The sequence below is a fragment of the Thalassotalea euphylliae genome (genome assembly GCF_003390395.1).
Classification (GTDB): Bacteria; Pseudomonadota; Gammaproteobacteria; order Enterobacterales; family Alteromonadaceae; genus Thalassotalea_F; species Thalassotalea_F euphylliae_C.
Map to the genome: position 1 here is coordinate 2,133,843 of NZ_QUOV01000001.1, position 57,671 is coordinate 2,191,513.

Sequence of the window (57,671 nt, forward strand, 5' to 3'; positions counted from 1 at the left end):
AGACTATTTCGTTAGTCTATATACAAACTTAACGAGTTGTACATTTCGTGTTGATGAAGTTATTTACAAAGGGCAAGACGCCGCCATTTATTGGACCATGGAATACTGCCATCCAAAACTTAACAAAAACAAACCCGTTACTGTGCAAGGGCACTCTAAGCTGCGCGGATATCGAGATAAAGTGATCTACCACCGAGATTACTTAGATCTTGGCGCCATGATATATGAACATGTGCCGCTACTTGGCAGTGTTGTTAAGTTGATTAAGCAAAGAGCAAACGCGTGAGAGTCCTCATTACCGGTGCGACATCTGGTATTGGTGAAGCCTTAGTTGAGCGCTACCTCGAAGCTGGTGTTTCAGTGATAGCTTGTGGGCGCAACGCAGATAAGTTAAAGCGCTTAGTGAGCAAACATCAGGGCGCAAACGACGGCAATCAGTTAGCAACCCTAACGTTTGATATAACGGATAGTGAGCAAATTCAAAATGCGACGTCAACGCTGGCTAATATTGATATTGCCATACTAAATGCTGGTGATTGCGAATATATTGATGATCCTTTTAGTTTTGATGCCGAGCTATTTGAGCGAGTAATAAAGGTTAACCTTATTGCGATGGGGCACCTTATTTCAGCATTATTGCCGAAAATTACTAAAGGTGGGCAGCTTGCGTTAATGAGTTCAAGCGTTACTAATTTGCCATTTCCAAGAGCACAAGCCTACGGCGCGTCAAAAGCTGGCGTAGACTACCTCGCAAAAGCCATGCAGTTAGAATTGCAGCCATATCAAATATCGGTATCGCTGATTCACCCTGGGTTTATTAAAACGCCACTAACCGACAAAAACGATTTTGATATGCCATTTTTAATGTCTTCTGAACAAGCGGCTCAACGTATATTTATCGGTTTAAGTAAAAGAAAAAACAAAATAGAGTTTCCAAAAAGGTTTATTTATTTGATGAAAATTATCGCCTGTTTACCATCATTTGTGTGGGCTGGGCTTAACAGCAAAGCAATTACGGCTAAGTATGCTGAACATCAAAAGAAGCCTCATTCAAGGAGTATTAAGCAGTGAAGCACATTGCAGTGATAGGCTCAGGAATTGCTGGCCTTACATCCGCTTACTTGTTATCCAAAAAACATCAAGTCAGCGTATTTGAAAAGAATGATTATATCGGCGGACATACCGCAACCATTGACGTGAACCACAAAGGTGAGCAATTAGCCATCGATACAGGTTTTATTGTGTTTAACAACAAAACCTATCCTTTATTTTTACAATTGCTCGACGAAATTGGCGTTGGTAAACAAGAAACTGAAATGAGTTTCTCAGTACACAACTTACAAACTGGCTTTGAATATAATGGTCACAACTTAAATACGCTATTTGCTCAGCGCCGCAATATCGTTAGACCTCGTTTCTGGCACCTTATTTCTGAAATCCTACGGTTTAACCGCCACTGCAAAGACTTACACACAAATGGCCTAAAAGATGATGGGCAAACACTTGGTGAATTTTTAGTTGAGCACAGCTATAGCCGCTTTTTCTGTGAACACTATATTCTGCCGATGGGGGCTGCGATATGGTCAAGCTCCGTCGAAGAGATGGAAGCGTTTGAACTAAAGTTCTTTATTCGGTTTTTCCACAATCATGGGCTGCTTAATATTGCTGACAGACCTCAGTGGTATGTCATCCCTGGTGGTTCAAAACAATACATAGCGCCTTTAATCAATAGTTTTGCTGAAAACATTACGCTAAATGCCGATATTCAATCCGTTACTCGCCAAGAAAATAGCGTAACCTTACATTTTGGTAATGGTGATGAGCTTGAATTTGATGAAGTCGTTTTTGCCTGCCATTCTGACCAAGCGTTGGCGTTATTAGGTGATGCTAGTGCTGAAGAAAAACAAGTGCTAGGCGATATTCCGTATCAAGCCAATAGCGTAGTGTTGCACACAGATACAAAGTTGTTACCGAAACGCAAAAAAGCATGGGCAAGCTGGAATTACCAGTTAACCAGTAATCGAAGCCGCCCCGCAAGTGTTACGTATAACATGAATATTTTGCAGGGCTTACAGGCAAAAAACACCTATTGTGTAACGCTTAATCAAGAAGAAGATATTAAGCCAGAGAAAATAATTCAAAAATTTGAATACCATCATCCAGTGTTCAATCTCACCTCTATGGCAGCCCAACAAAACCGTTCACTCATTTGTGGGCAGCGAAACACTCACTTTGTGGGCGCCTATTGGTACAACGGATTTCACGAAGATGGCGTACGCAGTGCTAATGACGTTGCCGAGCGCTTTGATTGCCAACTGCAATCTTCAGAGCATTTGAGCAAACTATATGGATAAAGAGTTGGCCGAAAGTTGCGACGGTAATGAAAATGGCGACGTAGATTCGAAACTAACGCCTACGCAAATTAGTAAGCTTTTTGTTGGCAATGTTCGACACCGCAGATTTTCACCTAAGCCCCATAGTTTCAACTACTCCCTTTATATGCTGGGATTGGATGTTGATCAAGTGACCAGTAGTGATAGTAGCTCTTCCGTATTTAGCAAACTATATGGTACGCAATGGTATAAGCCTTTGCGTTTTAAACAAGAAGATTATTTACGCGGTGAACCAGGCGACTTAAAACAACGTATTATTAACAAAATTAGTACTTTAGGCGGACATGATTCGATAAATAAAGTGATCATGCTGGTGCAAGTTCGGTGTTTTGGTTTGTATTTTAGTCCCGCAAATTTTTATTTTGCGTATTCAAATCAAGGCAATTGTTTGTACATGTTGGTGGAAGTCAGTAACACGCCTTGGAACAAAAGACACTATTACCTTGTTGATATGGCAAATATAACGCCGACAGAAAAAGACTTTCATGTGTCGCCATTTATGGACTTAGCGATGCAATATCACTGGCGAGTATCACCTCCAAATTTAACAGAACAGGTTGACACTAAGCCAATAAAATCGGATAAACAAGATAAGCTATTGATACACATTGAAAATATTTCTCATCAACAGGAAAAATTATTCGATGCAACTCTGGCGTTAACAGGGCTACCAATAAACAGCAAAAACTTAATGTCTGTAATGCGACGGTTTCCTGCGATGACGTTAACCGTTGTCACAGGCATATACGTACAAGCGCTTAAGCTTTTTATCAAACGCATTCCGTTTGTCCCATATCAACGCAAAGCGCAAAAACAAGAATTGTAAACGCCTATCTGCTCAATGAACTTATAAGCGTTAACTAAAAAATATCACAACGATAGATATATCAGGAGAATATGGTGGAAAACGTTGCCTCACAATTAGAAAAAACAACAAGTTTTTCGCATTCCAAATTTCAGGATTGGATTAATCAACGTTGTCGACAAATAATATTTAAAATATTTAATCAATTGCCTGATAGTCAATTGGTCATTATTGAAGGCGATCAACAATTCCAATTCGGTAAGCTAAGCGAACATTCGCCACTTTCAGCAACAATCGAAGTGAAAAATCCAAGTACCTACAGCGCGTTAGTGAAAAACGGTAGTATTGGCGCTGCCGAAGCTTATATTGCTGGGCACTGGGATACCACAAATCTAACTGATCTTATTCGCGTATTTGCCCGTGCACAACACGTTACCGATCGATTCGAAAAATACGTTAGCTGGCTTACCAAACTAAAAAATCAGTGGTTTCATTTTAACAATCGCAATTCACATAGCGGTTCTAAGAAAAACATACTCGCGCACTATGACCTAGGGAATGAGCTATATACTCGCTTTCTCGATAAAGAAATGATGTATTCATCGGCAATTTATCCAAGTGGTGAATCGTCACTTGAGCAGGCACAGCTTAATAAGCTGAAACTAATCTGTGAACGCCTTGAACTAACCGCAGACGATCACTTGTTAGAAATAGGTACAGGGTGGGGTGGTTTAGCGATATACGCAGCGACTCATTACGGCTGCAAAGTAACTACCACGACGATATCTGATGCCCAATTTGAATATGCTAAAAATCGCGTAGATTCGCTGGGCTTGGGTGAACAAATAACACTGTTAAAGAAAGACTACCGCTTGCTAACTGGTGAGTTCGACAAGCTAGTCTCCATTGAAATGATAGAAGCGGTCGGTTATCGCTATATGGACAGTTTTTTTGAACAAATCAATCAGCGATTAAAGCCTGGTGGTAAAATGTTGATTCAAGCGATTACAATAGCGGATCAGCGATTTGATCATTATTTGAATAATGTAGACTTTATTCAGCGTTATATCTTCCCCGGTGGTTTTTTACCGTCGATAGAGCTTATGGCAAGTAAAATTCGCTCACAAACTTCGTTAGTTATCGATGGGTTACACGACATTGGTATTGATTACGCTAAAACCTTAGCTGATTGGCGTGAACGCTTTCTCGCCTCATGGCCGGAATTACAAACCTTTGGCTATGATGAAAAGTTCAAACGCTTGTGGTTGTTTTATTTAGGCTACTGCGAGGGGGCATTTTTAGAGCGTTCAACCAGTACAGTCCACTTGATCGCCAGAAAGTAAAAAGCTTCCGTTTAACACCATTTATTTCAACTCTCTTTCGCAATAAGTGTGGTGCGACTATTTTTGATAGTCGCTTACTGCTACTTTGAATCGATACTAGTCAGCTACGTAGCAATGAAGAATAAACAGTTAAGAATGATGATAGCTAAAACCGGATAAAGTAGCGTTCAGTTAAGCGATAAATCTCTAATTAGTATAATCGTAGAGATATTAAACTAATGAGAGATTTATTGCTCTCTAGCAATACACAGCATTTTTTGAAATGGTTTTGGGAACTGTTGTTTTTCAAAATAAAGCTGACAGTTTTGTCACTTATTTATAAAACTTTTAACACTTATTTGATTTCTAACGTCAAAGAATTTGCTTGCGGATGCTCTTATTTTATCAAGAGCGAATCGACGACTTATCGTCTTTAAGGTGGCTTTTAACATTAGGTATATTTTATAACGTTAAAAAAATTGGTTGCGGGAGCCGGATTTGAACCGACGACCTTCGGGTTATGAGCCCGACGAGCTACCAGGCTGCTCCATCCCGCGCCAAGTATAGTAACTGTTTATGCTGGTCGGTTACCGACGACCTGCGAACTTGCAACATATGTTAGTTGCTTGTTCTTGGAAGCGAGGCGTATGTTAAGTAGACTTAACTTAGTTTGCAACTAGTTTTATCAAAAAAGCTGTCGTTAGTGCGATTAATGAACGTTACGAGTGCAATCTGAGCATAATTTGAACGCATGGTGTTGCTTCACTCTAAATTCACGCTACAGTTCGCAAGTTGTATCCATTTGCTCATGTTATTAGATCATCAGGTATTTGCCCAAGTGACTATCCCGTCTAGCCTAGTTTGTTTATAATTGCCGCCACTTTTATCTCTAGGCTTTCCTTATGTATCAATTTTTAGCGTTAACTTCTCCGGGTATTGAAATTTTATTGGTGGATGAAATCCAACAATTAGGTGGAAGCAACGTGGTGCAAAAGCCTGAAGGTGTATATTTTACTGCCGAGCTTGAGCAAGCTTATCACATCGTTTTATGGACACGTTTAGCAAGTCGTGTGTTGCTGAAATTAAGTGAAGGCGACGTACAAAACAAAGATGACTTATACCAAGCTGCGAAAGCGGTTGAGTGGGATGATTGTTTTTCACCTGAGCATTCTTTTGCTATTGATTTTGTCGGTAAAAGCCGTGAAATACGCAACAGTCAGTTTGGCGGTTTAACGGTAAAAGATGCCATCGTCGATTACTTTAGAGAAAACGATTTAGATCGCCCCTCAGTCAGTAAACAAGATCCTGATATTCGAATTCAAGCACGACTATTAAAAGGGCAAGTAAGCTTTTACCTAGACTTCTCAGGACGCGGTTTATTCCAGCGTGGCTACCGTAAAGACAGTGGCGCTGCGCCATTAAAAGAAAACCTAGCTGCCGCAATGGTGATCCGCTCAGGTTGGTTAGATGATACTAGCCGCCCATTAGTTGACCCTATGTGTGGTTCAGGTACAGTGTTAATCGAAGCTGTTGGCCTTGCGACCAAACAAGCGCCAGGCTTAGAGCGCGAATATTGGGGCTTTGAACACTGGTTCGGTCATGATGACGCTTTATGGCAACAAGCATTTGATAGCGCCAACCAAGCATCAATCGAAAATTTCTCAAACTTTACTGGCAAGGTATATGGTAGTGATATTGACAGCCGAGTCGTTAATACCGCTAAACAAAATGCTCGTAAAGCCGGTATTTCTGACCTAATTGAATTTAGCTGCAAAGATGCAGGTAAGATCAACAATGTATTTTCAAAACCAGGTGTAATGTTGTTTAACCCGCCATATGGTGAGCGTATTGGTGAATTACCAGAACTAGTCGAGCTATTTGGCGAGTTCGGTGGCAAACTAAAACAGCAATATGCCAATTGGCGAGTATCGATTTTAACGGCAAATACAGAATTGTTGTCTTTATTAAAACTGGCGACGAGTAAACGCTATAAATTTAAAAATGGTCCGTTAGATTGTTTGTTAGCGATTTACGATTTAGATGAAAAGCAGTTAGCGAAAGATAGCCTGCACGGCAGTGTTGATCTCAGTCAACAGCCATCTGATTTTGCCAACCGTTTAAAGAAAAACCTAAAGGCGTTAAAAGGTTGGGTAAAATCAGAGAATATTGAGTGTTTCCGTTGTTATGATGCTGATATTCCTGAATACAATGTCGCGGTTGATGTCTATCAGGACTATTTAGTCATCCAAGAATACGCGGCACCTGCCAAAATTGCGCCTGAAAAAGTCGCGAAACGACTACAGGAAGTTTTATTCTGGGCGCCAAAGGTTACAGAAATAGAAACCAGTAAAGTCGTGCTAAAAACGCGTCAAAAGCAAAAGGGCAGCAATCAGTACAACAAACTGAATAAAAAGAACCAAGCTTTAGTAGTGAACGAGCACGGTGCTAAACTGAAAGTGAATCTATGGGATTACCTAGATACTGGCCTGTTCCTAGATCACCGAAAAACAAGACAAATTGTTGCGAAATGGGCGAAAGATAAAAGCTTACTAAATTTGTTTGCCTACACTGGGTCAGTGTCTGTACAAGCGGCTTTGCATGGCGCAGAAAAAGTTACCACGGTAGATATGTCAAACACTTACTTAAACTGGGCACAAGAGAACTTTGCCTTAAACCAGTTAGTGAGCCACAAATATGAGTTTATCCAAGCAGACTGTTTAAACTGGCTAAAAGAAAATACTGATAAGTACCAACGCATTTTTATCGACCCACCAACGTTTTCAAACTCAAAACGCATGGAAGATGCCTTTGATGTGCAACGTGACCATATTGCCATGATAACAGACGCACTTGGTTCGTTAACTGACGACGGCGAAATTATGTTCACCAACAATAAGCGCAATTTTAAAATCGATGTAGACGCACTTGCAGAGCTTGGTTTACAAGCTCAAAATCTGACGGACAAAACACGCGATAAAGATTTTGCTCGTAATAAGCATATTCATAATAGCTGGTTGATCACACGCAAGTAGACTGGATAAGAGTAGATTTCATAGGCAATGAACAGCAAACAACAAACAGCAAATAAATGATGATAGAACACGGATTTATTTTATATGGCAGTGAAGGCTGCCATTTGTGCGAAGATGCACTTGCACTGTGTCAGCAATTACCCATGCCAGTGATGTTAACAATAGTAGATATTGTTGATGAAGAAGATTTGGTTGAAGCTTACGGTCAGCATATACCAGTAATGCAACGCGACATTGACGGCAAAGAGCTATTTTGGCCATTTGACCTTGAACAACTGACGCAATTTGTTGCCCAAGGTATAGCTTTAGAAAGCTAAGCAACAGATAAACCAATATCACTTAAATAACTAGAAATAAATATAAATAGCGAGAAAGAGTAGTAATAACCCCATGGAATTAATTCGTATAACCAATGCTGAACTTGCTTTTGGCGATGCAAAAATTCTCGATGATGCTGATCTAAGAATCAACCAAGGCGAACGTGTGTGTTTGGTTGGCCGCAATGGTGCTGGCAAATCTTCGCTATTAAAAATAGTCAGTGGCCGTCAGCAACTCGATGATGGTCAGTTGACTTTTTCGAACGATATTCGCATTGCTATGCTCGAGCAAGATCCACCGCAAACTTGCGACAAAACCGTTTTCGATTATGTTTCTGAAGGCTTGCATGCCAATGCAGAGTTAATAAAACAATATCATCAGTTAGTTACACTAGTTGCCGAACAACCGAGTGAGAAAAACTTAGATGCTTTGGCGAATGTTCAGCAGCAGTTAGAACAAGCGAATGCGTGGCAAGATGAACAGCGCATTGAACAAGTGTTAAGTACCTTAGCACTTGATGCGGATAAAACGGTTGATCAACTCTCTGGTGGTTGGCTCAGAAAACTTGCCTTAGCCAAGGCCTTAGTAACTAACCCAGATGTTTTATTGCTTGATGAACCAACAAACCACTTGGATATTGACAGTGTTCTATGGCTAGAGCAATTTTTGAAAAACTTTGCTGGTACTATTGTATTTATTAGCCATGACCGTGCATTTATCCGCCGTTTATCTACCCGCATTGTTGATTTAGATCGCGGGCAGCTAACGAGCTATCCCGGTGATTACGATAAGTATGTCGAACAAAAGCAGCATGACTTGCAAGTAGAAGCGCAGCAAAATGCGTTGTTCGATAAAAAGCTTGCGGAAGAAGAAGCTTGGATTCGTCAAGGTATTAAAGCGCGCCGTACCCGCAATGAAGGGCGAGTGCGTGCACTTGAACGCTTACGTGTTGAGCGTAAACAACGCCGAGACTTAAAATCGCAAGGGGATATCGAAATATCTAGCGGCGATCGCTCAGGCAAGCTGGTTTTTGAAGCACAAGATACTTCAATTGCCTTTGGCGATAAACGCGTGATTAATCATTTAAACCTGCTTGTCAGCCGAGGCGATCGCTTAGCGTTAATTGGTGCTAATGGCACAGGTAAATCGACGCTAATTAAGCTGTTGATGGAACAACTTAAACCTACATCAGGTAAGGTACGCGTTGGTGTTAACCTAGATATTGCTTATTTTGATCAGCATCGCGAACAGCTAGACCCAAATAAAACCGTGCAAGACACGGTTGCTGATGGTAAGCAGGAAGTCACGTTAAATGGCCGCAGTCGTCATGTGCTGGGTTATTTGCAAGACTTCTTGTTCAGCCCCAAACGCGCGCGTACGCCAGTAAGGGCATTATCTGGTGGTGAGAAAAACCGCCTGTTACTCGCCCGATTATTTTTACGTCCAAGCAATTTGTTGATTCTCGATGAGCCAACCAATGATTTGGATATTGAAACTTTAGAACTTTTAGAAGAAGTTGTTGCCAACTATAACGGTACTGTTGTGTTGGTGAGTCATGACCGTGACTTCGTGAACAACTGTGTTAATACCTGTCTGTATTTTGATGGCAGTGGCCATATTGAGCAAATTGTCGGCGGTTACGACGACGTTGATCAATACCTTGCCTACAAGGCGGCACAACGAAAAGCCCATGAAGAACAATTAAAACCTACGCAAACTGCTGAAAAGCCAAAACAAAAGCAAGATAAACCGGCCGCTAAGAAAAAATTATCTTATAAAGAGGCAAGAGAGCTTGAAGCTTTGCCGGAGGAAATAGATAATCTGGAGTCATTAATTGGTGAGTTACAAGATCAGGTTAACCAACCTGACTTTTTTAGCCAAGACACAGCAACAACTCAGAAAATATTGAACCAGCTGCAAGAAAGTGAGTCAAAGCTCGAAGCTGCTTACGACAGGTGGCAAGAGTTAGATGAAAAATAATAAGTGAGATAAGTAGTTAGATGAAAAGTATTGAGAAATCTCTGGTAGCACTTAGTGTAGCCAGCGCATTATCGGCAGCTGCGGTAAACGCTGCAACCTATGAAGTCGTTGATCTAGGTGAAGTTAACTCACTTAAATTTTCTTACGGTCAGCAAGTGAATAACCTTGGTGAATCTGCCGTACAAGGTACCGACTTATATAATATTCCTGTTCAATTTCAATACCTTGATGAAGATGACTACGACGTAATTGTTAACAATGCTGATCGTACTCATGAGCTGGTTAATAACCTAGAAGATATTGAAGACGAAGCGGCACTTCGCGCAGGCAACCCAACAGCAAATGACCTAGTGTGGGTAACACGCTTCCTAGAAAGCCAAGGCAGCAGCCGTTTTCAAAAAATTGGTGACACTGTTGCCATGATTAATCGTGGTGGCCAATCAGAAGAATTTGTTGTCTTTGACACAAACTTTACCAATACCAATACGTTAACGCGTTCAACTGTTGATTTTATTAATGGTATTACCGAAAACGGTTGGGTTTACGGTAATGCATCCGCACCTTTTCTGCCAATCGATTTTACCGAAAGCGACGGTGACGAAGTCACACATTGGGTAAGAGACTTTGAAACTCGCGCATACATCTCGACAGATTATGGTCAAACCATTAAACCAATTTTGGCGCCAGAAACACGTTTTTATAACGGTCAGTCTGCCATCTTAGATATGAACGGTACAACTGCTGTTGGTTACGTGAGTAATCGATTAAATCAAGATCGAGTTGATGATATTGAAGATGATACAGGTGGCTGTGCTGATCCAAATATTATTGATGACATTCCGTTTGAGGTTTGTGTGCAAAACTTATCAAGCGACTTGTACTTCTTGACCGCTTATCAGTGGGAGTTAGACGAGAGTGGCAATGTTGTCAGTGAAAGAGATCTTGGGTTATTAGTGACACCTAATGAAGATGATGATCGTGTTTTTCGTAGCTATGCACAAGCAATCAATGCCAATGGTGTTGCCGTAGGTTTTAGCCATGGTTGGATTGATGAAACTGAAACATCACCAAGTCAAAATGAACCTCGCCGTCTTTACCCGGTTGTTTATAAAAATGATGAAGTAACCAGCCTTGTTGAAGATCATGGTGAAGTAGGTGAAGGGCGTGCATACGATATTAACGACAATGGTATAGCCGTTGGTTATGTCACTCGTTCAGTCAATGGTTCAGTACGTGAAAAGTTTTATCATATTGATACTAACGCACCAGCTGGTGATATGACCATGGTATTTCCAGATGACTTTTTCACAGGTTCATCAAGTACTGCATTTGCTATCAATAATGCCGGCTTAATTGTTGGTGAAGGTGAATTTGAAACTCAAAATAGTACTAGCCAACGCCGTACACATGCTTTCTTGTATGATCTGAACAACGAAACCTTTACAGATATTAATGACTTCTTAACCTGTAACTCTGATTACACCATTATTGAAGCACGCGATATCAATGACAACAATGAAATTTCTGCGACAGCTGTGGTAAAAGTCCCTCGTCGAGATGCCAAAGGCGAATTAATGTTAGATGCCGAAGGCAACCAATTGGTTGAAGACGTTGTGCGCGCGGTTACGCTAAGACCTATCAATGGCGAAATTGAAGATTGTACGGAAGTGTCTGAAGACAGAGTAGAGCGCCAAGGTGCTGGTTTAGGCGCTGGGCTATTAGCAATACTCTCAGCATTTGGTTTTAGACGTAAGCTTAAGCGTTAAATCGTCACCAAAGATATAAAACTATTGAAACATAAAACGGCTCACTTCGAGCCGTTTTTTTGCACGTAGAATAAGTATTTTATCCTATATGGCAATTATCCGCTGCACAGCTCGCCATTCAAGATAATTATTCCAATAGTCAGCTTCGTTAAACATAATGTACTTTGTACCTGATAATGATGTATGGGCTACAGGTCGATAAATCACTTTGTTTGATGAATAAACAACTTCTTCTGAAATAACTGAAGCTGATTTTAGGTCAAAATCTATTAGCTTTAATTGGTAGTAATCAGCATTTTTAGTAATTAATGCTATCGATACAAGACCGTTTTCTTCCGAAATAAAAGAAGCACCAAGTACATAATACCCTGAATTTAATGGTTCATTTCGGCGCCCAAGAACTCCAATGTTGTCTCCAATACTATAAGTACCTTGTTTTGTATATTCCGAGCTAACTACCGTAATTGAAAGCTGCCAATTTTCTGTTGATGATTCATCGTGAGTTGAAATTAAAGCTAATGATGACTCTTGATTTAGTACATCAAGAATACGAGACAATTTAGTTTTATCTGCTGAGTAAATAGACTCTAAATCAGCATTACGTGTAGCAAATGCGATATTGATTGTAGCACCATTATTTAGATCGTTGGCTGACGTAACGAATCTCTGAGATGGTTCTGACAAGAAAGATATCTGATTATTTCCCGAGGCTGGATGTGAGCCAGTATAAAAGTCGAGTGACTCCGAGTTACTTGATGAAATAACGTAGGCACTTTGTAGAAGAGGCTTCCATGGTGACCAGGTTTGACCAAAATCATTTGACGTCGAAAAGTGAAAACCTAAATCAGACATTCGGCTATACATGATAACTGTACTATTTGTATACTGGAGCTGTACATAAGTAACCAAGCTTGGCGTAGTAATGATTTGTTGCTTCAGATTGCTAATATTGTTACCCGTATAAATAATTACCTTTTGCTTCCAAGTTTCACTCTCATTAGCATGGCCAGTCGCAGCAATTATAATATTCGAATCAATATTTAATATAGCGGGGGCGTTATGCTCATCATGCTTGAAATTATTATTAAGCTCGACTCTTTTTAATACTTCTACAGAATTATTTACCATACTAATTTCTGCAACCCACTGCACTCCTTTAGAAGCTTTTCTGTTGACTCCTGTCACTAATAAATCAGTGCTATTTGAACTGCTATCTGAAATATAAGGCCCCGACCACCATGAGTAACCCCCGTTCATTTTATTGTTGCTTTCTGAGTTACATGAACTAAGCAGTATAGAAAAAACTAATAGTAATAGAGTCTTTAGTAATCGCATCAAATATTCTTAGTCTGTTAAATCAAATTCTACTACTCAGCTTATCCTCCGCTCATATTTTCATCAAGAAACAGTAGCTAAATTTGATGATGTTTACCTAAGGTATCGTGGAATTATCATTAGTAAATAAAAGCACTTTACCTTATACTGTATAAATAAACAGGTATTCGGTAATGAACAAAATAATAGAGCTCTTGCAGCATCAAAAATTAGTATGGCGAGGTAGCAGTACGCTAGGAAGTTCACTGAAATCAGTCGCAACAGGTTTCAGCGAGTTAGATCACCATTTAAATGGTGGTTTTTCTATTGGTGTTAATGAAATACAAACCTCATACGGGATCGGTGAACTGCGTTTGCTATTACCTTTATTTAAAGAGGCGATATCAGAAGAGCGGTTAGTGGTGTTTGTTAACTCTTTCGGCATCGTTAGTGCCGAAGCCTTAGCACATTATGGTTTACCACTTGATAACTTTTTACTGATTAACCCAGAACGATGGCAAGAAGTGTTATGGGCTGCTGAGCACTGTTTACGTAGTGGCGCTTGTCATACCTTGGTCATGTGGGCTGATCAGCCACTTGAATTGCATCAGGCAAAACGCTTACAAATAGCCTGTGAAACAGGGAATAGCTTACTGTTTGTTTTACAAGAAAGTAGCGCTGCATCTGTTGGTTTACCGCTTGAACTAAGCCTTTCACTTGCCCCTCAACAGCAAGGGTTATCTGCGCGTATTAATAAACGTAAACTTGGTTGGCCATCCTCACCATTTAGTATTGATATGACAAATCAATGGCCAGCACTGACCATACCTAACAAAGCAGATAACGTTATTGAATTTCCGCAAATAAAAGCAGGCTAATAATGAACTTGTGGCTTTATCTTCACTTTCCTGCTCTACAGCTTAGTACAATTTATCAACCGACAGATCAGCAAGCTTTAATTATTGTTGATGAAAAAAGTAATGAAGTGATTCAACTTAATCAATACGCAAAAAACCAAGGAATTAACCTTGGTATGGGGCTAGGTACAGCAGCTTCACTTTGTCATGAACTTGAGGTGAAAGTGTATGATAAAAAAGTTGAAGCGCGTTTGCTAAAGCATATTGCGCATTGGCTTTACAGCAAAACAGCCGATATTACGATTTTTGCTGCTAATGGCTTATTACTGCGTGTGAGTAACATGTTGAGCTTATATCGAGATCTGGCGCATTACTGGCAAGTGTTGTCGCAGCACCTAAATACACTAAAGCTCGAATATCACTACGCCTGTGCTTATTCGCCTTTTGCCGCTAAGCTTTTGGCGACACAGAAGTTAGATAAACTGAGCGAGAGTCAAGACTGGCTGACTAGGCAAATTAAGCAGCAGAGTCTTGTTCATGCCGATTTAAACATCAACATGGTTAATCGTCTGCAAAAAGTCGGGATTAGCCACTTGGGTGACTTGCTCAAGGTGCCATTAGCTGAGCTTTCTACGCGATTTGATGTTGAAGTTGTTCATTATATTGGCCAGCTCACAGGGAAAATTCCACATCCGGTTCAGTTTTATATTCCACCTGAGCCTTTTGAATACTACCTTGAATTGTATTATGAAGTGAGCAATCAGCAGTACTTATCTAAGCCGCTATTGAAACAATTCTTGCTGCTAGAAAAGCATCTACGATTGAAAGATATGCTCGCCACAGAGCTAACCTTATGTCTACATCAACGCGATAGTGAAAACCTTGTGTTAACTATTACCGCTTTACAAGGTGAATATAAAGCGGATAAATGGCTGGCCTTAACAGAGCTAAATTTAGCTTCAATTAAGCTTGTTGAACCCATTATAGGATTAACCTTAACAACCAAACGCCTCACCAGAAAAGGAACACAAGCTAATGACTTGTTTTTGGGGTCTCAAGGAGAGTTATCAGCACAAGAATTAGTCACTAACTTGGTCGCAAAATTAGGGCAAGAGCGAGTAAAAGGCTTAGCGACTAAGCAAGATGCCAGACCAGAAATCGCCAATCAGCTATGCCCTCCGTTTTCAGTCAATAGCCAGCCGTCATCGACAAAGCTAAGACCAACATTCTTATTAACTACGCCATCACCATTGAAAGAGCCAGTAAAAATAGTTTCGCCGCCAGAGCGTATTATTGCTGGTTGGTGGGATGATTACCAAGTTGTTCGTGATTACTTCATTGGCCGGAGTGAGCAGGGACGTTGGCTTTGGCTATTTCGCGATCACAATCAGCAGTGGTTTATTCATGGGCTATTTAGCTAAAGGTTAGAGCGTTTTTGGTAACTAATGGTAATAAATCATGTATAGCGAGCTATTTTGTCAAAGTAACTTTTCTTTTCTTGAAGGTGCCTCTCATCCCGAAGAACTGGTAATACAGGCAAACTTCTTGGGTTATCACGCCATCGCAATTACCGACGAATGCTCTGTTGCAGGTGTTGTTCGCGCACATACTGCGATTAAAGAGCATGAACTACCAATACAGCTCATCGTTGGCAGCGTATTTTCACTTCAAGGTGAGTTGAAAGTTGTACTGCTATGCCCAAGTCGCCAAGCATATGCAGAGCTTTGTCGTATTATCACCAATGCGCGAAGGCGAACAGAAAAAGGGCACTATGATCTTCAAGAATGGGATCTGATGTCATTAAAACATTGCTTAGTTATATGGCTGCCAGCAGGTAAAGAAAGTGATTACCAGTGGGGCAGTTGGCTATTGAAACATCATTCTTCTCGCACATGGCTAGGCGTACAACGACAATTAGTACACAATGAATCTGCACATTTAACGCATTGTTTATCACTTGCTAAGCAACTTAATCTACCTGTGACAGCTTGTGGTGGGGTACTATTTCACACAACAAACCGCTTAAAGCTCCAGCATACTTTAACCGCAATTAAAGAAGGTATTTCCATTGGTGAACTTGGCGACAAACGCTTACCTAATAGCGAACGCTGCCTGCGAACATTGGCAAAGTTACGTAAATTGTTCAAGCAAGAGTGGCTAAGTGAATCAATAGAAATTGCTAAACGCTGCCAGTTTAATTTACAAGAGCTGCAATATGAATATCCTGCAGAATTAGTACCTTCGGGTAAAACGGCCATGGCTCATTTGCGTGAATTAGTAGAAAAAGGAGCGGCTAAACGCTTTGAAGGTGCTATCAAACCCAATATTCAGCAGTTAATTCATAAAGAGCTCGATTTAATAGAGGAGCTCAACTATCCCTATTTTTTCTTAACTATTCATGACATTGTAATGTTTGCACAAGCACAGGGAATTTTATATCAAGGCCGAGGTTCTGCGGCTAACTCGGTGGTTTGTTATTGTTTAGAAATAACTGCGGTTGACCCAACCAAGATTGAAGTACTATTTGAACGTTTTATTAGTAAAGAGCGAGATGAGCCACCGGATATTGACGTAGATTTTGAACATGAACGGCGTGAAGAAGTCATTCAGTATATCTATCAAAAATATGGTCGTGAACGTACCGCACTAGCTGCGACAGTCATTACTTATCGCCTTAAAAGTGCAATTCGAGAAGTCGGCAAAGCACTAGGTTTACATTCAACTCAGCTTGAATATTTTATCAAGAACATTAATCGACGTGATAAAAGCTTGGACTGGCAAACTCAAGTGTTTGAGTTAGGGTTAGATTCTAATTCAAAAAAAAGCCAACATTTCATTGAGTTAGTAAATGAAATAAAAGGCTTTCCTCGTCATTTGTCTCAACACGTTGGCGGCTTTATTATCTCATCTGGCCCTTTGTATGAACTAGTGCCAGTTGAAAATGCAAGCATGGCAGAGCGGACTGTCATTCAATGGGATAAAGATGATTTAGAATCCCTTGGCTTACTGAAAGTTGATGTGCTTGCTTTAGGCATGTTAAGTGCAATTCGCAAATGCTTTACACTGATTAGCCAGCATTATCAGCACTCGCTAACAATCGCTAAAATTACTGCACTCCCTGAAGACCCTAACGTGTATGAGATGATCCAGAAAGCCGATACTGTTGGGTTATTTCAAATTGAATCAAGGGCACAAATGAGTATGTTGCCTAGGCTTAAGCCTAGCACCTATTATGATTTAGTGATTCAAATTGCTATTGTTCGGCCAGGACCAATTCAAGGTGATATGGTGCATCCTTTCTTAAAGCGCCGTGATGGAAAAGAAGCTGTCGAGTACCCATCACAAGCGGTCAAAGCAGTGTTAGAACGTACTTTGGGCGTTCCGATTTTTCAAGAACAAGTGATAAAGCTGGCAATGGTCGCGGCAGGGTTTTCCGGTGGTGAAGCGGATCAATTACGCAGAGCAATGGCCAGTTGGAAAAAAACGGGAAAGTTACTTCAGTTTAAAACCAAGCTCATTAACGGAATGAAAAAACGCGGTTACAGTGTTGAATTTGCAGAGCAAATATTTAACCAAATTCTCGGTTTTGGGGAATACGGTTTTCCCGAAAGTCACTCAGCTTCATTCGCTGTATTGGCCTATGTTTCGGCTTGGCTAAAATATTACTACCCGGCAGTATTTTACACTTCGCTACTCAATAGCATGCCCATGGGGTTTTATTCGCCGTCGCAATTAACTCAAGATGCTAAACGCCATGGCATTTTGATGCTACCAGTATGCATTAATCAATCTAATTATTGGCATAACGTGGTAGATGAAAATAATACTAAAGCAATACGTTTAGGCTTTTGTCTAGTAAAGGGAGTATCCGAACAAGCAGCAACAACCTTAATTGTCAACAGACCAAAATCAGGCTTTACTCATATGGAGCAGTTAAAGCGAATAGGTATTAGTCGACAGACAATAGAACAATTAGCCAGCGCAAATGCTTTTCAATGTATTGCTGGTAATCGTTATCTGGCTCGATGGCAGTTAATGAGTAAAGAACATGAATTACCACTTTTTAGCAAAAATGTAACTGACCAGCAGCAGGATTTTGATTTTTCACCCAATGAATTCGACGCTTTACTGGAAGATTATGATGCCACTGGGCTAAGCCTTAACAGCCATCCAATTACTTTACTCGCTAACGCAGGTAAACTGAGCAAGTTCACTCGAATGAGCGAACTAAGTGAGAAATCGCATAAGTCTATAGTCACTGTTATAGGCGTTGTCACAGGAAAACAAGCACCAGGTACCGCTGGTGGCGTAACTTTTATTACGTTAGAAGACGATACTGGTAATATCAATGTTGTGGTATGGGCGGCAACTTCCAGAGCACAAAAGCAACCTTACATGACAGCTAAAATCTTAAAAGTAACCGGCATTCTTGAACGCGAAGGTAGAGTGACACATGTGATTGCTGGAAAATTGATAGACTTGTCGAAAGAGCTTGATTGTTTGAACACTAAATCACGGGATTTTCACTAAATGCGTTATCAATCTTTTAACAAACGGCGAAAAAAACCTTACGCTATCAAGAAAACAAGCATCAAAGATGAAAATATAGATCGCCAAATAATTGCGATTCATCATGCGATTGCTAAAAAATTATTAGCGGATACTCATTGTGTGCAGAAAGTAAAAAACAAGTTAGAACAACAGCTCGATGAAAAGAAAATTCGATATAGTCATTTTATTAACTGGTACAGTATTTTAGAAATGATAGATCAACCAGAAGTTTTTCTAAACGCAATGATTGAAGACACACCACAAATGCGGCGACTAAGGCGTAATACGCCATTTGTTGGGATTTTAACCGAGCAAGAGCGTGAAGTGGCCATTAAACAAGATGCATCGGGTGTTATGAGCACTGTAGAAATTTTATTCTAGCGAATAAAGAACATTGCGAAAAACCGAAAAGAATTAAAGACAATATCTATAAGATTCGTATTTTTATACAAACTTTAAATATTCAACGATTTGATAAGCAGGCAAAATTAAAGCTCACAAGAAGAAAAGTAGTAGAGTATAGACGGGGATGTAAACGTAAACACCCTTACAAGTATCCACCTTTGTTATGTCCAATACTCTTTAGTATTGGACATAGTGTTTTCGGGCGTTTAAACTAGTTCCATTGTGATAATCATACCAATTATTTGTTTTTAATAACCTTAATTATGGCTGTATCTAAAACTAACCCTGTACCTTTGTATCCAACATACTTTGATTTAATCGAGTTTGATTTTGAAGACTATCCAGAGCTTAATGCTTTCTTTGATGAGCAACCGGCTTGGTGGCTTGAACAATTCAACTGGGGAAAAGCTTATCTTGAATATGTTGGCCGAAATAAATCTCCACATACTTACGACAGATTTAGAAATGAAGTTGAACGTTTCTTACTTTGGTCGTTTCTCGAAAAACAAACACCGATTGATCAATTACGCAAAGCTGACATTCTTGAATATGCAGACTTTTGTTGGCAGCCGCCAATTAATTGGATTGGCACATCTAACCAAGAACGCTTTAAAGTGGCTGCCGGTTATTCTTCAGCGAATGAACATTGGGCACCATTTAAAGTTCAACTTTCAAAAAGTCAATTATGTAAACTGACTGCCAATGCCCAGACGCTTGACGTTAATCAGCTAAAAAAGAAATACCGTCCATCACAACAAACACTCACATCCATGTTCACAGGTATTATCGTTTTCTACAATTATCTAATGAGTGAAGAATTTTGTTTAGGTAACCCAGCACAAATTGCCAAAAAAGACTGCCGCCACTTTATTACTGACGTACAAGTGAAAGAAGTTAATCGCTTAAGCAGCGCGCAATGGCAATATGTACTTGATGTTGCGGTAGAAATGGCCGATGAAGATGCCATTTATGAGCGTAACTTATTTGTGATTGCGGCTTTAAAAACCTTATTTTTGCGTATATCTGAGTTGTCAGAGCGCGCGACTTGGTCACCCATTATGGGCCATTTTTGGTTGGATGATGACGATAATTGGTGGCTAAAAGTTTTTGGTAAAGGCAGAAAGCTTAGAGATGTTACAGTACCTATTGATTTCTTGCCATTTCTTGAGCGTTATCGCTTATCACGTGGACTTTATGATTTACCGTCAAGTAATGAAAATACAGTACTGGTTGAGAAAATTCGTGGTCAAGGTGGTATGACAGCTCGCCATTTACGCCGCATTGTACAAGCTGTTTTTGATCAAGCTTACGATAAAATGCGCCAATATGAAGGTGAAAATAAAGCACTTCGATTAAAAGAAGCCACAACTCACTGGTTGAGACATACCGGAGCGAGTATGGAAATTGAACGAGGCCGCGAGCTTAAAGATGTTTCTGAAGACTTAGGCCATGCCAGTATGGCAACAACCGATACCGTTTATGTGCAAACCGAAAATAAACAACGTGCAGCAAGTGGTAAAAAACGTAAGGTTAATTAAAAAGTTATATTTTTTTAATTCCTTCGAAGACAAATAAGCACCCTACTTTTCATCTATACACTTGGTTAAAAATAAAGCAGCTACTATTAACAGGTAACTGCTTTGAAATAAGGTTTGATAAAAGATTTTGTAATTTTTCGCTGAGCTTTTAATTATTCGTTTAGTTATTCGTTTGAATCTTTAGTGCTAACGCAGGGTCAAGGCGAACATTAAACCAGTTAATTCGCCAGTCTAAATGTGGACCGGTAGATCTTCCTGTTGAACCAACTGCGGCAACAACATCCCCTTGTTTAACTTTGTCACCAACTTTTACATAGCTATCGCTTAAATGTAAAAAGGTCGATGATACGCCGTGACCATGGTCGATGATCATGGTGCCACCGGAGTAAAACATATCGGGCACAGTTAAGGTAACAACACCGTCAGCAGGCGCTTTAACGGGATCGCCTTTGTCACCAGCATAATCTAAACCGTAATGTGGTGTTCTTGGCTCACCATTGTAAAAACGCTGGCTACCGTAAACACCGGTTACTATGCCTTTAATTGGCGCAACAAAACCATCAGCAAAATAGGTTAAATCACTATCCGTTGCCCTCGCCGCTCTTACTTGTGCACTGTCTTTCTTAGCTCGTGCAACAGCCTTCGGGTTAGGCTTCATAATGCTTTTTTTTATGCCGTTAACCCGTTGAATTTTGTACTCACGCGTTTTTGGGGTTAGTGTTTTTTGCTCAGTAGAGCCGTCAGGGTTGGTTACTATTAATTGATAACGTGCTTTATCATCTCGGCCAAAGCCAAAAGCGAATTCACCTTGTTTACTGACTTTAAGCATTTTGTCGTTTAACTTCACCACAGCCCCAGGTGTCGCTTGTCCAACAATTAAGCCACCTTGGATCACTTCGCCTGACAGCGTTAATTTTGCTTGTGCCGATAGGCTAACCAAGCTCGTTGCAAGTAACAAAGGTAACGATTTTGAAAAAGGCACTGAAAAAGTGAACGATTTAAACACTGGCGATAGCTCCTTTACCGACACCTTCATAGGCAACCACTTTAATAGTGTCGTTTGGATGTTGTGCTTTTAGTTGGCGACCAATATAGTCGGCTAATAGCTCAACTGTTGAATCACAATCAACCACTTCCAATACATGTGCTTGTACCGCAATATCAAAACGACCTTGCGGTGCCATATAGGCAAAGTATTGGTGATCGGGTTGTAAATTGTCACGAGCAAACGCAGATAATTCAATTTCTTCTTCGGTTACTTTATCTTCAATCGAGGCTAAGTAAATGTCGCGCCAACGTTCACACCAATAGGCCTCTAACTCAGTATCTGCTTGGTCATTTTTGAACAAATTAATTTTTGAGCGGTGGCCATGTGCGATACGTTGACAGTTACCATCATGCTTTTTAAGGCCGTGAGTATAGTGATAAAAATCACTTGGAATGGCTTCCGGTCGTAAGTTGATCGACAGACCTTTTACATTATCCGGTAGCTGCTTTTGGATTACTTCAATCAAGTGTTCAGTAACCGCTTCGATGGTAATTGCTTGGCAGTCTAGTTTAGCAAACGCACAGATTGGCGATTGTAAGAAGTAACTGGCTCGGTTTGAGGTAAAGTCAACAAATTCGTGGCCTTCACGAACATGCGAATCAGTAACGCGTAACTGCTTTGAGCTTGTTGGCAGCAGTAATTTATGGTCAACCGCATCATCGATGATGGCTTTGATTTGTTTTTTCACGACACCGAAATCAAGCACCATGCTCATTTCGTTTAAGTCGCCATCGAGTAGCACATCGACAACCCAGCTTTCACCAACAATGCCACGTTGCTCACAAAGGTATGAAAAATCAATAACCGTTAAGTCGTTAACAAATAATTGCATTCAGTTTTTTCCTCAGGTTAAACGACCAGCGTTTAGCCTTTTACCTGCCAAGTCATTTGTTCACCCGCTTTAATCGGCACGACAACATCGGAGCCAAATGACATTGTCTCTGGCACATCCCATGCTGCTTTTTCAAGCGTGATGGTATCGCTGTTAACCGGTAAACCGTAGAAAGTTGGGCCATTTAAACTGGCGAATGCTTCTAGTTGATCTAGTGCATTTTCTTGTTCAAATACTTCGGCATAAAGTTCAATTGCAGCATGAGCAGTGTAAGAACCGGCACAGCCACAGGCACTTTCTTTTGCGTGTTTGGCATGTGGCGCAGAGTCTGTACCTAAGAAAAACTTCTTATTGCCACTAGTCGCTGCTTCCACCAAGGCTTGCTGGTGAATGTTGCGTTTTAAAATCGGCAAACAGAAAAAGTGTGGGCGAATACCACCCACTAGCATATGGTTGCGGTTATAAAGTAAGTGATGCGCAGTAATGGTGGCACCAACGTTATCATCTGCTGCTTTAACAAATTCAACCGCTTGCTTAGTGGTAATGTGCTCTAGCACGATTTTTAGGTTGGGATGTGCTGCAACAAGCGGCGTTAAGATGGTCTCGATAAATTCAGCTTCACGGTCAAAAATGTCAACATCGTGTGTGGTTACTTCACCATGTATTAACAATAAGATGCCTTGACGTTCCATTTCCGCTAATACGTCTCTGATGTTAGCAACATCTGTCACACCAGAGGCTGAATTGGTAGTTGCTCCTGCTGGGTAAAGCTTACAAGCAAACACTAAACCACTATTTTTTGCATCGATAATATCTTGCGGCGTGGTGTTGTCAGTTAAATAAAGTACCATTAATGGCTTAAAGCCTTCACGCGGCTGAGCTGCCATAATGCGATCATAATATTCTTGTGCAAGCTCAGCATTGGTGACTGGCGGCACTAAGTTAGGCATGACAATCGCTCGACCAAAGTAGCGGCTAATATCGGTAACTGTGTTAGGCAGTACTTCGCCATCGCGCAAGTGTACATGCCAATCATCTGGTCGAGTAATAGTTAAACTTGTCATTGGTTATCCTTTCGTTCATCGATAATTATTGAAAATAAATTACTGGGCGCCGTTATGGCCAGTCTTACTGATCGTTTTGATCATTAAGTAACTTCAATAGTTGATCTTTTAAATTTGGTGGGACTTTATAAATTGTTAAGCTGTCATTGGCTTGATTATACACGACATCTTGGCCAAAGTGACTACGCTCAAAGCTAACGCTGATACCATTACCGAAGCCTGAATATTTGGTCACCTTGTTCACTACTGCTTGATCATGCGGGAATGACTCTTCAATTTGGTAGTCTTGGGTTTTACAGAATTCGTAAAAGCTATCGCCACCATCACCGTTAGAAACGATTTTATCAATTTCTTTAATTTGTACGTCTTGTGACGATTCTTTTTGCTCTTTACAGTAGCTAAGCAGTTCTTTACGTGTTTGTTGCTTTTCATCTGCGTCTAACTGATTAACGGCAACATAATCTTCAACAGCTTCAACCAGTGCTTGGGTTTGCGCTTTAGCATTTAAACCTTCTTCACAGCCTAAAAAGTCTAAAAAGAAGTCAGATACTTTACGACCAGCACGACCGCGAATAAAGGTGACATAGCGATCGCCTGATGGATTTTGCTGATAATCAAATAAATCAATACGCGCTGCTAGTTGCAGTTTGTCGGTATCTAAATGTTGGTCGGCAGAAATGTTTAATTCGCTATCCACTGAATAATGCTCAGAAATAGGAATAATGGCAGCAATTAAGTAGCGACCGCCCATGTGCTCGTAATGGCTCAGCACTAAATAGCCGGTTTCGGCTAAGTCGTATTTAGTCAGTTCATTTTTCAACAAGTTAGTGGCTTGTTGGCTAAAACTGTTGAAATCTTGTACATCGCTTAAGTAACTTTCCATGATATCAACAAAACGTGCTTCATCGCCTTCTGCTGGCATTGATGAAAAATGGCCATAACCTTTATTGCCTTTTTTATTGTAAATATTATGGAGTGCCTCCATAAAGCTTTGAATTTTATTGCTAATCGCTAACGATTCTGCGCCGTAGCGAATTTGTACTTCGCCGGTTTCTGCTTGTTTTGAAAGAAAATGCAGCGCGATATTGGAAATTATTAAACTCATAATTGCTGGTCAGTATGATATTGATAAGGCTTTTGATAAACTATGGCGCTTATCACCTTTCAATCTTATCTAGTGATTTAACTAAACCTAAAAACATCGGCCTTATAAACCGATAAGCTTTAGCAAGCTGATAGTATGCTGTTAAGTAAAGTCGCTAAGTAAAACGTATTTAAGTAAAAAATTATGCCTATTGTATCTAAGTATTCCAACGAACGTGTAGAAAAAATTATCGACAACCTATTAAATGTCTTAATTGAGGAAAAAGCAGGTGCAGATTTGTCGCTAATGTGTTTAGGTAATGTAGTAACCGAAGTACTAACGCAACAAGTGCCTGAAAAACAACGACAAGCCGTAGTTGAAAATTTCACTAAAGCGCTAAGCCAATCGGTTAACACTACAACTAAATAAGAAGAACAAGAGTTACAAAACGTTATGGTGTCGTTTGAATCGAAAACCTACAGCAAGAAGCTATTACATTTAATTAGCTGGGGGCATTGGTTTACCTTTTTTAATATCATTGCGGCGATATTGCTCGCCACGGTTTATGTGGTTAATGAAGCGGCGCCACAAACCTTGGCTGGCCAAGTATACTTGGTCAGCACTTGGCTCAGTCATATGGCGTTTTTAACCTTTATGACCTTTGTCTTGCTAGTCTTCCCCCTTACCTTACTTATTCCCAAAACCCGCTTTATCAGAGCTGCAGCGTCGATTATTTTTACTGCCATGTTGCTGCTGTTACTGCTCGACGCCTTTGTTTATAACCGCTTGGGTTACCATATAAATGCGTCTTCAATTGGGCAAATCATTGATTTAATTGGTCAAGAAATACAGGATGATAGACGCACTTTTTGGTTTATTAGCCTTGTTTTGACCTTAGTCATACTGACATTTCAATTAACTGTCAGTAATTACGCTTGGAAGCACTTAAGCAAATTACAACGTACAGTATTTGCTAAATTTGTTGTATTTGGCTTAATCGTCGCGTTTTTTACCAGCCATATGATGCACATATGGGCCGACGCTAACCTTGAATATGACGTGTTAAAGCAAGATACCACTTTACCGCTTTCCTACCCAACCACAGCTAAAACATTGCTAACCAAATACGGAATGTTCAATGAAGGCGACTATATAGCGCGTAAAACTAGCCCGTTAGCCTTTAATCAACCGATGCCCAAATATCCGACCATTGGCCAATGTCAGGCGATTGATAACCAGCAGTCAACTTTTGTAATACTGAGTAAGGCAACCTTGTCTGAGCAGCAAATTAGTCAGTTTAGCCAGCGTTCTACTGCAACGAGTATCAAGCTTTCTCACCATATCGATAACGCAACCTTTGATAATGCATGGTTTAACTTAGTTTATGGTTTACCAACCATTTATCAGCCATCAATCAAGCAGGAAATGGCCGAATCTGTGCTGTTACAAGCGATCAAGCAGCACAACTTAACAACCAGTTTAACGCTAATCACTGAGCAGGCATCACCGATGATGCCTTGGTTTGCTGAGCATTTTGATAGTGTTAATGAGCGAGATAATATTGCCTCACTTATCTTTCCAGAAGAGTTAGCAGAATTTTCGCAAGGCCTACACTTTATCTACTTTGATCAAGAAGATACTTACCAACTTGAATTGTTTATTGATGCCCTGCTACTTGCACAAAAGCAAAAAGCCCAGCAAGACAACATTATTATTAGTTCACTGGGTAATGCTTCTGAGCAAGAGATGTTATCGATAAAGCCAGCGTTAATTTTATGGCCTGAAAAGCGTCAGCAGCAAATCTCACGCTTAACCAGTCAAATGGATATTGCGCCAACGTTACTAACGAACTGGTTAGGCTGCCAAGAACATTCTGAGCAGCTAACTGGTGGTAAAAATGTCTTTAATCTAACAGGTGATCGAGTGATTGCCAATACCACTGAAAATGGCATGGTCGTGTTTAACAAGGATAAATCAGTATTAATTGATCAAAATGGTAACTTCCAAAGTTATTCGCGCCAATTAGCTGCGCCAATTTCAGTACCATCAGATTTTCCACTAATGATTGATGGCGTCCATTTCATCAAACGCTTTAGTGAAAATCATCAACAGATTCAAAACGTTCAATAAATCATCGCTTGAACAGAGATAAGAAAAAATATGGACTTTTGTGATTGCAAAAGTCCATATTATCGTTAATATACAGCCTGTTTCTTGCGATTCTCATCAAGAAATACATACCAAATAATCGGGATATAGCGCAGTCTGGTAGCGCGTGCGTCTGGGGGACGTGAGGTCGCAGGTTCAAGTCCTGCTATCCCGACCATTTCTTTTTTATACCCTAACACTTATCACTAAAAACTTTAAAAGTATTAACTATTAGGCTGCTGCGCAGCGATTACTTTATTGCGCAACCATGTATTTGCAGGGTCTTGGTCAACATTGCTATGCCAATAGATATGCACGTCTAGCGGTGGCAGTTCTATTGGCAGTGGCGCGATACTAATGGGTAAAAGTTCACGGTACATTTTGGCCGATTTCTCGGGTATGGTTAGCAACATGTCATTGTTTGCGATAACTCGACACGCCGACAATAAATGTTGGCACCTTAATGCGACTTTTCGCTGTATGCCAAGTCGCCCTAATTCGTAGTCTTCCAAGCTTGGGCCAGAAGTACGTGTAGAAGCAACGACATGCGTTTGGCTTAAGTACCTTTGCAAGTCCAACTTGCCAGTAAAAATTGGATGGTTCTGTCTAGCCACCACCACTAGCTTGTCTTTGGTTAACTGTTGGTGCACGACATTGCTACTAACAGGCAACAAAATATCAATGGCTATATCGATATCACCACTTGCTAACTTGTTCTCTAGTTCACTTCGCCTCACTCTTTTACTGGTAAAATTCATATTTGGCGATTCTGTTAGCAGTTGCTCAGCAAATAGCGGTAAATATGAAGCTTCTAGCGAGCCATGTAATGATACTGTGCAATATTTTCGAGACGTTGAAGGTTCAAATTTCTGCGCTTGATACACACTGCTTTGCAGTTGATGAAGTGCTTCTCTGACATCGCCAATAACATTTTTAGCAAGCGCTGTTGGCTTCATTTGATTGCCCTGTCGAATAAAGAGCTTATCATCGAATTGTGTTCTTAATTTTGCCAACGAATGACTGACCGCTGGTTGCGAAAGGTTTAAGGCTGAAGCCGCTTTACTGATATTCCCTTCACAGTAGATGGCTTCAAATACCACAAACAAATTTAAATCCATTTTCATTGTAGATCCTCATATCACTTTGCAATGCCTAACGTTGATATAACTTTTGTTTAGTAATGACTAACGCTTTATTTATTCTTAACACGAATATAATAAGATTACTAATATTCATTTGTTTTATTTATGTAGGCTTTTTAAGATGATTTTATAGCGACTAAAACCATACATAAGAAATACATGGCTTCACTTTATTTAATCAGACACGGACAAGCTTCATTTGGTGAGCCTGAGTATGATCGTTTATCGCCCAAAGGTCATCAGCAAGGTTTAATGTTAGGTAAAGCATGGCAAACCATGCCAGCCCCGGATTTAGTCTTTACTGGAGAATTGTGCCGTCACCATCAAACCTATGAAGCATTTAATAAGGCATACAGAAATACCGCGCCCCAAGTGGTTACCGCTCACGAATTACCAGCGCTTAACGAGTTCGACCATGTTGATATTTTGATGCAAAGCGAAAAACAATGGCAAAGCTATCAAGATCTTGTCGATTATTTTTCGTCGCTTCCTGATGCCAAGAACAATTTAAAGCAAGTGTTCGATGATGCTTTTACCAAATGGGCACTGGCTGGCAGTACCGGCAACTATCAAGAATCTTGGTGCGTATTCAAACAAAGAGCAAATACAGCTTTGCAACTGATGATTCAAGCGCGAAAAGTTGAACATCAAACAATTTTAGCCTTTACCTCTGGCGGTATTATCGCGGCAATAGTTCAACAATTATTAGCACTATCTGATCAACATTGCTTAACGTTAATGAGACAAATTAGAAACACTAGCGTAACCAAAATCATATTCTCTGGTGAGCGAATTTCATTAGATTACTTTAATAATTATCAACACCTTGAACAGGTAGGTGCAAGTTGGTCTACGCACCGCTGATCAACAGACAAATGAACATGAACATACAACTAAATTTATTCAACAAAATTAATATAACTAAACTCATACAATCAAATTATAAAAACCCAATTAAGCAAAATTAAGGGATATAAAATGAACAACAACTTATTTGACCTATCAGGAAAAGTCGCACTTGTGACTGGTGCAAGTCGCGGCATTGGTGAAAGCATTGCCAAAACGCTAGCCGCTTATGGTGCTCATGTCATCGTATCAAGCCGAAAAATAGACGGTTGTGAAGCTGTTGTCGAAAAAATCACTAGCGAAGGTGGCAGTGCTCAAGCTATTCCCTGCCATATCGGTGATATGGAGCAAATTGAGCAATTGTTCACTGCAATTACCGAGCAGCACGGAAAGTTAGATATTCTCGTTAACAACGCCGCAGCCAATCCCTATTTTGGCCACATTTTAGAAACAGATCTAGGTGCTTATCAAAAAACGGTTGACGTGAATATCCGTGGTTACTTTTTTATGTCAACTAAAGGCGCTCAATTAATGAAAGAGAATGGCGGTGGCGCAATTGTAAACGTCGCGTCAATTAATGGTGTAGTACCAGGTGATTTCCAAGGTATCTATTCAATTACTAAAGCCGCGGTTATTTCGATGACAAAGGCCTTTGCCAAAGAATGTGCCGCTTTCAATATTCGCGTTAATGCCCTACTTCCTGGCGCTACCGACACCAAGTTCGCCGCAACTCTAGTGAAAAATCCGAAAATTTTAGAACAAGCGATGGCACATGTGCCGATGCGCCGTGTTGCCGAACCCGACGAAATGGCTGGCACTGTGTTGTACTTAGTCTCAGATGCTGCCAGCTACACCACAGGCGCAGCTATCAATGTTGATGGCGGTTACTTAATCGGCTAAGAGCTTGTTCGGTTAAGAAGCAATTGGCTGAAGGGATTTCTCGAAAGACTCAATGAACAAAAGCTAAGCCAAGTAGCAACAAACGCAAACGCTCGGCTTAGTTAAAAGGATAAAACAATGAATTTTGAATACTCAGAAAAAGTAGAAGGCTTACTCAATCAACTTCGTGCCTTTATGGATGAGTTTGTTTACCCGAATGAAAACTCGATGAACAAGCAAATCGCAGAGCATCAATGGTCTACGCCGCCGCTAATGGAAGAACTTAAGGCCAAAGCCAAAGCACAAGGCTTGTGGAATTTATTTTTACCACTTAACTATGGTGAATACAGCGCGGGTTTAACTAATCTCGAATACGCTCCATTGGCAGAAGAAATGGGGAAAGTTGCATGGGCACCGGAAGTATTTAACTGCGCTGCGCCAGATACCGGCAATATGGAAGTGCTCGCCAAATACGGTAGTGAAGCGCAGAAAAAACGTTGGCTAGTGCCTTTACTTGCCGGTGAAATTCGCTCAGCGTTTGCCATGACTGAGCCAGATGTCGCCTCTTCTGATGCCACTAATATTGAAACCCTTATCGAGCGTGATTGCGATGATTATGTCATTACTGGTAAAAAGTTCTATATCAGCGGTGCTTGCCGTCAACAATGCCAGATCATGATTGTTATGGGAAAAACGGACCCAACTAATGACAATCGTTATGTTCAGCAGTCGCAAATATTAGTGCCAATGAACACACCTGGCGTTACTGTGGTTAGGCCAATGAAAGTATTTGGTTACAACGATGCGCCCGAAGGCCACGCGGAAGTGATTTTCGATAAGGTACGCGTGCCTGCAGACAACATCATTGCCGGTGAAGGCCGAGGTTTTGAAATCGCTCAAGGCCGTTTAGGGCCAGGTCGAATTCATCACTGTATGCGCTCAGTCGGCGCAGCACAGCGAGCCTTAGATATGATGTGCAAACGCGTTAATGAGCGCACGGTTTTTGGTCAACCGATGAGTAAATTGCAATCGATTCGAGAAGATATTGCAACGTCTGCTTGCCAAGTTGAACAAGCTCGTTTGTTAACCTTAAAAGCCGCACAAAAAATGGATCTAGCGGGCAACAAAGCGGCACAAGATTTAATCGCGATGATCAAAATTGTTGCGCCCAATATGGCACTTGATGTACTCGACCGTGCCATTCAAATTCACGGCGCGCAAGGTGTTTCGCAAGATACATTCTTAGCCCATATGTACGCTGGCCAACGCACGCTAAGACTCGCAGATGGTCCAGACCAAGTTCATATGATGCAATTAGGTCGAAATCTTGCCGCAAAGCATGCGTTATAACGTAATTTCAACTGAATTTTTGTCAACGAGCAGGAAAACACATGAAGGAAGTTGATCAATTAAACGAGCACGTGTTGTCAGAATACTTAGCAAGTCAGTTAAGTGATTTTAGCGGCCCAATTACGCTAGAAAAATTCGACGGTGGTCAATCAAACCCAACGTTTAAAGTCACTACATCAGAAAAATCTTATGTATTGCGCAAGCAACCACCGGGCAAGTTATTAAAATCAGCACATGCCGTCGATCGTGAATTTAGAGTAATTAGTGCGTTATATGGTACTGATGTCCCCGTAGCCAAGCCTTATCATTTATGCACCGACACTAGCGTGCTGGGCGAAATGTTCTATTTAATGGAATTTGTTGAAGGTGATATTTATTGGGATGCATCACTTAAACAGGTTACTAGCAACGAACAGCGCGCCGGTATTTATGATGCAATGAACAAAACATTGGCAGCAATCCATATCGTTAATGTGAATGACATTGGCCTGGGCGACTACGGCAAGCCTGGTAATTATTTTGAACGCCAACTATCACGCTGGATAGAGCAATACCGCGCAACAGAATTAGAGCGCATTGAAGAAATGGATATGCTTTACGATTGGCTAGCGCAGCATTTACCAGCTGACGATGGCCGCGTTGCGCTGGTTCATGGTGACTACCGCCTCGACAACATGATGTTCGCGCCTGATTCTTCGAACATACTGGCCGTACTTGATTGGGAATTATCTACCTTAGGGCACCCTTTTGCTGATCTCGCCTATCAATGCATGCAGCTTAGATTACCGGGCGGTATGGGCAGTGTTGACGGCCTCGCGAATGTCAATCGCGCCAGTTTAGGTATTCCAAGCGAGCAGGAATATGTAGAGCGGTACTGCCGACGCATGAACATTTCAAATATCGAACATTGGCCATTTTATTTAGCGTTTAGCTTCTTTCGCCTTGCGGCCATAGTACAAGGCGTAGCAAAGCGCGCAACCTTGGGCAATGCCTCCAATAAAAATGCCATGAAGCTAGGCGCTTATGTTAAACCGCTCGCGCAAATGGCGCTTGGCGTAACCCGTGAATAGCAACAAATAAAAGCACCGAAAAAACGAAAATCACAATAAAAAAGCAAAACAAAAATACAACAGGAACAGCACAAGGAGCACAAAATGGATGCAATGTTAGATTTCACCGGAAAAACTGTCTTAGTTACTGGTGCTTCTCAAGGGCTTGGTCAATTACTTTCAGAAGCACTAGCCAGTCGTGGCGCAAACTTAGTGATTGGCGATATTAAAGAAGCAGAATTAAAAGCCGTTGAGCAATCAATGAGTGACAAAGGCTATTCAGTAGCAGCACTTGCTGGTGATGTCTCGCAAGATAGCTATTGCCAAAACCTAGCACAATTAGCCGCTGAGAAGTTTGGCAGCTTAGATATTGCCGTTAATAATGCCGGCATCGCGCCAGCCCTTAGCCCACTGCATCAAACCGACGAAGCGACGATGGACAAGCAATTTGCGGTCAACGTTAAAGGCGTACAATTTGGTATGAAGCATCAAATTCCCTTGATGCTCAGTCAAGGTGGTGGCGTTATTTTAAATGTTAGCTCACTAGCGGGTCTAGGCGGCGCGCCGGGTGTATCTTCTTATGCGGCAGCAAAACACGCCGTTATTGGGTTAACCAAAACAGCGGCTGCTGAGTATGGTCGTTACAACATTCGCGTTAACGCCGCCTGCCCCTTCTTCACGTTAACCAACATGGTCACTGATATGTCAGACGATGAAGATCGTAAAAAAATGGCTAGAGGTGCGCCAATGAAACGTCTTGCAGAGCCACAAGAAGTGGTCGCGACTATGCTGTTAATGCTGTCTCCAGCAAATACCTACATGACAGGACAAAGCATTGCCATTGATGGCGGCGTAACTGCGCTGTAATTAAAAGTTTAACCCCATTTTTATCAACCAACTCAATCATCTTAGGCCAAGTATCTTGTTAAACAAATAGAGATAAAGGCGAAGAAAAAGAGAAAGATAATGAATACCAAAATGCTAAATGAGCGTGAAATTGAATTTTTACTTTACGAGCTGTTTGATACTGATGCTTTGTTTGACCGAAGCCGGTATCAAGATCATGATCGCACCACCTTTAAAGAAGTGATTCAAACCGCAAAAAATGTGGCAGAAAAGCACTTTTTACCGCTGCGTCATACCCTAGATAACCAGCAACCAACCTTCGATGGCGAAAAAGTGCATATCATTCCGGAGTTAAAACCTGCACTCGACGCCCTAAATGAATCAGGTTTACCTTCTGCAACCGCCGATTATGAATTCAATGGCATGCAACTGCCCCCGATTGTTGCCAACCTCGCTGGTGTCTATCTCACTATCGCGGGTGGCACAGCGCTTGGCTATAGCATGCTCACCACGGCAAATGCCAATTTATTGCAAGCGCATGGCAGTGACGAGTTAATAGAAAAATGGGTTAAGCCACTACGAGATGGCCGTTTTGCTGGCACAATGGCGATGACTGAACCCGACGCTGGCTCTGGGCTTGCCGATTTAACCACAAGTGCAGTAAAAGCTGAAGATGGTAGCTATCGCATCACAGGCAACAAAGTTTATATCTCAGGTGGCGATCACAACTTAAGCGAAAACATTGTTCATTTAGTGTTGGCAAGAGTAAAAGGCGCACCTAAAGGTGTTAAGGGAATTTCCCTATTTGTTGTGCCTAAGTATTTAGTTAACAATGATGGTAGCCTAGGCGATAGAAACGATGTAGCCCTTGCGGGTTTATTCCATAAAATGGGTGGTCGTGCACAAACCTCAACCGCGCTGAGCTTTGGGGAAAAAGGTGGCGCAATTGGCTATTTGGTCGGTGAGGAAAATCACGGTCTTGCTTATATGTTCCATATGATGAACGAAGCACGGATTATGGTTGGCACCAGCGGCGCAGCACTTGCCATGGGTGGGTATCAATACTCACTTGAGTACGCTAAAAACCGACCTCAAGGTAGACTGCCATCATGCAAAGATCCTTTATCTCCGCCCGTTAATATTATTGAACATGCCGATGTTAAACGCATGCTACTCGCGCAAAAAGCCTACGCTGAAGGCGCACTCGCGTTAGTTATGCTAGGTAGCCAACTTTCAGATGATGAAAAAACTGCACCAAGTAAAGAGCAACGTGCTTATGCCCACACTCTGCTTGATTTACTAACCCCAGTCATTAAAACCTGGCCATCAGAATATGGCACTAAAGCGAATGATTTTGCCATTCAAGTCCTTGGCGGCGCAGGTTATGTGAACGAGCACCCCATTGAAATGTTCTACCGTGATAATCGCCTTAATCCAATTCATGAAGGTACCACAGGAATTCAATCATTGGATCTATTGGCGCGTAAAGTACCAATGGGCAGCATGCAAGCCTATCAAGCATTAATGGCTGAAATTAATGACACCATTAAAGACGCAACATCACATGAAGCGTTAAATGAGTATTGTCAGCGACTAGGTAGCGCCATTGCTACGTTAAACCACACCACAGATAAGCTGCTCACTGCGATGGGTAATAGTAGCAGCCAAGGTTCAGAGAGCATTGACCAAGTGCTTGCTAATTCTGTGCATTATTTATCCATGTTTGGTCATGTTGTTGTTGCTTGGTTGTGGTTAAAACAAGCGAAAATTGCCGCAACCGCCCTGCCCAAAGCTAATCATGAAAGTGAACAGTACTTCTATCAGGGTAAATTACAGGCGGCGCAGTATTTTTACCGTTATGAGTTAACGCAAATTCAACAATGGGCAAGCTTGCTGAATGATCTTGATGATACTTGCCACCAAATGCAGGCTAACTGGTTTTAACAAGTTTCAACTGAACAAGTTAACACTGTTACTCAAATAGAGAGAAGATAAGGAATTCAGATGACAACATCAGATATAGCAACGTCAAATGAGGCGAAAGCTGTAGTAGAAAATGAACCAGCTAGTAGCGCAGCTAAACAGCCTGTGCCTGTGGCAGAAATCGCCAGTTATGTTGGATACAAAGCCAATCCGACTAATTGGCACCAAGTTACTCAAGCGCAAATTGATCAATTTGCCGATTGCACACTTGACCATCAATTTATTCATATTGACCCTGAAAAAGCGAAAAATACCCCATTTGGCAGCACGATTGCACACGGTTTTTTAACCTTGTCTTTACTCTCTCACTTTGCCGAGCAGTTTAGCATCTCCATCGAAGGCGCCTACATGGGGATCAACTCGGGTTTCGATAAAATCCGTTTTCTCCAGCCGGTTAAAGTTGGCAGTAAGATTCGAGCCCATGCAACCATTGAAAGCATAGACGAAACTAAGCCGAGACAATATCGAGTTAAAACCAATGTTTCTGTTGAAATTGAAGGCGTTGATACGCCTGCATTGATAGCTGAGTGGATAGGCATCCAATTAGTCAAATAAACCACGCTATCTTTCATAATTCAAACAACAACTAACAATTTTAAGGCAAGGATAAGAAGAATGAGCATAGAGTTTAAAGGCAAAGTCGCTATTGTCACTGGCGCAGGAAACGGTTTGGGAAAATCTCACGCCTTAGCACTGGCCAAACGCGGCGCCAAAGTCGTGGTAAATGATTTAGGTGGTGCGCGCGACGGCAGTGGTGGTTCATCTGCGGCATCAGAACAAGTTGTGCAAGAAATTATTGCCGCAGGTGGCGAAGCGATGAGCCATGGCGCTAACGTCGCTGACTTTGCGCAGGTGCAAGATATGGTGCAACAAGCCATAGATAAATGGGGACGCGTTGACATTTTGGTAAACAATGCCGGCATCTTGCGCGATAAATCATTCGCCAAAATGTCGCTTGATGATTTCAAATTGGTCATGGATGTTCATTTAATGGGCTCCGTAAATTGTACGAAAGCAGTTTGGGACATTATGCGCGAGCAAAATTACGGTCGCATCGTAATGACTACTTCTTCTAGCGGCATGTACGGCAATTTCGGTCAAACCAACTATGGCGCTGCCAAAATGGCAGTACTGGGTTTGATGAATACTTTAGTGTTAGAAGGTGCTAAACATAATATTCGTGTGAATGCACTTGCGCCAACCGCAGGAACACGTATGACCGAAGATCTTATGCCTGAAAACATACTTGGCATGCTAGCTCCTGAATATGTAACCCCTGGCCTACTTACCTTATGCGATGATGACGCGCCCAATCGCACTATTTTGTCAGCGGGTGCTGGCGGCTATGCAACAGCGACAATTTACGAAACCGACGGTATTTTCTTATCGCCAGAAGAGCAATCTCCTGAAGCTATTCGCGAGCAATGGCAAGCGGTAACCGCACCTGATAATCAGCAAGCATTAGAGTCTGGTGTTAAGCAATCAGAAAAATTCCTAACAAAAGCAATGGCGGCAATGCAGCCAAGCTAAGAACCTGCTGGTGAACACACGCAAACGTTAACCGGACAAGCTTAAGGAGAAGAACATGACTTCAACGACTAGAGAAGCCGTTATTGTATCTGTTGCCAGAACACCGATCGCAAAAGCATACAGAGGAGCTTTTAACGATCTTACTTCGCCATCGCTAGCAGCAATCGCCATTAACGCTGCATTAAACAAGGCGGGCATAAATGGTGAGGAAGTAGACGATTGTATTTTTGGCGCCGCGATGCAGCAAGGTAGCCAAAGTATGAACTTTGGTCGTCAAGCAGCAATGGCCGCCAAGTTGCCAGTTTCAGTTCCAGGCATGACCATAGACCGCCAGTGTGCTTCTGGCCTGATGGCCGTTGCCAGCGCTGCCAATCATATTGTTGGAGATGGTGCTAATGTGGTTGTAGCAGGCGGCTGTGAGTCCATCACGCTAGTACAAAATGAACACATGAACATGCACCGCGCGGTTGATGCTCAAGTTAAAGAGTACGCTCCCGCCATTTACATGCCCATGTTAGACACTGCTGAAGTCGTTGCTAGCCGTTATAACATTTCCAGACAAGCACAAGATGAATATGCCTTACTTTCTCAGCAGCGCACCGCCGCTGCACAAGCAGCAGGCTTATTCGATGATGAAATTTTGCCGGTTACCACGACTAAGCTAGTGCAAGATAAAGTAACTGGTGATATCTCAAAGCAAGAAGTTACGTTATCGCTTGATGAAGGTAATCGCCCTGACACCACGCTAGAGGGTTTATCAGGTGTTAGAACCGTAAAAGAAGGTGGCTGCATTACTGGCGGCAATGCTTCACAGCTTTCTGACGGTGCGGCAGCGCTAGTGTTGATGGAAAAATCAGTTGCCGAGCAAAAAGGGTTAGCGCCGCTTGGCGTATATCGCGGTATGGCCGTTGCTGGCTGTGAACCTGACGAAATGGGGATCGGGCCAATTTACGCCGTCCCTAAACTGCTGGAACGTCACAACCTGACCATTGATGACATAGGATTATGGGAACTTAATGAAGCCTTTGCCGTACAAGTGCTCTACTGCGCTGATTACTTAGGTATCGACAAAGCGAAGCTCAACGTTAATGGTGGCGCAATTTCTATTGGCCACCCTTACGGCATGAGCGGTGCTCGTATGGTGATGCACGCTTTACTCGAAGGTAAACGCCGAGGTGTAAAGTATGTTGTGATCACTATGTGTATTGGCGGCGGACAAGGTGCGGCCGGACTTTTTGAAGTGTTATAAATAACGTTATTTAGCTATAAAGTTCACTTTAAAATGCCTAATATAGACAGTGTCTAGTTTGCTAGACACTTCTAAAGAAAATATAAACTAAAAAATAATAACAACAATAAATATAAAAATTACAACAATCGTTTGATAGAGGATAAGCAATGGAAAAAGTGTGGCTAGAAAAAAGCTACCCACCGGGGGTGCCTTTTGAAATCAATCCTGACAAGTACACTTCATTGGTTGAAATGTTTGAAACTTATACCAACCAATACCGCGACAACACGGCATTCATTAACATGGACGCCAGCATTACCTACCAAGAATTAGCCGACCAAGCCAGAGCATTTGCTGCCTATTTACAAACTAAATGGAATCTAAAACCCGGTGACAAGTTTGCCATTATGATGCCTAACTGTTTGCAGTATCCCGTTGCCTTGTTCGGCGGTTTATTAGCAGGTTTAACGATTGTGAATGTAAACCCGCTATACACGGCTCGAGAGTTAGAGCACTTACTGATGGATTCAGACGCCAAAGGCATATTGATCATTGAAAACTTTGCTCATACGCTAGACCAAATCGTTGATAAAACCAAGGTCGAACATGTCATCGTAACTGGCCTAGGCGATCGTTTAGGTGGCTTAAAAGGCTTTATGGTTAACGCTGTTGTTAAGCATATTAAAAAGATGGTGCCGAAATACCATTTACCTAACGCCGTTAAATTTAATCAAGTGATTTCGGTCGGCCAAAATATCCAATTCACACCAGTAGCTGTTAAACCAAAAGACCTTGCCTTTTTACAATACACTGGCGGTACAACAGGCCCATCTAAAGGCGTGATGCTAACACATCGCAATATGGTGGCGAACTTAGAACAGTCAAAAGCAATGACGACGCCAGTTTTCGAACCCAACCAAGAAATTATGGTGACTGCCCTTCCGCTTTATCACATCTTTGCGCTTAACTCGAATTGTCTGTGTTTTATTGCCTACGGTGGTACCAACTTATTGATCACTAACCCGAAAGATATGCCGGGGTTTGTCAAAGAGTTAGCAAAGTATCGCTTTACTGCAATTACGGGTGTTAACACCCTATTCAACGGCCTGATCCATACCCCAGGCTTTGATAAACTAGATTTTTCTGGGTTAAAAGTTGCGTTAGGTGGCGGCATGGCTGTGCAACGCCCGGTTGCTGAAAAATGGCAAGAAATTACAGGTGTTCGCTTGCTCGAAGGTTATGGCCTAACTGAATGTTGTCCTATGGTGACTATTAGTCCCTACAACCAAACTGAATTTAATGGCTCGATTGGCTTACCCGCTGCATCAACTGAGATTCGACTGGTTGATGATCAAGGTAGCGATGTTGGCATTAATGAACCGGGAGAGCTTTGGGTAAAAGGGCCACAAGTGATGAAAGGCTATTTAAACCGCCCTGATGCTACTGCTGAGGCCATTGAAGACGGCTGGTTTAAAACTGGCGATATCGCGACCATGGACGAAGACGGCTATTTCCGTATTGTCGATCGTAAAAAAGACATGATCATTGTTTCTGGCTTTAACGTTTACCCTAACGAGCTAGAAGAAGTAATGGCGATGCACAGTGGCGTGTTAGAAGCGGCAGCGATTGGCATTCCGTGTGCCGCTACCGGCGAAAAAATTCGCATTTATATTGTGAAAAAACAAGCCGATTTAACTGAAGAATCACTTATCGCCCATGCCCGTGAAAATTTAACAAAATATAAAATACCCAAAGAAATTGTCTTCATTGATGAAATGCCAAAATCAAATGTTGGCAAAATTTTACGAAAAGAGCTACGTACGTTAGCTGCGACTAAAGCCGCAGCTTAGTAAAAAGAGTTTATCAAAGGAGAGTTATGATTCAGCTATACGCTGGCACAAGTGCCCTAGAAACAATTAAAGCCGAAGGTTTTCATCAATCTTTGTTTACCGGTTTCTTGGGCGCAAGTGGCGGCCCCAAATGGTTTACCTTATACGGATTAGATAAATACCTATTTGGTGAATTTTTTAAGGCAAGGAACACGCCGCTAAACATTATGGGCTCTAGTGCTGGTGCATTTAGAGCCGCATGTTTTGGCCAATCTGATCCTGTTGCAGCCATTACGCGTTTAGCAACCGATTATTCGCAAACTGTGTATGCCTCAAAAAAACCGACTGCGGCAGAAATTACGGAAACAGGCCGTATACTGTTAGACAAAGTGCTAGGTAAAAATGGCGTTAATGAAATTATTAACAACCCCATTAGAAAAGCGCACTTTGTCGTCGCTAAATCTAACGGCTTTGTCGCTAGTGAAAACAAATTAACCCAAGGCGCAGGGTTACTTAGTAGCTTTGTTCGTAACCGTATGAACAGGCAGTTACTGCGCAGCCAATATGAACGTTACATATTTCAGCCGTCAAGCAGTGATATGACCATTAGCGATCCAGACGAATTTACCACGCACATCACCTACCTGACGCCAAACAATCTTAAGCAAGCGCTATTGGCTTCAGGCTCTATTCCTATGGTAATGCAAGGAATAGCTGACATTCCCGACTGCCCACCGGGGATGTACCGTGACGGTGGCATTGTCGACTATCACTTTGATATTAAAATTCACAACCCGGGTTTAGTACTTTACCCACATTTCAGTCAAACATTGCGTGCTGGTTGGTTTGACAAAAGTTTATCACGCCCTATTCGAGCGCAAAATTACGACAATATTGTCGTGATCTGTCCAACACAAGCATTTGTTGAATCTTTACCATTGAAAAAAATACCTGATCGCAAGGATTTTACGGAATTAGACAGCCAAACCCGCATTAAAGTTTGGCAACGAGTACTCAGTCAAAGCGAGCAACTTGCTGAGGGCTTGCACGAACTGATTCAGACACAAAACCTAGATAGAATTAAGCCGATTTCGCAGTTAGCGATGCACTAAATTTGCAGTTTCTAGCCGATAACTAATTAACACCAAACAAATGCCTAATAAACATCTAAAAAATAGCTAACCACAACAACAGTGATACCAAGGAATAGACATGGAACAAAACACCTATACCGCAATAAAGCTCATCGCTAGACCAACAGGTGGCCCAATTACACAAGACTTGTTTGACGTAGTGCAACTGCCAAAGCCAGAGCTGCAAGATGGTGAGTTTTTAATTCAACAAACCTACACCTCTTTAGACCCTGCAATGTTTGGCTGGATGAGTCCTGACACCAACAGCTATATTCCGCCTGTTGCACTAGGTGATGTGATGCGTAGTGGTGGTATTGGCAAAGTGATAGAAAGTAAACATCCAAGCTTTCAAGTTGGCGATCGCGTTACGGGCTTATTGGGTTGGGCTGAGTTAATAAAATCAGATGGCAAAGGCATTAATAAAGTTGAAAATGACCTACCTGATGAAGCGATATTGTCGATTTTTGCCTTGCCAGGTTTAACCGCAACGCAGGGGTTATACGCAATTGGCAAACCTCAAAAAGGCGAAACTTTAGTTGTTACCGGTGCCGCCGGCTCTGTGGGCTCGCTTGTTGGTCAGCTAGCTAAAGCTGATGGCCTTAACGTTATCGGTGTTGTTGGTAGTGAAGACAAAGCCAAATGGATCACACAAGAGTTAGGTTTTGATGGCGCCATTAATTACAAAACGGATGATTTAGGGGCGAGACTAGATGAACTTGCACCCAATGGTATTGATGTATTTTTTGAAAATACTGGTGGGCCGATTCAAGAAAAAATCTACTATCGTATGAATGTGCATGGCCGAATCGCCGTATGTGGCATGATTGCAGACTATGCAACGATGACACCACCTCCTGGCCCTAACTGGATCCAAATGATCAAAAAGCGCTTAACGGTACAAGGTTTTGCAATGCCAGATCATTATGGTGAAATTCCACAGCTATTCCAAAAATTAGCGCCTTACGTGATGCAAGGTAAAATAAAATATCGCGCTCATGTCCTTGACGGCCTATCGTCTGCTATTGAAGGGTTAAATCTATTTTTTACCGGCGGTAACAAAGGTAAGCTAATGGTTAAGCTGTAAACACTTATCAAATTAATCTCAATGACCGAAACTAGAACCAGAAAAAGAACTAGAACCGGAATAAGTAGTACAAGATCAACAAAGGAAAACACCATGAAATTTGGGCACACATTTCTCAAAACGGCAATTGCAGGTATTCTAAGTACCGCAGCCTTACTAGGCTCATTAAATGCCTACGCTGATCACAAGGCAGATCATAAAAACCAACAAACTCAATTATCATTTGATGAGAGCAGCTTTAGCTGTTTGGCAAAGATGACACCAGTGCGCGGGTTTTTCGTTGACAATTTACTGCCCAACAAATTAAAAGATACCGTCGCCATTGCTGAACAAGGCCAAGGTACATACCCTGCGGGCTCTGTAGTTCAGTTAGTGCCCAGTGAAGTGATGATTAAGCACCCCAAAGGCACTAACCCTACTACTAATGACTGGGAGTTTATCGAGCTAGCCGTTTCTGCCGAAGGTAATCAGTTTACCGCTCGGGGATTTGACGACGTTAAAAATAAATTTGGTGGTAATTGCTTAGATTGCCACAAAAAAGCGAAACCAGAATTTGATTTAATATGTGAAACGGGACATGGCTGTGACCCAATACCAATCACTCGCCCAATGATAGATGTGATTCAAAAAACTGACCCAAGATGTGAAGATAAGCCGCAACTTACTGCTGACGAGCTAGTCATTTTAAAACAGTTAAAAGCCATGCTAGGCGGAGCATAGTTACTCGGTAACTAAGAGCCCAGCGATAAGCTGGGCTTTTTAATTTGTTATTCCTTTAGTGGGCGTACCTTAGCTAAATTAGTCTTAGCCTTGCGCTAGTACTGGTAGACAAACCCAATGCTGGCATCGGCTTGACCACTGAGTAAACTCATATAGCATTCGTTTAGTTGTTCAAAATTGGTGATTTCTTGAACCTTGATATGCTGTTTGATTTCGTCGATAAAAAGATTCATTGATTGGGCTATCTGCACGGTAAGTTGGGCGCCGCCGATTGTTTTACTTTTTATCTTTATTTGTGCTGGTGCAAAAAACATTTCTGGCTTAGCACCAGGTAAAGAAACATTATTCGCGGTGTTTGTTGATAGGTCGCCAACATGTGTCGCGCCAACACTGCAAGAATAGACTAAGTTCTCAGCAAAATGGTTATGCACGCTCGCTAACACTTGCTGGCTGCCGGCCATATCGACAAAAATACTGGCTTTGCGATTGTCTAGTTTGGCTATTTCATCATAACTAATCACTTCATCGTATAGGCCAGTTGATGTCACAAACTCTACCCGTGACGATGACGTTAATCCAACCAATTTAACTGCTTTACCGTTGGCACACTGACGACTAGCAAAAGCAAGTGCCATGCTTGTTTTACTCGATGCGCTCGAAATAACATACTGACTTGCACCAAAGAAGTTATGATCGGTCATAAAATCATCAATAAGCCATGAAGTTGTGTACAAGCCTTTCACTAGTAAATGATAAGGCTCTGTAGACTCATTATAAAAAGGATTCTTAGCTACTCGCTCGTAGTTAGCGTAAACACTAGAAAGCTGATGCCGGTACTGCGCTGTGTCACTAAAGCCAAACGGCGTGATTTGGCCGGCTTGGATCACAAGTGACTGCGTCATCGGAAAAAATCCAAAAACTCGTTCGCCTTCCACTATTTCATCATTGTTCGACTCAACAACTGTGGCAAAGGCCATCACAGGTATTCTGCCCCATTTTTCCTGTTCTTCGCTTGCGGGAAAAAATCGCCAATAACCCAATAGTTCGCCTGCAACGCCATAAGTAATGTTGTTTGCTGTTAACGCAAATTTATCAACTGCTAACCGAATTTGTCCTGATTGCAACGTTAATTTAGGTTCAGAAACAACACGCGTTTTTGCAAGGTTTAGCTTGTTTATTTCTAATACTGATTGTTGCTGTTGAGTATCCATAAATGCATGATCCTTTTGGTAATTATCCTATATCTCTGTTTATAACCAACTGTTAGCATTGAGCTGTGTTTTTCACAAAATAACCAATCGCTTGTGTTATCGCGTCCGGCTGTTCATGCTGTAACCAGTGGCTATTGTCAGGGAATTGCTTAATCGTTAAGTCTTGAACATAGTCTTCTAATCCGTCTAGGCACTCGATAACAAATGCTTGATCTTGTGCTCCCCAAAGCACCAGCGTCGGTACTTTTATCATTATTTTGGGAATGGTAATTGCCTCTAATGTCGTTAATGGTGATTCTGTTTTAGTGGTTGAATTAGATTGAGATAACTTGCTGTTATCTCGGGCGTAAGTATCTTTGTAACCAATACTTTTAGTGTCTGCTGCCAGCTGAGGCATAGCTCTGTAGTATTGCAACATACCGTTAATCGCGCCGGGTTGTTGCCAAATCGCTAAATATTCACTTTTTAACTGGTCTGTGACGAGATCTTTTGCAAGTCCCGTCATAATTTGTTCAAACAAGTAGCTAAATTGGTTTTCGGATAACAAGTTTTCGGCTTGAGGGGAGATAAGTTGGTGAATATAGCCACTACGCAAGCGTTGCTCGCCGTTGTATTTCATCTCTCTGGTAAATGTGCTCGGGTGTGCTGCATTTAAAATTACAAGCTTTTTCACTAGCTGTTGATTAAAGGCAACAAGTGGCCAAGCAATGGCTCCCCCCCAGTCATGGGCCACAAGATAAACAGGCTGGTTATTAGACACTTGCGCGATAAACTCACTTAACACCTTAATCAAATTTTCAATTTTATAAAAAGCGTTATTGCTAGGTTTATCACTAAGATTATAGCCGGGTAAATCAGGCGCAATCGTATGATACGACTTGCCGAGTGCAATGAGCTGATGTCGCCACGTCCCCCAATACTCTGGAAAGCCATGCAGAAATACGATAACGCCATTGTCACTGTGTTGAACGCCACATTGCGAATAGTGTATTTTTAGTCCGGAGACGTTTGCATAGCTATGTTTAATTTCGGCATTCTGTGATTGTTCAACCGCCCTGTTCTTCATATGTTATCCCGCTGTGCTAAGGTGCTTTTGCATGTCGATATTTAATCCATACTTTTCTTTTGCCTCAGAAATAGCTTAGGTTCATCGACTACAGCCATTAAGTAAAAAACTGAACCGCATCGTCAGTGCTAGCTCGATCTGTTCTTGCTTTATTAGCGTTTGCATCAGCTTTTGCATAGCCAAAAGACATACCAAATAAAATGCCTCGCTCTTCAGGTATTCCCAGCAGTTCTTTTACAGGATCTGGGAACTGCCCTAACGCGCCTTGCATACAATTTTGAATACCGTGTTCAGCAAGAATTAACGACAGCGTTTGCGCATAAATACCTAAATCAACCGCCCCCATAATATCTAGATATTTGTCCATGGTGAAAAACGCCGCATGTGGTGCGCCGAAAAACTGCCAATTGTTTGCCATCGCCATTTGGCGTGCTTTTTTATCCTCGCGCGCAATTCCTAGCGCTGAATACAATGCATTCGCTGAGCCAAATTGACGTTCGCGATGAATACCTTGATATTGTGGCATCCAATTAAACTCTGGATTGGGTTTAGCACCACTCATTAACGTAGTCATAAATTTATCGCGCAGTGTTGCCAATGTATTACCGGAAACAACACACACTTGCCATGGCTGGACATTGCAGTTAGACGGTGCCTGCTGTGCTTTGGTAAAAATTTGTTGAAGTAATTCACTGTCGACAGGCGTGCTTTCAAACGCTCTAACTGAATATCGATTTGCTAAAATCTCGCTTACACTGGTAATGTCTGACATCTTTTTTCCTTTTTTTCTTTTTTACTTTTTTTATAGTGCGCTTCTGTTTTACTTATAACGGTCTGAATAACTGACTAATAAAGTAACGGATCAATAACGTTTATAACACACTGTTTTCTATTCTTTTCACTATAAATACAAAATGGCGCGGCTCAATAATTAATATTAAGTAACACACCAAATCGATTACGCTCGTTACAACTTTTGTAAGCTTAGAGGCTATAGTTAAACGGTTTTAGAGACCAAGCGATAAAAGACGCTGGGGACTTCTTTTACCCCCTGCATCTCTAAAACCGAGCCGTTAAAACCGTTTTTTCAAAGTGATACCGTATGTTGCAGGCTCTGATACATAGGCATTCAATTTGCCGTCTTGAATCGGTACATTAAAATTCGTTCGATTAATGTATTCCTCATCCAGAATATTTCGGCCCCAAAGTATTACGTCTAAATCTAACTCCTCGAATTTGACAAATATACGAGCATTTAACAAATTGTATGCGTCTTGCTCTGCATACGGGTCGTTACTCGCATCAAGCACCATATCACCTGTATGGCTATAATCGGCTTGAATATACGAATAAATGCCGTCAGCTAAATTAAACTCTTTTTTAATGCTTAAAATTGCAAAGTCTTCTGGTTCGCCGCCAGGTCTGTCACCTGTTCGATTACAGAAAGGGTTTGGATTCGCAGGATCTGTGTTTTCTTGCCCCGGGTCAACGATACCGGTGTGCCATGTAAAGGCATTCCAACAGTTACCCCGTTCAAAACTTTTATATTCTGAATTGACCAGCGCATATGCAAAATTAACCTCAATGGTTTCAGTTGGGTACCAAGTTGCCTCTAACTCAAAACCAGATATTTCATAGTCACCCGCGTTTTGTAAGTTAAATCCGTTACCGGTAAATGTATTGGCTTGGAAATCGTCAACTGTGGTGTAATGGGCCGCTGCATTGATTCGTAAATCTTGATTGGCAAAATCTTTCTTTAAACCAATTTCTATCGACTCTGAGGTCTCTGCCTCAAAAATGGGATCAAAGCCCGGCGCAATGCGATCGGTATTAGTCCCTCCTGACTTGTAGCCTGTACCATAAGACACATAAGCCATAGAGTACTTATCAAATTGATAACTTAGCTTAACCGTGCCCGTAAATTGGTCATCATCAAGGGTTTCGATAATATCTTCACGGGTTGATGTTGTCGGCCCTAATGCCTGAAATCCCCAACCTGGCGTTTGAAATGGCACAAAAGCTTGTAGCGCTGCCTGCCCCTGTGGTGAAGTAATATCAATTTGCCCTGCACCAATTCCTTGTAATATTGCACCAGCAACACCTGCCCCATAAATAAGCGTGCCAGGTACTATAGTGGCAGGATCGTTCGGGTCGCCAATGCTATTGAAGAAAGGTACAAAACTTGAGCCGTCAGAGAAGTTCTCACTAAACACTGTGGACAAATCTTTACTTTCATCCGTGTACCTAACACCGGCTGTGAGCGTAAGTTTGTCGGTTAGTGAAAAGTCGAACTGGGTAAATACGGCGTAACTTTCATGTTCTTGGGTAGCAACATGATCAAAACCTACGCCTCCGGGCGCTGCTTGCGATGTTGGTGCTATTAAGCCACCTGTCGCAGTACTGAGTTGGTCTATACCATTTAACAAAGGATCTAAAGCCCCTTGAAAATTCGCCATGAAAAACGTGTTAAATAAGTCATCGGTATACAAGCTGTAATTTAGGTCAATGTCTTGTGTGAAGTAGTAAAAACCTATAATATAATCAAGTGAGTCACCCGAGTACGTCAAGCGTAGTTCCTGAGAGAATGAATCTTGCTCAGCATCATTGATGGTGCCAAATAAGTCAGCATCGGTAAAATCACTATCAATATTGTCGTAGGCTTCAAAGCTGCGATATGCAGAAATAGCCGTCAGAGTATATTGATCGTTTAGATCCCAGTTTATTTCCGCCGACAACCCCTTATCAGTCATTTGCGATTCAGGCAAGAAGGAAACCGCAACTTGGCGATCATAAAATTGATCATCTCTAAATACGGTTGCATTAAATGGCGGCTGACTCAAAAAAGCATCGCTGCCTAATTTTCCCGGTATTTCACGCGCCTGAAAATTAGACACTTGCGTTGGTGCCGCACAACAAATTTCATCTATTTCCCCTTGATCAGCGATAATGCGAAGTTCAAAGGAGTCACTCGGGGTAAACAGCATTTGTAAACGAGCGCCCCAGCGATCGCGATCGTTTAAAATATTGTCACCTAAATTAACATCATCAACAATGCCATCGCGCTGGCTAGTAAAACCGGTGACACGAAATGCGAGAATATCGTCAATAGCTGATAACGACATGGCGCCAGCGACATTCAGTAGTCCAAAATTACCAGCGGTTAATTCAACAAATCCATCGTCACCATCGTGGCTTGGCTTAACTGTGCGCACTAACACCGCGCCTGAAGGTGTATTTTTACCAAATAAAGTGCCCTGCGGGCCACGTAGCACCTCAATACCTTCGACATCGATAAGGTTATTGATCATCGAGTTTTGACGAGCGCGATAAACGCCATCAACATATAAACCAACCGATGACTCTAGACCGTAGTTTTGTGATGAAGTACCAACCCCGCGTATAGAAAAGCTAGATTGAGTGGCATTTTGTGCTTGAAACGCCCCCAGCCCTGGCACAGATTTTTGTAAATCGAACAGATCTTTAATAACGGCTTCTGCCATTTCCTCACCGCTAAAGGCCGTCATCGCAATAGGTACTTCTTGTTGATTTTGTACTCGTTTTTGCGCAGTTACGGTAATACGCTCTAGAAAAGACTCATCGACTGTTTGTTGTGCTGACTGAGCTTGTTGCGCAATTATACTGGGCGACGTCAAATACACTGACGCCATCACAGCCAACGCAATTTTATTGCGCTTGAACTGACTTGTTTTCATGTGCTTCTCCCCAAAAGCAATTAGCAAATTATTATTGTTATTAGCAGCCGTTTACGGCCTTATTTTTGTTGTTTTCAATTGCTAATTTGTTAAGTGGTCGAGCCAGTGTCAACTATTCAAATAGAGCGCAAACTCTACTCCAGATGCTAATTATGGGTGGGAGATATAAGACTTAAGCTGTTTGTGACAAAAACTGGGCGTTATAGACTATTTAACAACCAAAAACTAAAGGATATAAACTATTAACATGTTCATAATTCATCAGATTTTTAATAAATCTTATTAATAGTTTAATTTAAATTTAGTGCATAAAGATGAAGGCGTTGTGGATTAGATTTTAAAAAAACTATCTATTTCAATATCGCGACATTTGCTACACTGCGCGAAAAGTTTTAAGAGTAATCCAAATGATCCCTTTAGGTACATATCAACACTTCAAAGGTAATAAATACCAAGTCACCCAGGTGGCTCGGCACAGTGAAACGGAAGAATGGATGGTGGTTTACTACCCTCTTTATGGCACCATTGAACAAACAGGAAACCCTGAATTTTGGGTTCGACCACTGGCTATGTTCGATGAAACCATAGAAAGAGGCGGTAAAACACTAAAAAGGTTTAGTTTTATGCAAGACGAATAGCTTAGCCTAGGGCGTGTTAACCAAGCTCATCAACTGTTAGCACTAGCTTACCGATGTTGGCATTGTTAGACATTCTTTGATGAGCCAGCTCTGCATCTTGCCACGAGTAACACGTATCAATCACGGGTTTTATTGCGCCATTTTGCTGATACAGCTCGTCACTAAAATCGCTGACAAATTGGCTAACAAGCGATGCTTTATATTGATCAGTTCGGCTACGCAAAGTGCTAGCCGTTAAACTGATGCGTTTTTGTAGCATACGTGCAACATCTAGATGCTCAGCATATCGGCCACCGAGTATGGCTAATATAACGATGCGCGAGTCTAACGCAGCTACTTTTAAATTTTGGTTAACGTAATTACCGGCAACAACATCCAAAATGACATCAAATGCTATGTCCGCTTGTTTAGCCCAGTCTACAAACGATGAACTCTTATAGTTAATCGCGATATCTGCCCCTAACTCAATACACGCTTTGGCTTTTTCTTCGCTGCTGACAGTTACTGCAACAAAACAACCTCTGGCTTTTGCCAATTGAATAGCTGCACTGCCGACACCACTTGCGCCAGCATGAATGAGCAACTTTTCTTTATGGTTTAACTGGCTGATAGCAAACAACGCTTGATAAGCGGTTAAATAGGTTTCTGCTAGTGCTGCGCCTTGCTCAAATGAATAGCTGTCTGGCAATTTAATCAGGTGATCCGTTTCAATAACCGCATATTGCGCATAACCGCCACCGGCGACAATGGAGCAAACGCGATCACCTATTTGAAATTGCCCAGTATTGTCAGCAACAATTTCGCCGGCGACTTCTATTCCTAAGATTTCTGATTCACCAGCTGGTGGTGGATAAAGCCCTGCTCGTTGCAGTAAATCTGCGCGATTAATACCAATGGCTTTAACTTTAACTAAACATTGTGACTGACTAGGCTCTGGGATAGTGGTTTGGCTAAACGTTAGGGTGTTGTTTTTTACTTCAATAAAATGCATATTTTTTTCAGAAATCGTCATTTAGCTAAGCTACTAATTAAAAAGAAATTAAAGACGAGTTTATCGGCAGAGCACGTGTAAGACAAGGTGACAGCCGATTGAACCTGTGAATCAGTTAGCCAATAGAAAAATGATTAAGAGACTGATATTCAACTTGATTATGAGTCACATTGACAACCTCAGCCTGGCTCGGCCCTTCTTTGAGCCATTCAAGCATTTTATTGACGTTATCTTCCTCGCCGCACACAAGTACTTGCACATCACCATCTGCCAAGTTTTTTGCATAGCCGCTAAGTTGCAAATCTATCGCCATTTGCTGGCATGACGCACGAAAATACACCCCTTGTACTTTGCCGCTAACATTTGCAAGACAACATATCGCCATATTTATACTCCTTTGATTGCACAGGCAAACGGCTTTCACTACAATCTGCCCAATTTTGTTTTCTCTAAGTATAGGCATATGTCAGCAAGAATTTATTTAAATGTTGGTCGTGAAAAATCTTTACGCCGCAAACACCCTTGGGTGTTCTCAAAAGCCGTGAATAAAGTTAAGGGTAAGCCTATGCTTGGCGAGACTGTTGATGTATTTGACAGTAAAGACAACTGGTTAGCACGCGGCGCATATTCACCTGAATCTCAAATGCGAGTTCGTGTCTGGACCTTTGATCAAAACGAAAACATTGATCGTGACTTTTTCAAACGCAAACTCGAACAAGCTCAAGGCCGACGTGATTGGTTTATCGAAAAAGGCAAACTAACGGGGTATCGCCTTATCGCAGGTGAGTCTGATGGTATGCCAGGTATTACCATTGATAAATACGATGATATTATTGTTTGTCAGTTACTTTCTGCAGGTGCTGAATTTCATCGTCATACTTTAGTTGATGTATTAACAGAACTTTATCCTGACTGCGGTGTTTACGAACGCTCTGATGTTGACGTACGCAAAAAAGAAGGTCTGGAAAAACAAGTGGGTTGGCTAGCAAATGAAAAATCGTCAACTGAGCGCGTTATTTGTGAGCACGGCATTAACATTATTGTTGATGTTGCTACGGGTCATAAAACGGGCTTTTATCTTGATCAACGCGATTCTCGATTAGCTGCTGGAAAGTACGCAAAAGACAAAAACATTCTCAATTGTTTTTCTTACACAGGTACCTTTTCACTTCATTGCGCGGCGGCAGGTGCGGCTTCAGTAACCAATGTTGATGTATCGCAAGCAGCGTTAGATATTGCTCAGCGTAATTTAGCTGAAAACAACCTTGACAATGCGCCAGTAGAATTTGTTAAAGAAGATGTATTTAAACTGCTGCGCAAATACAAAGCAGACGGTGTTCGTTTTGACATGATTATCATGGATCCACCAAAATTTGTTGAAAACAAAGCGCAGCTAACTAGTGCTTGTCGTGGCTACAAAGATATCAACATGTTAGCGATGCAACTGCTGAATCCTGGCGGTTTATTACTTACTTTTAGCTGCTCTGGCCTACTTGATGCTCCACTATTTCAAAAAGTAGTGGCCGATGCAGCGCTGGACGCAGGAAAGTCTTGCCACTTTGTTGAACGTTTACACCAAGCTGCAGATCATCCAGTATCAAGCAACTATCCAGAGGGTTACTACTTAAAAGGCTTTGTTTGCCAAATTAACTAAATAACAGAATAACATCATCAACAAAGGGGCTAGTTGACTAGCCCCTTTTAGTTGTATTGCTCATTGTTCGTGCTTATTGGTATACATTCATTCACCAACATTAAGGTGTTGGTGGTGGATTCAATGGCGGTGGTAACACATTCGCTGAATTAACGGGAATTTTAAGCCCTGTGTTGGCATCATAAGGGAAGCCTGTTGGAATAATGTGAACGCCAACAGGACAGCTGATTAACGCTGCAATACCAAGCACCATTCCTTCGCCACCGGCCCCATAACCACCTACTGATATCGCTTTGCAGCCTACCGTTTGACTGCGATTTATAGCCAGTTGTAATTCTTGGGCGGCTTCAACGCCACCAGCATTAGATTCACCAACAATGACAAAACTCTTAGTTGGTGCATTAGAGACAGGCGTGTGTTGACAGCCTGCTAGTGATATCGCAAATGCGAGTACCAAAGAAAATGTCGATAATCTACTCATCTAGCTCTCCTTGGGTTATTACAAATCTTTAGTCAGTTAATATTGACTTGTTTAACAACAAGATATTTAATCCTCCCGTATTTAGTGACTAGTCTATTAACTGTAGACTGTTAAGCATTAGGTTCAAGTTTGGTTTATTAGCCTGCACTTTAATTAGCGATTCTAATTCATACTAATAATTAAACTGGCGTTCGCAAGGCAGTCCATCTCTATCACCATCCATTTTTGTATTGGGACAGTTATTTAGAAAAAACTCTGCTTCTTCACGAGATTTCATCTCGCGACAATATTGACGGCCATCACAGGAAAACTGTTGTGATTTGATAACAGCTTTGCCTTGAAAATGCTGACTTTCATATGCTGGTTTATTCGGAATGAGTGCCAGCCTATCTACGATCACAAAAACGACTAGTACACCTAACGCAATAGATAGCCGATAGAGTTTACTAGGCTTGGTTTGCACTCTGTTCGTATGAAAGACATTATTTAGTGCTGACTGTTGATAATTTTGCCTCTGGTGACTCGGGTTTGAACGCGAGTTAAATTCATTTCCAGTGCCATAACTATCTAAGCTTTTTACACCGACAATATTGGCATTTATTGCACGTTCTTTGCCATCAACTAACGCCAAATCAAAATTAATCATGTCGCCGAGCATAGGCTTTCGAGCCATATGCTTTAGCACTGATATATGAATAAAAATGTTGTTTTCTAACACTTGTGACTGAATAAAACCAAATCCTCTGGCATCGTTCCACTTGATTAGCTTTCCTTGGTACTTGCCTAATGACATTCCTTGGTAAGATCCTTTATACATCTTTGAATATTTTAGCTTTAATAAAAGGCTGGCTATTCTAGATAAAACCTTTTGCTGTTTCTATGTCATTCGTCAATTTTCTACATTGAGTTGATATCTCGATGATTTATATCAATTTACTTTTATAGAATTGAATAAATTGAAATGCTTAAGTTGAATTGAGTAGATCGAATTTGAGCAAATCTTAAAACGAAAGTTGTATCGTTTAAGCGAATAGAAAAATAAAATTTAAAAATTGTGAAACTTTTTTGCCTAACGCCCTATCTATACCATTACTCATAGCAACTGTGTGTTGCTGAATTTTTCGCCACACAAGCTGTGTTCTCTGATCGTTAAAAAATCATATTTTAACGATTTTTTAACACGCTAAATGCCCATTCTTAAAGTTTGTAACACCTTGAGTTACAAACTCTCTATTTCTACGGGTAATCCCTTAGCTTTATTCAGTATTTCTACGGGTTAACACAAATTCACACTTCAAGTATTTTTGCCGTCGGTTTTTCGGCTGCATAGTTCTCACGTCGAGCGCGCATTCATCAGCCGAATTTATTTACATAATAAAGGTAGTATTATGAAGAAGTCTTTGGTTTCAGTAGCAGTGTGCGCAACACTTGCTAGTGCTCCATCATTCGCTGAATACAGTGTAGAAATAAACGAAGATCACAAACTGTCATTTGGCGGCTATTTTAAAGCAGACTTTAGAAACGTGAACGGAGATCTTGCCTACCGAGATTTTTGGACAGGAAATAACATCGTTAAGCCAGACACTAACGAAACCCGTTTTAACGTTAGAGAGTCACGCTTCAATATCAAATATCAAAACGCTGCAGTTAAAGCTGTTTTAGAGTGGGACTTTTACGATGATCAAAACCCAAGCGGCTCAACTGAAACAGTAACAGGCGGTCATTCTCTTCGTTTGCGTCACGCTTATATCGATTATGACAAATGGCGTGTTGGTCAAACATGGTCAACCTTTATGCCATTGGTATCAATCGCAGATGCGCTAGATTTTGGTGGTGCGCATGTTGGTCAAACATTTATTCGTCAAAGCCAAGTACGTTACACAACTGGTGGCTTAGAAGTCGCGCTTGAAAATCCGTCAACACAATCTGGCATTAGCCAATCAGTGCCTGATGTCGTTGCGCGTTACACAGTCAAAGGTGACTGGGGTCAAATGGCAGTTGCTGGCTTAATGCGTACCTTGGACAACGGTGATGACGCTGCAGCAGCTGATGGCAGCCAGTTTGCGTACAACATCCATGGTCGTATCAAAACGTTTGGTAAAGATGATTTCCGCTTTTCATACAATGATGGTCGCTCAGGTCGCTACGTAAGCCCTGGTGCTAACATTAATGATCTTGCTAAAGATGGTGATATCCACAAAACGCAAGCCTACACCCTAGCCTACCGCCACTTTTGGACAGAAACATGGCGTTCAAGTCTTTATTACGGTGATGTAAAAATTGACGAGTTAGACGTTGAACGCAACCACTGGGGTCTGAACCTGATTAAAAACATCACTCAACACTTTAGTGTCGGTGGCGAAGTTGGTCGCTACCAAACAGAATCTGCAGAGTCAGATTACTTCCAAGTTTCAGCAAAATATATCCTCTAGCAGGGATTCATAAAAAAGTGCCGCCTATAGCGGCACTTTATTTTACCAAACTAACGTTTCAAGCGACTCAGGAGAACTGCAATGAATCTTAGTATTAAAGCAAAAATGATTTTGCTAACCACAGCTGCCCTAGCAATTATCGGCGGTATTTCTATTATAGAAACAATTCTTACCAAGAATATTGTGCTAGCAACTGAGTCAGAAAACGTTGGTAGCGCAGTTGAAAAAACACTTAAAGAAAACCTGCAAGCACAAATTGATACGGTTACCCTTTCTGCAGACTTATTCTATCAACAAGCACATAAAGACAAAGTAAAAGAAGAGCTTGCCGAAGAGCTCACTGTTATTCACCAAACGATGGCGGCTATTTATAATAATACCGAGGCTAAATCAGCAGCAAAAGCCCATATCCATGCTTTTTTAAATAATTATACTTGGGGTAACAACCGCTATGTCTTTAGTTACGACAAAGACTCGATCAACTATGTTACCCACACCTTAAAGCCTTCACTTATCGGCACATCAGCAAAAGATTCGCAAGATAATAACGGCGTATTTTATGCAAGAAATATCGTTAATGCTGGCACTTCTAGCGACATAGGATTTACAGAATATGCATTTGTAAACCCAAATACAGATCAAGTAGAAAACAAACTTACCGCCGCAAAATTTTTCGAGCCGCTTAATATCGTTATTGCTACCGGCGAATACATTTCTAGTTTACAAGCCGACAAGCAGGCGCAAGCGCTTGCAATGATCACTAAAGCTAAGTTTGGTAAAAATGGTTACTTCTGGGTACAAAACAGCGAAGGTGTTATATTAGCGCATCCAAAAGCATCGATTGTAGGCACAAGTATTGGGAACACGATTAAAGTTGCTAATCAACTTAGCAGCCAAAATGATGCCTTTGTAGATATGGCATTTAACAACCCGGCAACTAACCAAACTGAAAACAAAATTGCTTACGCTCGTAAAGTGTTTCCTGATTGGGGTTGGACAATCGCTACCGGCGCTTATGAAACTGATATTATTGAAGCACAAAACCAGCTAACCACAGCAACCAAAGACATCTTTGAACATCAAACGATTCAAAATATATTCTTTTTAGTTGTTGCAACAGCAGTAGTTATTGGCTTATTCCTATACTTTATTAATCGCATTACCCATCGTTTATCTTTGCTTAACGAACGTATTACTAGCCTTTCAAGTGGTGAAGCTGATTTACGCTCACGATTAGAAATTACTGGTCAAGACGAAATTACCGACATCGCAAAATCTGTTAATAATTTTATCGCCTACCTGCAAAACATGCTTAAGGAGCTAGCGTCATCTTCTGCTCACATTACTCAAAATATCGGCAGCCTAACAACACAGTCTGAGCAAAACCACACTGCATTAAACAACCATGCAAATGAAACTGAGCAAGTTGTTACTGCCATAACTGAAATGAGTGCTACCGCGAACAGTGTTGCTGATAGCGCGAATCAGTCCGCCCATAGCACTAACCAAGCTGAGCAAGAAGCCAACGAAGCACAACAGCTAGTCAAATCAACAACTGCAAGTGTTGATAAGCTAAAAGGTGAAATTGAACAAGCGGCGGATAACATTAACACCATGAATGACAACACTCAGGAAATTGTTAATGTGTTAGGGGTAATTGGTGAAATTGCTGACCAAACGAACCTGTTAGCACTTAACGCCGCTATTGAAGCTGCGCGTGCTGGTGAACAAGGTCGAGGATTTGCTGTTGTGGCCGATGAAGTTCGCGCCCTGGCCTCTCGCACACAAACCAGTACTGAAGAAATTAGCCATATTTTGGCTAAGGTACAAAATGATGCTGCTAACGCCGTTGCGGCAATGGAAGCGACACAAGCAAGCTGCCAACTAGCGTCTGATAACACTGAGCAGGTATCTACTAGCTTATCTACTATGACCAACGCCATTGTTCATATCAACGATTTAAACAATCAAATCGCTACCGCTGCTGAACAGCAAAGCGCGGTAACCGAAGAAGTCAGCCAGAATATGAACAATATTCAAGTAGTAGTGAATGATTTATCGCAAGGTGGTGAACATACGATGGCAAGCAGCCGCGAGCTGGCAACAACCAATGAGCAACTTTCTGGGCTGATAAATCAGTTTAAAGTTTAAGGCTAATATTATTATCTAAGTATTTAAGAGACGTTGAGTTGAATAACGACCAAACTAGCAGTGCCTTGGTACTGCTATGACACTACTTTAATATTTTTTTGTAATGTTAGGGCTTGGTCGTTAGTTTAAACGTTAACGAGCCTATTTAACTAACTCAACTTCCACTAATTTATGAGTTAGTTAAACCTAAGCAACATCGCGAAAAGCTATTTATCTAGGCCATAGTCTATGGCATATCGCACAAGCCCAATGGTTGACTCTATCCCTAGTTTCTTTTTGATATTGCGCTTGTGTGTTTCTACAGTGCGAGCGCTAATATTCAACTCTTGTGCAATTCTTTTGTCGTTTAATCCTTGCGATACCAAACGCAATATTAAATGCTCACGACGTGTGAGTGACACTCTTTGCTCACTCGTCAATTCTTGCGAGAGAATATCGGTAACCTCGGCGCTAAAATATGACTTACCACTCGCAACTTTTTTGATCGCAGAAATAAGCTCATCACCGGGTACATCTTTTAACACATAACCATTCGCACCATGACGCATAGCCGATAAAATATATTCTTTACTGTCATGCATGCTAAGCATGATCACTTTGCAATCAAGTTGCTGTTCCCTAATAAGCTCTAATGCATACATACCATCCATTTCAGGCATATTAATATCCATCAGCACGACATCAAATTCAAAATGCTGGAGTAAGGTTAGCGCCTGTTGTCCATTTTCAGCTTGATTAGTTACTTTAATCTCAGGATCAAGACTGAGTCTGAACATCAATCCTTCGCGAAAAATTGGATGATCGTCAACAAGTAGTACTTTAATCATGTAAATTTATTATTTTCTTAGTCCGTAAGAGAGTTAACGCCGTTATTATAATGTAATTGATGCTTCGGGATATACGCTATAATGCTTGTTTTTCCCTTCACTGAAGAAACTTCTAAACGCCCTTGATAAAAACTAATGCGCTCTTTCATATTGCGAAGGCCAATCCCCATGCTCGGCTTGTTTGAGCGTTGAATACTGTGGTAATCAAAACCTTGTCCGTTGTCAGTAATCTCTAAAGTAACCCAGTCTTCATCTAATGTTGACGTCACTAATATTTCTGTTGCCTTTGCGTGACGCTCAACATTAGTCATCGCTTCCTGAGCAATGCGATACAGCGATAACTTGAGCTCTTTTGAAACTAAATTAGCAACGGCTAAACGCTCAACAACCACTTTAATTCCTGATCTTTTACTTAATTTCTGCCCCAT

Annotated in this window: 49 protein-coding genes and 2 tRNA genes (2 of these 51 cut by a window edge); 34 read left to right on the forward strand and 17 right to left on the reverse strand. The window is 41.4% G+C overall.

The window, feature by feature from the left end:
* The 5 genes from DXX92_RS09445 to DXX92_RS09465 form a co-directional block, all read left to right on the forward strand.
* Window positions 1-286 carry the 3' portion of a nuclear transport factor 2 family protein gene (locus DXX92_RS09445; protein ID WP_116000229.1) on the forward strand. The gene continues 173 nt to the left of window position 1, outside the view, so 286 of the gene's 459 nt are visible here — the last part of the coding sequence; the start codon falls outside the window, past its left edge; the stop codon is at window positions 284-286.
* The gene (locus tag DXX92_RS09450; RefSeq protein ID WP_116000230.1) at window positions 283-1,071 is read left to right on the forward strand and encodes an SDR family NAD(P)-dependent oxidoreductase; all 789 of its coding nucleotides are present in this window, start codon (window positions 283-285) and stop codon (window positions 1,069-1,071) included. The genes DXX92_RS09445 and DXX92_RS09450 overlap by 4 nt, the downstream gene beginning before the upstream one ends.
* On the forward strand, window positions 1,068-2,354 hold the full coding sequence (locus tag DXX92_RS09455; RefSeq protein WP_116000231.1) for an NAD(P)/FAD-dependent oxidoreductase: 1,287 nt from the start codon (window positions 1,068-1,070) through the stop codon (window positions 2,352-2,354). Before DXX92_RS09450 ends, DXX92_RS09455 begins: the two co-directional genes overlap by 4 nt.
* The gene (locus DXX92_RS09460) at window positions 2,347-3,219 is read left to right on the forward strand and encodes a DUF1365 domain-containing protein (RefSeq protein ID WP_116000232.1); all 873 of its coding nucleotides are present in this window, start codon (window positions 2,347-2,349) and stop codon (window positions 3,217-3,219) included. Before DXX92_RS09455 ends, DXX92_RS09460 begins: the two co-directional genes overlap by 8 nt.
* Before the next feature lie 71 nt (window positions 3,220-3,290).
* Window positions 3,291-4,541 (forward strand): SAM-dependent methyltransferase, encoded by a 1,251-nt coding sequence (locus DXX92_RS09465; RefSeq protein WP_116000233.1) that lies wholly within the window; start codon window positions 3,291-3,293, stop codon window positions 4,539-4,541.
* A 459-nt stretch (window positions 4,542-5,000) separates the two neighbouring features.
* Here the strand turns inward: DXX92_RS09465 and DXX92_RS09470 are convergent.
* A tRNA-Met gene (locus DXX92_RS09470) sits at window positions 5,001-5,077 on the reverse strand.
* Window positions 5,078-5,422: 345 nt separating this feature from the next.
* On the opposite strand from DXX92_RS09470, the gene rlmKL reads away from it, so the two are divergent.
* The 4 genes from rlmKL to DXX92_RS09490 all read left to right on the forward strand — a co-directional run bounded on the left by rlmKL (window position 5,423) and on the right by DXX92_RS09490 (window position 11,616).
* Entirely contained in the window at window positions 5,423-7,552 is a 2,130-nt protein-coding gene (gene rlmKL / locus DXX92_RS09475) for a bifunctional 23S rRNA (guanine(2069)-N(7))-methyltransferase RlmK/23S rRNA (guanine(2445)-N(2))-methyltransferase RlmL (RefSeq protein ID WP_116000234.1), read from the forward strand.
* 56 nt (window positions 7,553-7,608) lie between these two features.
* Complete coding sequence (locus tag DXX92_RS09480; RefSeq protein WP_342768047.1) at window positions 7,609-7,869, forward strand: glutaredoxin family protein; 261 nt, start codon at window positions 7,609-7,611, stop codon at window positions 7,867-7,869.
* A gap of 73 nt (window positions 7,870-7,942) precedes the next feature.
* Window positions 7,943-9,850 carry an ATP-binding cassette ATPase Uup gene (gene uup / locus DXX92_RS09485; protein ID WP_116000236.1) on the forward strand — a complete coding sequence of 636 codons (1,908 nt, stop codon included), beginning with the start codon at window positions 7,943-7,945 and terminating at the stop codon, window positions 9,848-9,850.
* Window positions 9,851-9,870: 20 nt separating this feature from the next.
* Window positions 9,871-11,616, forward strand: coding sequence for a DUF3466 family protein (locus tag DXX92_RS09490; RefSeq protein ID WP_116000237.1), 1,746 nt, complete (start codon window positions 9,871-9,873; stop codon window positions 11,614-11,616).
* Window positions 11,617-11,700: 84 nt separating this feature from the next.
* Here DXX92_RS09490 and DXX92_RS09495 read toward each other — a convergent pair whose 3' ends face one another.
* Complete coding sequence (locus DXX92_RS09495; RefSeq protein ID WP_116000238.1) at window positions 11,701-12,873, reverse strand: hypothetical protein; 1,173 nt, start codon at window positions 12,871-12,873, stop codon at window positions 11,701-11,703.
* 251 nt (window positions 12,874-13,124) lie between these two features.
* Between DXX92_RS09495 and DXX92_RS09500 the strand changes: the two genes are divergently transcribed.
* From DXX92_RS09500 to DXX92_RS09520, 5 genes are all read left to right on the forward strand, one after another.
* On the forward strand, window positions 13,125-13,808 hold the full coding sequence (locus DXX92_RS09500; protein WP_116000239.1) for a recombinase RecA: 684 nt from the start codon (window positions 13,125-13,127) through the stop codon (window positions 13,806-13,808).
* A gap of 2 nt (window positions 13,809-13,810) precedes the next feature.
* Entirely contained in the window at window positions 13,811-15,208 is a 1,398-nt protein-coding gene (locus DXX92_RS09505; RefSeq protein ID WP_116000240.1) for a Y-family DNA polymerase, read from the forward strand.
* A 37-nt stretch (window positions 15,209-15,245) separates the two neighbouring features.
* The gene (locus DXX92_RS09510) at window positions 15,246-18,317 is read left to right on the forward strand and encodes an error-prone DNA polymerase (RefSeq protein WP_220347644.1); all 3,072 of its coding nucleotides are present in this window, start codon (window positions 15,246-15,248) and stop codon (window positions 18,315-18,317) included.
* Window positions 18,318-18,719 (forward strand): hypothetical protein, encoded by a 402-nt coding sequence (locus DXX92_RS09515; protein ID WP_116000242.1) that lies wholly within the window; start codon window positions 18,318-18,320, stop codon window positions 18,717-18,719. It begins immediately after the preceding gene.
* Between the two features lie 287 nt (window positions 18,720-19,006).
* Window positions 19,007-20,281, forward strand: coding sequence for a tyrosine-type recombinase/integrase (locus DXX92_RS09520; protein ID WP_116000243.1), 1,275 nt, complete (start codon window positions 19,007-19,009; stop codon window positions 20,279-20,281).
* A 160-nt stretch (window positions 20,282-20,441) separates the two neighbouring features.
* Here DXX92_RS09520 and DXX92_RS09525 read toward each other — a convergent pair whose 3' ends face one another.
* The 4 genes from DXX92_RS09525 to yejK form a co-directional block, all read right to left on the reverse strand.
* Entirely contained in the window at window positions 20,442-21,287 is an 846-nt protein-coding gene (locus DXX92_RS09525; RefSeq protein ID WP_245961448.1) for a M23 family metallopeptidase, read from the reverse strand.
* Window positions 21,280-22,161 carry a 6-carboxytetrahydropterin synthase gene (locus DXX92_RS09530; RefSeq protein ID WP_116000245.1) on the reverse strand — a complete coding sequence of 294 codons (882 nt, stop codon included), beginning with the start codon at window positions 22,159-22,161 and terminating at the stop codon, window positions 21,280-21,282. The genes DXX92_RS09525 and DXX92_RS09530 overlap by 8 nt, the downstream gene beginning before the upstream one ends.
* 32 nt (window positions 22,162-22,193) lie before the next feature.
* Complete coding sequence (gene pyrC / locus DXX92_RS09535) at window positions 22,194-23,225, reverse strand: dihydroorotase (protein ID WP_116000246.1); 1,032 nt, start codon at window positions 23,223-23,225, stop codon at window positions 22,194-22,196.
* Between the two features lie 64 nt (window positions 23,226-23,289).
* The gene (yejK, locus tag DXX92_RS09540) at window positions 23,290-24,330 is read right to left on the reverse strand and encodes a nucleoid-associated protein YejK (RefSeq protein WP_116000247.1); all 1,041 of its coding nucleotides are present in this window, start codon (window positions 24,328-24,330) and stop codon (window positions 23,290-23,292) included.
* 183 nt (window positions 24,331-24,513) lie between these two features.
* Between yejK and DXX92_RS09545 the strand changes: the two genes are divergently transcribed.
* The 3 genes from DXX92_RS09545 (at window position 24,514) to DXX92_RS09555 (ending at window position 26,635) form a co-directional block, all read left to right on the forward strand.
* Window positions 24,514-24,738: a DUF1414 domain-containing protein gene (locus DXX92_RS09545; protein WP_116000248.1), complete on the forward strand. Its 225-nt coding sequence runs from the start codon at window positions 24,514-24,516 to the stop codon at window positions 24,736-24,738.
* 24 nt (window positions 24,739-24,762) lie between these two features.
* The gene (locus tag DXX92_RS09550) at window positions 24,763-26,439 is read left to right on the forward strand and encodes a DUF3413 domain-containing protein (RefSeq protein WP_116000249.1); all 1,677 of its coding nucleotides are present in this window, start codon (window positions 24,763-24,765) and stop codon (window positions 26,437-26,439) included.
* A gap of 119 nt (window positions 26,440-26,558) precedes the next feature.
* Window positions 26,559-26,635: transfer RNA gene (locus tag DXX92_RS09555), tRNA-Pro, on the forward strand.
* A 46-nt stretch (window positions 26,636-26,681) separates the two neighbouring features.
* On the opposite strand, the gene DXX92_RS09560 is transcribed toward DXX92_RS09555, so the two are convergent.
* Window positions 26,682-27,581: a LysR family transcriptional regulator gene (locus DXX92_RS09560; RefSeq protein WP_116000250.1), complete on the reverse strand. Its 900-nt coding sequence runs from the start codon at window positions 27,579-27,581 to the stop codon at window positions 26,682-26,684.
* Window positions 27,582-27,758: 177 nt separating this feature from the next.
* Between DXX92_RS09560 and DXX92_RS09565 the strand changes: the two genes are divergently transcribed.
* From DXX92_RS09565 to DXX92_RS09625, 13 genes are all read left to right on the forward strand, one after another.
* Window positions 27,759-28,463 (forward strand): histidine phosphatase family protein, encoded by a 705-nt coding sequence (locus DXX92_RS09565; protein WP_116000251.1) that lies wholly within the window; start codon window positions 27,759-27,761, stop codon window positions 28,461-28,463.
* Window positions 28,464-28,577: 114 nt separating this feature from the next.
* Window positions 28,578-29,345 (forward strand): SDR family oxidoreductase, encoded by a 768-nt coding sequence (locus DXX92_RS09570; RefSeq protein WP_116000252.1) that lies wholly within the window; start codon window positions 28,578-28,580, stop codon window positions 29,343-29,345.
* 117 nt (window positions 29,346-29,462) lie between these two features.
* A complete protein-coding gene (locus DXX92_RS09575; protein ID WP_116000253.1) occupies window positions 29,463-30,674 on the forward strand; it encodes an acyl-CoA dehydrogenase family protein in 1,212 nt (403 codons plus the stop codon).
* A 41-nt stretch (window positions 30,675-30,715) separates the two neighbouring features.
* Window positions 30,716-31,744 carry a phosphotransferase family protein gene (locus tag DXX92_RS09580; protein ID WP_116000254.1) on the forward strand — a complete coding sequence of 343 codons (1,029 nt, stop codon included), beginning with the start codon at window positions 30,716-30,718 and terminating at the stop codon, window positions 31,742-31,744.
* Window positions 31,745-31,828: 84 nt separating this feature from the next.
* The gene (locus tag DXX92_RS09585; RefSeq protein ID WP_116000255.1) at window positions 31,829-32,590 is read left to right on the forward strand and encodes an SDR family NAD(P)-dependent oxidoreductase; all 762 of its coding nucleotides are present in this window, start codon (window positions 31,829-31,831) and stop codon (window positions 32,588-32,590) included.
* A 99-nt stretch (window positions 32,591-32,689) separates the two neighbouring features.
* Window positions 32,690-34,513, forward strand: coding sequence for an acyl-CoA dehydrogenase (locus DXX92_RS09590; protein WP_116000256.1), 1,824 nt, complete (start codon window positions 32,690-32,692; stop codon window positions 34,511-34,513).
* A 60-nt stretch (window positions 34,514-34,573) separates the two neighbouring features.
* Complete coding sequence (locus DXX92_RS09595) at window positions 34,574-35,107, forward strand: MaoC family dehydratase (RefSeq protein ID WP_116000257.1); 534 nt, start codon at window positions 34,574-34,576, stop codon at window positions 35,105-35,107.
* A gap of 60 nt (window positions 35,108-35,167) precedes the next feature.
* Window positions 35,168-36,082, forward strand: coding sequence for an SDR family oxidoreductase (locus DXX92_RS09600; protein ID WP_116000258.1), 915 nt, complete (start codon window positions 35,168-35,170; stop codon window positions 36,080-36,082).
* Between the two features lie 55 nt (window positions 36,083-36,137).
* A complete protein-coding gene (locus tag DXX92_RS09605; protein ID WP_116000259.1) occupies window positions 36,138-37,331 on the forward strand; it encodes an acetyl-CoA C-acyltransferase in 1,194 nt (397 codons plus the stop codon).
* Between the two features lie 149 nt (window positions 37,332-37,480).
* Window positions 37,481-39,163 carry an AMP-binding protein gene (locus DXX92_RS09610; protein WP_116000260.1) on the forward strand — a complete coding sequence of 561 codons (1,683 nt, stop codon included), beginning with the start codon at window positions 37,481-37,483 and terminating at the stop codon, window positions 39,161-39,163.
* Window positions 39,164-39,189: 26 nt separating this feature from the next.
* Window positions 39,190-40,254 (forward strand): patatin-like phospholipase family protein, encoded by a 1,065-nt coding sequence (locus tag DXX92_RS09615; protein ID WP_116000261.1) that lies wholly within the window; start codon window positions 39,190-39,192, stop codon window positions 40,252-40,254.
* Between the two features lie 100 nt (window positions 40,255-40,354).
* Window positions 40,355-41,359 (forward strand): NADP-dependent oxidoreductase, encoded by a 1,005-nt coding sequence (locus DXX92_RS09620; protein ID WP_116000262.1) that lies wholly within the window; start codon window positions 40,355-40,357, stop codon window positions 41,357-41,359.
* A 93-nt stretch (window positions 41,360-41,452) separates the two neighbouring features.
* Entirely contained in the window at window positions 41,453-42,079 is a 627-nt protein-coding gene (locus tag DXX92_RS09625) for a hypothetical protein (protein WP_116000263.1), read from the forward strand.
* A 95-nt stretch (window positions 42,080-42,174) separates the two neighbouring features.
* Here the strand turns inward: DXX92_RS09625 and DXX92_RS09630 are convergent, their stop codons facing one another.
* From DXX92_RS09630 to DXX92_RS09645, 4 genes are all read right to left on the reverse strand, one after another.
* Window positions 42,175-43,290: a DUF2855 family protein gene (locus tag DXX92_RS09630; protein ID WP_116000264.1), complete on the reverse strand. Its 1,116-nt coding sequence runs from the start codon at window positions 43,288-43,290 to the stop codon at window positions 42,175-42,177.
* A gap of 52 nt (window positions 43,291-43,342) precedes the next feature.
* Window positions 43,343-44,356, reverse strand: a complete 1,014-nt coding sequence (locus DXX92_RS09635; RefSeq protein WP_116000265.1) for an alpha/beta fold hydrolase — start codon at window positions 44,354-44,356, stop codon at window positions 43,343-43,345.
* Window positions 44,357-44,453: 97 nt separating this feature from the next.
* Window positions 44,454-45,128: a nitroreductase gene (locus tag DXX92_RS09640; protein ID WP_116000266.1), complete on the reverse strand. Its 675-nt coding sequence runs from the start codon at window positions 45,126-45,128 to the stop codon at window positions 44,454-44,456.
* A gap of 301 nt (window positions 45,129-45,429) precedes the next feature.
* The gene (locus tag DXX92_RS09645) at window positions 45,430-48,069 is read right to left on the reverse strand and encodes a TonB-dependent receptor (RefSeq protein ID WP_116000267.1); all 2,640 of its coding nucleotides are present in this window, start codon (window positions 48,067-48,069) and stop codon (window positions 45,430-45,432) included.
* Window positions 48,070-48,476: 407 nt separating this feature from the next.
* On the opposite strand from DXX92_RS09645, the gene DXX92_RS09650 reads away from it, so the two are divergent.
* Complete coding sequence (locus DXX92_RS09650) at window positions 48,477-48,707, forward strand: DUF1653 domain-containing protein (RefSeq protein WP_116000268.1); 231 nt, start codon at window positions 48,477-48,479, stop codon at window positions 48,705-48,707.
* A 16-nt stretch (window positions 48,708-48,723) separates the two neighbouring features.
* Here DXX92_RS09650 and DXX92_RS09655 read toward each other — a convergent pair whose 3' ends face one another.
* Complete coding sequence (locus DXX92_RS09655; RefSeq protein WP_245961449.1) at window positions 48,724-49,719, reverse strand: NAD(P)H-quinone oxidoreductase; 996 nt, start codon at window positions 49,717-49,719, stop codon at window positions 48,724-48,726.
* Window positions 49,720-49,813: 94 nt separating this feature from the next.
* The gene (locus DXX92_RS09660; RefSeq protein WP_116000269.1) at window positions 49,814-50,083 is read right to left on the reverse strand and encodes an acylphosphatase; all 270 of its coding nucleotides are present in this window, start codon (window positions 50,081-50,083) and stop codon (window positions 49,814-49,816) included.
* 78 nt (window positions 50,084-50,161) lie between these two features.
* Here DXX92_RS09660 and DXX92_RS09665 point away from each other — a divergent pair, with 78 nt between their 5' ends.
* Entirely contained in the window at window positions 50,162-51,352 is a 1,191-nt protein-coding gene (locus DXX92_RS09665; protein ID WP_116000270.1) for a class I SAM-dependent methyltransferase, read from the forward strand.
* Between the two features lie 100 nt (window positions 51,353-51,452).
* On the opposite strand, the gene DXX92_RS09670 is transcribed toward DXX92_RS09665, so the two are convergent.
* Window positions 51,453-51,833, reverse strand: a complete 381-nt coding sequence (locus tag DXX92_RS09670; RefSeq protein ID WP_116000271.1) for a hypothetical protein — start codon at window positions 51,831-51,833, stop codon at window positions 51,453-51,455.
* A 172-nt stretch (window positions 51,834-52,005) separates the two neighbouring features.
* A complete protein-coding gene (locus DXX92_RS09675) occupies window positions 52,006-52,650 on the reverse strand; it encodes an excalibur calcium-binding domain-containing protein (RefSeq protein WP_245961450.1) in 645 nt (214 codons plus the stop codon).
* Window positions 52,651-53,221: 571 nt separating this feature from the next.
* On the opposite strand from DXX92_RS09675, the gene DXX92_RS09680 reads away from it, so the two are divergent.
* Window positions 53,222-54,265: a DcaP family trimeric outer membrane transporter gene (locus tag DXX92_RS09680; RefSeq protein ID WP_116000272.1), complete on the forward strand. Its 1,044-nt coding sequence runs from the start codon at window positions 53,222-53,224 to the stop codon at window positions 54,263-54,265.
* Between the two features lie 81 nt (window positions 54,266-54,346).
* Window positions 54,347-56,416, forward strand: a complete 2,070-nt coding sequence (locus DXX92_RS09685; protein WP_116000273.1) for a methyl-accepting chemotaxis protein — start codon at window positions 54,347-54,349, stop codon at window positions 56,414-56,416.
* A gap of 206 nt (window positions 56,417-56,622) precedes the next feature.
* Here DXX92_RS09685 and DXX92_RS09690 read toward each other — a convergent pair whose 3' ends face one another.
* Together DXX92_RS09690 and DXX92_RS09695 are read right to left on the reverse strand one after the other, a co-directional pair.
* Entirely contained in the window at window positions 56,623-57,243 is a 621-nt protein-coding gene (locus DXX92_RS09690; protein WP_116000274.1) for a response regulator, read from the reverse strand.
* 17 nt (window positions 57,244-57,260) lie between these two features.
* A protein-coding gene (locus tag DXX92_RS09695) for a cache domain-containing protein (RefSeq protein ID WP_116000275.1) crosses the window boundary here: on the reverse strand, window positions 57,261-57,671 show its 3' end. Its footprint extends 981 nt past the window's final position; 411 of the gene's 1,392 nt are visible here — the last part of the coding sequence; the start codon falls outside the window, past its right edge; its stop codon occupies window positions 57,261-57,263.

Bases quoted from the DNA above. Each gene is read 5' to 3' on its own strand.
- DXX92_RS09565 (WP_116000251.1), top strand. From the start codon at position 27,759: ATGGCTTCACTTTATTTAATCAGACACGGACAAGCTTCATTTGGTGAG.
- DXX92_RS09510 (WP_220347644.1), top strand. From the start codon at position 15,246: ATGTATAGCGAGCTATTTTGTCAAAGTAACTTTTCTTTTCTTGAAGGT.
- DXX92_RS09580 (WP_116000254.1), top strand. From the start codon at position 30,716: ATGAAGGAAGTTGATCAATTAAACGAGCACGTGTTGTCAGAATACTTA.
- yejK (WP_116000247.1), bottom strand. From the start codon at position 24,330: ATGAGTTTAATAATTTCCAATATCGCGCTGCATTTTCTTTCAAAACAA.
- DXX92_RS09690 (WP_116000274.1), bottom strand. From the start codon at position 57,243: ATGATTAAAGTACTACTTGTTGACGATCATCCAATTTTTCGCGAAGGA.
- DXX92_RS09550 (WP_116000249.1), top strand. From the start codon at position 24,763: ATGGTGTCGTTTGAATCGAAAACCTACAGCAAGAAGCTATTACATTTA.
- DXX92_RS09625 (WP_116000263.1), top strand. From the start codon at position 41,453: ATGAAATTTGGGCACACATTTCTCAAAACGGCAATTGCAGGTATTCTA.
- DXX92_RS09515 (WP_116000242.1), top strand. From the start codon at position 18,318: ATGCGTTATCAATCTTTTAACAAACGGCGAAAAAAACCTTACGCTATC.
- uup (WP_116000236.1), top strand. From the start codon at position 7,943: ATGGAATTAATTCGTATAACCAATGCTGAACTTGCTTTTGGCGATGCA.
- DXX92_RS09630 (WP_116000264.1), bottom strand. From the start codon at position 43,290: ATGGATACTCAACAGCAACAATCAGTATTAGAAATAAACAAGCTAAAC.
- DXX92_RS09680 (WP_116000272.1), top strand. From the start codon at position 53,222: ATGAAGAAGTCTTTGGTTTCAGTAGCAGTGTGCGCAACACTTGCTAGT.
- DXX92_RS09660 (WP_116000269.1), bottom strand. From the start codon at position 50,083: ATGGCGATATGTTGTCTTGCAAATGTTAGCGGCAAAGTACAAGGGGTG.
- rlmKL (WP_116000234.1), top strand. From the start codon at position 5,423: ATGTATCAATTTTTAGCGTTAACTTCTCCGGGTATTGAAATTTTATTG.
- DXX92_RS09675 (WP_245961450.1), bottom strand. From the start codon at position 52,650: ATGTATAAAGGATCTTACCAAGGAATGTCATTAGGCAAGTACCAAGGA.
- DXX92_RS09650 (WP_116000268.1), top strand. From the start codon at position 48,477: ATGATCCCTTTAGGTACATATCAACACTTCAAAGGTAATAAATACCAA.
- DXX92_RS09530 (WP_116000245.1), bottom strand. From the start codon at position 22,161: ATGCAATTATTTGTTAACGACTTAACGGTTATTGATTTTTCATACCTT.
- DXX92_RS09520 (WP_116000243.1), top strand. From the start codon at position 19,007: ATGGCTGTATCTAAAACTAACCCTGTACCTTTGTATCCAACATACTTT.
- DXX92_RS09585 (WP_116000255.1), top strand. From the start codon at position 31,829: ATGGATGCAATGTTAGATTTCACCGGAAAAACTGTCTTAGTTACTGGT.
- DXX92_RS09590 (WP_116000256.1), top strand. From the start codon at position 32,690: ATGAATACCAAAATGCTAAATGAGCGTGAAATTGAATTTTTACTTTAC.
- DXX92_RS09685 (WP_116000273.1), top strand. From the start codon at position 54,347: ATGAATCTTAGTATTAAAGCAAAAATGATTTTGCTAACCACAGCTGCC.
- DXX92_RS09645 (WP_116000267.1), bottom strand. From the start codon at position 48,069: ATGAAAACAAGTCAGTTCAAGCGCAATAAAATTGCGTTGGCTGTGATG.
- DXX92_RS09480 (WP_342768047.1), top strand. From the start codon at position 7,609: ATGATGATAGAACACGGATTTATTTTATATGGCAGTGAAGGCTGCCAT.
- DXX92_RS09505 (WP_116000240.1), top strand. From the start codon at position 13,811: ATGAACTTGTGGCTTTATCTTCACTTTCCTGCTCTACAGCTTAGTACA.
- DXX92_RS09460 (WP_116000232.1), top strand. From the start codon at position 2,347: ATGGATAAAGAGTTGGCCGAAAGTTGCGACGGTAATGAAAATGGCGAC.
- DXX92_RS09575 (WP_116000253.1), top strand. From the start codon at position 29,463: ATGAATTTTGAATACTCAGAAAAAGTAGAAGGCTTACTCAATCAACTT.
- pyrC (WP_116000246.1), bottom strand. From the start codon at position 23,225: ATGACAAGTTTAACTATTACTCGACCAGATGATTGGCATGTACACTTG.
- DXX92_RS09655 (WP_245961449.1), bottom strand. From the start codon at position 49,719: ATGACGATTTCTGAAAAAAATATGCATTTTATTGAAGTAAAAAACAAC.
- DXX92_RS09605 (WP_116000259.1), top strand. From the start codon at position 36,138: ATGACTTCAACGACTAGAGAAGCCGTTATTGTATCTGTTGCCAGAACA.
- DXX92_RS09570 (WP_116000252.1), top strand. From the start codon at position 28,578: ATGAACAACAACTTATTTGACCTATCAGGAAAAGTCGCACTTGTGACT.
- DXX92_RS09500 (WP_116000239.1), top strand. From the start codon at position 13,125: ATGAACAAAATAATAGAGCTCTTGCAGCATCAAAAATTAGTATGGCGA.
- DXX92_RS09490 (WP_116000237.1), top strand. From the start codon at position 9,871: ATGAAAAGTATTGAGAAATCTCTGGTAGCACTTAGTGTAGCCAGCGCA.
- DXX92_RS09545 (WP_116000248.1), top strand. From the start codon at position 24,514: ATGCCTATTGTATCTAAGTATTCCAACGAACGTGTAGAAAAAATTATC.
- DXX92_RS09610 (WP_116000260.1), top strand. From the start codon at position 37,481: ATGGAAAAAGTGTGGCTAGAAAAAAGCTACCCACCGGGGGTGCCTTTT.
- DXX92_RS09615 (WP_116000261.1), top strand. From the start codon at position 39,190: ATGATTCAGCTATACGCTGGCACAAGTGCCCTAGAAACAATTAAAGCC.
- DXX92_RS09560 (WP_116000250.1), bottom strand. From the start codon at position 27,581: ATGAAAATGGATTTAAATTTGTTTGTGGTATTTGAAGCCATCTACTGT.
- DXX92_RS09670 (WP_116000271.1), bottom strand. From the start codon at position 51,833: ATGAGTAGATTATCGACATTTTCTTTGGTACTCGCATTTGCGATATCA.
- DXX92_RS09665 (WP_116000270.1), top strand. From the start codon at position 50,162: ATGTCAGCAAGAATTTATTTAAATGTTGGTCGTGAAAAATCTTTACGC.
- DXX92_RS09635 (WP_116000265.1), bottom strand. From the start codon at position 44,356: ATGAAGAACAGGGCGGTTGAACAATCACAGAATGCCGAAATTAAACAT.
- DXX92_RS09600 (WP_116000258.1), top strand. From the start codon at position 35,168: ATGAGCATAGAGTTTAAAGGCAAAGTCGCTATTGTCACTGGCGCAGGA.
- DXX92_RS09465 (WP_116000233.1), top strand. From the start codon at position 3,291: ATGGTGGAAAACGTTGCCTCACAATTAGAAAAAACAACAAGTTTTTCG.
- DXX92_RS09620 (WP_116000262.1), top strand. From the start codon at position 40,355: ATGGAACAAAACACCTATACCGCAATAAAGCTCATCGCTAGACCAACA.
- DXX92_RS09595 (WP_116000257.1), top strand. From the start codon at position 34,574: ATGACAACATCAGATATAGCAACGTCAAATGAGGCGAAAGCTGTAGTA.
- DXX92_RS09495 (WP_116000238.1), bottom strand. From the start codon at position 12,873: ATGAACGGGGGTTACTCATGGTGGTCGGGGCCTTATATTTCAGATAGC.
- DXX92_RS09640 (WP_116000266.1), bottom strand. From the start codon at position 45,128: ATGTCAGACATTACCAGTGTAAGCGAGATTTTAGCAAATCGATATTCA.